At 69.3% G+C, this 55284-nt stretch carries 55 protein-coding genes (2 of these 55 only partly in view); 20 read left to right on the top strand and 35 right to left on the bottom strand.

Annotated features, from left to right (window positions below):
- The 3 genes in view from BM287_RS09975 to BM287_RS09965 are tightly spaced (at most 9 nt apart) and all read right to left on the bottom strand, a layout consistent with a single transcriptional unit that may run on beyond the window.
- A protein-coding gene (locus BM287_RS09975) for a carbohydrate ABC transporter permease (RefSeq protein WP_090038708.1) crosses the window boundary here: on the bottom strand, positions 1 to 373 show its start. It extends 506 nt beyond the left edge of the window; 373 of the gene's 879 nt are visible here — the first part of the coding sequence; its start codon is at positions 371 to 373; its stop codon lies beyond the left edge, outside the window.
- A complete protein-coding gene (locus BM287_RS09970) occupies positions 370 to 1395 on the bottom strand; it encodes a carbohydrate ABC transporter permease (RefSeq protein ID WP_170857503.1) in 1026 nt (341 codons plus the stop codon). Before BM287_RS09970 ends, BM287_RS09975 begins: the two co-directional genes overlap by 4 nt.
- Before the next feature lie 9 nt (positions 1396 to 1404).
- Positions 1405 to 2697 carry an ABC transporter substrate-binding protein gene (locus BM287_RS09965; RefSeq protein ID WP_090038712.1) on the bottom strand — a complete coding sequence of 431 codons (1293 nt, stop codon included), beginning with the start codon at positions 2695 to 2697 and terminating at the stop codon, positions 1405 to 1407.
- 172 nt (positions 2698 to 2869) lie between these two features.
- Between BM287_RS09965 and BM287_RS09960 the strand changes: the two genes are divergently transcribed.
- The gene (locus tag BM287_RS09960) at positions 2870 to 3901 is read left to right on the top strand and encodes a LacI family DNA-binding transcriptional regulator (RefSeq protein WP_090038715.1); all 1032 of its coding nucleotides are present in this window, start codon (positions 2870 to 2872) and stop codon (positions 3899 to 3901) included.
- Between the two features lie 78 nt (positions 3902 to 3979).
- Here the strand turns inward: BM287_RS09960 and BM287_RS09955 are convergent, their stop codons facing one another.
- The 7 genes from BM287_RS09955 to BM287_RS09925 all read right to left on the bottom strand — a co-directional run bounded on the left by BM287_RS09955 (position 3980) and on the right by BM287_RS09925 (position 11311).
- Entirely contained in the window at positions 3980 to 5077 is a 1098-nt protein-coding gene (locus tag BM287_RS09955) for a Gfo/Idh/MocA family protein (RefSeq protein WP_090038717.1), read from the bottom strand.
- Positions 5062 to 5754: a ThuA domain-containing protein gene (locus BM287_RS09950; protein WP_090038719.1), complete on the bottom strand. Its 693-nt coding sequence runs from the start codon at positions 5752 to 5754 to the stop codon at positions 5062 to 5064. Before BM287_RS09950 ends, BM287_RS09955 begins: the two co-directional genes overlap by 16 nt.
- 17 nt (positions 5755 to 5771) lie before the next feature.
- A complete protein-coding gene (locus BM287_RS09945; RefSeq protein WP_090038721.1) occupies positions 5772 to 6686 on the bottom strand; it encodes a carbohydrate ABC transporter permease in 915 nt (304 codons plus the stop codon).
- Positions 6686 to 7531, bottom strand: coding sequence for a carbohydrate ABC transporter permease (locus BM287_RS09940; RefSeq protein WP_244528140.1), 846 nt, complete (start codon positions 7529 to 7531; stop codon positions 6686 to 6688). Before BM287_RS09940 ends, BM287_RS09945 begins: the two co-directional genes overlap by 1 nt.
- A 94-nt stretch (positions 7532 to 7625) precedes the next feature.
- Positions 7626 to 8945: an extracellular solute-binding protein gene (locus tag BM287_RS09935; protein ID WP_244528130.1), complete on the bottom strand. Its 1320-nt coding sequence runs from the start codon at positions 8943 to 8945 to the stop codon at positions 7626 to 7628.
- A gap of 51 nt (positions 8946 to 8996) precedes the next feature.
- Positions 8997 to 10190, bottom strand: coding sequence for a Gfo/Idh/MocA family protein (locus BM287_RS09930; RefSeq protein ID WP_170857502.1), 1194 nt, complete (start codon positions 10188 to 10190; stop codon positions 8997 to 8999).
- Positions 10191 to 10279: 89 nt separating this feature from the next.
- Positions 10280 to 11311, bottom strand: a complete 1032-nt coding sequence (locus BM287_RS09925) for a LacI family DNA-binding transcriptional regulator (protein WP_090038725.1) — start codon at positions 11309 to 11311, stop codon at positions 10280 to 10282.
- A 95-nt stretch (positions 11312 to 11406) separates the two neighbouring features.
- Between BM287_RS09925 and xylA the strand changes: the two genes are divergently transcribed.
- Both xylA and BM287_RS09915 read left to right on the top strand, forming a co-directional pair.
- On the top strand, positions 11407 to 12597 hold the full coding sequence (gene xylA, locus BM287_RS09920) for a xylose isomerase (RefSeq protein ID WP_090038727.1): 1191 nt from the start codon (positions 11407 to 11409) through the stop codon (positions 12595 to 12597).
- Positions 12598 to 12708: 111 nt separating this feature from the next.
- Complete coding sequence (locus BM287_RS09915) at positions 12709 to 14223, top strand: xylulokinase (protein ID WP_090038729.1); 1515 nt, start codon at positions 12709 to 12711, stop codon at positions 14221 to 14223.
- A 98-nt stretch (positions 14224 to 14321) separates the two neighbouring features.
- Here BM287_RS09915 and BM287_RS09910 read toward each other — a convergent pair whose 3' ends face one another.
- Entirely contained in the window at positions 14322 to 14837 is a 516-nt protein-coding gene (locus BM287_RS09910) for a gluconokinase (RefSeq protein ID WP_090038731.1), read from the bottom strand.
- Positions 14834 to 16255, bottom strand: coding sequence for a GntP family permease (locus BM287_RS09905; protein ID WP_090038733.1), 1422 nt, complete (start codon positions 16253 to 16255; stop codon positions 14834 to 14836). The genes BM287_RS09910 and BM287_RS09905 overlap by 4 nt, the downstream gene beginning before the upstream one ends.
- A 144-nt stretch (positions 16256 to 16399) precedes the next feature.
- Between BM287_RS09905 and BM287_RS09900 the strand changes: the two genes are divergently transcribed.
- Entirely contained in the window at positions 16400 to 17092 is a 693-nt protein-coding gene (locus BM287_RS09900; RefSeq protein ID WP_090038735.1) for a FadR/GntR family transcriptional regulator, read from the top strand.
- A 96-nt stretch (positions 17093 to 17188) separates the two neighbouring features.
- On the opposite strand, the gene BM287_RS09895 is transcribed toward BM287_RS09900, so the two are convergent.
- The 3 genes from BM287_RS09895 to BM287_RS09885 all read right to left on the bottom strand — a co-directional run bounded on the left by BM287_RS09895 (position 17189) and on the right by BM287_RS09885 (position 21137).
- A complete protein-coding gene (locus BM287_RS09895) occupies positions 17189 to 18574 on the bottom strand; it encodes an MFS transporter (protein ID WP_090038737.1) in 1386 nt (461 codons plus the stop codon).
- Positions 18575 to 18700: 126 nt separating this feature from the next.
- Entirely contained in the window at positions 18701 to 19711 is a 1011-nt protein-coding gene (locus BM287_RS09890) for a LacI family DNA-binding transcriptional regulator (protein WP_090038739.1), read from the bottom strand.
- A 58-nt stretch (positions 19712 to 19769) separates the two neighbouring features.
- Positions 19770 to 21137, bottom strand: coding sequence for an APC family permease (locus tag BM287_RS09885; protein ID WP_244528128.1), 1368 nt, complete (start codon positions 21135 to 21137; stop codon positions 19770 to 19772).
- A 175-nt stretch (positions 21138 to 21312) separates the two neighbouring features.
- Between BM287_RS09885 and BM287_RS09880 the strand changes: the two genes are divergently transcribed.
- The 3 genes from BM287_RS09880 (at position 21313) to BM287_RS09875 (ending at position 23428) form a co-directional block, all read left to right on the top strand.
- Positions 21313 to 22899 (top strand): Na+/H+ antiporter, encoded by a 1587-nt coding sequence (locus BM287_RS09880; RefSeq protein WP_090038743.1) that lies wholly within the window; start codon positions 21313 to 21315, stop codon positions 22897 to 22899.
- 77 nt (positions 22900 to 22976) lie between these two features.
- Positions 22977 to 23141, top strand: coding sequence for a hypothetical protein (locus BM287_RS17830; protein WP_170857501.1), 165 nt, complete (start codon positions 22977 to 22979; stop codon positions 23139 to 23141).
- 80 nt (positions 23142 to 23221) lie between these two features.
- Positions 23222 to 23428: a hypothetical protein gene (locus BM287_RS09875; protein ID WP_090038745.1), complete on the top strand. Its 207-nt coding sequence runs from the start codon at positions 23222 to 23224 to the stop codon at positions 23426 to 23428.
- A 57-nt stretch (positions 23429 to 23485) separates the two neighbouring features.
- Here BM287_RS09875 and BM287_RS09870 read toward each other — a convergent pair whose 3' ends face one another.
- A complete protein-coding gene (locus BM287_RS09870) occupies positions 23486 to 23755 on the bottom strand; it encodes a hypothetical protein (RefSeq protein WP_090038747.1) in 270 nt (89 codons plus the stop codon).
- A gap of 61 nt (positions 23756 to 23816) precedes the next feature.
- Complete coding sequence (locus BM287_RS09865) at positions 23817 to 24929, bottom strand: glutamate--cysteine ligase (RefSeq protein WP_244528126.1); 1113 nt, start codon at positions 24927 to 24929, stop codon at positions 23817 to 23819.
- 222 nt (positions 24930 to 25151) lie between these two features.
- Between BM287_RS09865 and BM287_RS09860 the strand changes: the two genes are divergently transcribed.
- A complete protein-coding gene (locus BM287_RS09860) occupies positions 25152 to 25403 on the top strand; it encodes a hypothetical protein (RefSeq protein ID WP_090038749.1) in 252 nt (83 codons plus the stop codon).
- A gap of 77 nt (positions 25404 to 25480) precedes the next feature.
- On the opposite strand, the gene BM287_RS09855 is transcribed toward BM287_RS09860, so the two are convergent.
- Together BM287_RS09855 and BM287_RS09850 are read right to left on the bottom strand one after the other, a co-directional pair.
- Positions 25481 to 26626 (bottom strand): cystathionine gamma-synthase, encoded by a 1146-nt coding sequence (locus BM287_RS09855; RefSeq protein WP_090038751.1) that lies wholly within the window; start codon positions 26624 to 26626, stop codon positions 25481 to 25483.
- A gap of 25 nt (positions 26627 to 26651) precedes the next feature.
- Positions 26652 to 28016, bottom strand: a complete 1365-nt coding sequence (locus BM287_RS09850; protein WP_090038753.1) for a cystathionine beta-synthase — start codon at positions 28014 to 28016, stop codon at positions 26652 to 26654.
- A gap of 63 nt (positions 28017 to 28079) precedes the next feature.
- On the opposite strand from BM287_RS09850, the gene BM287_RS09845 reads away from it, so the two are divergent.
- Positions 28080 to 28751, top strand: a complete 672-nt coding sequence (locus BM287_RS09845; protein WP_090038755.1) for a metal-dependent transcriptional regulator — start codon at positions 28080 to 28082, stop codon at positions 28749 to 28751.
- 92 nt (positions 28752 to 28843) lie between these two features.
- Here BM287_RS09845 and BM287_RS09840 read toward each other — a convergent pair whose 3' ends face one another.
- Both BM287_RS09840 and BM287_RS09835 read right to left on the bottom strand, forming a co-directional pair.
- Positions 28844 to 30088, bottom strand: a complete 1245-nt coding sequence (locus BM287_RS09840) for an Nramp family divalent metal transporter (protein ID WP_090038759.1) — start codon at positions 30086 to 30088, stop codon at positions 28844 to 28846.
- 84 nt (positions 30089 to 30172) lie between these two features.
- Positions 30173 to 32065: an ABC transporter ATP-binding protein gene (locus tag BM287_RS09835; protein ID WP_090038761.1), complete on the bottom strand. Its 1893-nt coding sequence runs from the start codon at positions 32063 to 32065 to the stop codon at positions 30173 to 30175.
- Between the two features lie 154 nt (positions 32066 to 32219).
- Between BM287_RS09835 and BM287_RS09830 the strand changes: the two genes are divergently transcribed.
- The 5 genes from BM287_RS09830 (at position 32220) to BM287_RS09810 (ending at position 36808) form a co-directional block, all read left to right on the top strand.
- Positions 32220 to 33503, top strand: coding sequence for an ABC transporter substrate-binding protein (locus BM287_RS09830; RefSeq protein ID WP_090038763.1), 1284 nt, complete (start codon positions 32220 to 32222; stop codon positions 33501 to 33503).
- Between the two features lie 86 nt (positions 33504 to 33589).
- Positions 33590 to 34630 (top strand): carbohydrate ABC transporter permease, encoded by a 1041-nt coding sequence (locus BM287_RS09825; RefSeq protein ID WP_090038765.1) that lies wholly within the window; start codon positions 33590 to 33592, stop codon positions 34628 to 34630.
- Positions 34630 to 35544: a carbohydrate ABC transporter permease gene (locus BM287_RS09820; protein ID WP_090038767.1), complete on the top strand. Its 915-nt coding sequence runs from the start codon at positions 34630 to 34632 to the stop codon at positions 35542 to 35544. Before BM287_RS09825 ends, BM287_RS09820 begins: the two co-directional genes overlap by 1 nt.
- A 4-nt stretch (positions 35545 to 35548) precedes the next feature.
- Complete coding sequence (locus tag BM287_RS09815) at positions 35549 to 35785, top strand: hypothetical protein (protein WP_090038769.1); 237 nt, start codon at positions 35549 to 35551, stop codon at positions 35783 to 35785.
- A 15-nt stretch (positions 35786 to 35800) separates the two neighbouring features.
- Positions 35801 to 36808 (top strand): LacI family DNA-binding transcriptional regulator, encoded by a 1008-nt coding sequence (locus BM287_RS09810; RefSeq protein WP_090038771.1) that lies wholly within the window; start codon positions 35801 to 35803, stop codon positions 36806 to 36808.
- A gap of 222 nt (positions 36809 to 37030) precedes the next feature.
- Here BM287_RS09810 and BM287_RS09805 read toward each other — a convergent pair whose 3' ends face one another.
- The 3 genes from BM287_RS09805 to BM287_RS09795 form a co-directional block, all read right to left on the bottom strand.
- The gene (locus tag BM287_RS09805) at positions 37031 to 38269 is read right to left on the bottom strand and encodes an MFS transporter (protein WP_090038773.1); all 1239 of its coding nucleotides are present in this window, start codon (positions 38267 to 38269) and stop codon (positions 37031 to 37033) included.
- A 75-nt stretch (positions 38270 to 38344) separates the two neighbouring features.
- A complete protein-coding gene (locus BM287_RS09800; RefSeq protein ID WP_090038775.1) occupies positions 38345 to 38809 on the bottom strand; it encodes a MarR family winged helix-turn-helix transcriptional regulator in 465 nt (154 codons plus the stop codon).
- Positions 38810 to 38889: 80 nt separating this feature from the next.
- Positions 38890 to 39687, bottom strand: coding sequence for an SDR family oxidoreductase (locus BM287_RS09795; RefSeq protein WP_090038777.1), 798 nt, complete (start codon positions 39685 to 39687; stop codon positions 38890 to 38892).
- Positions 39688 to 39767: 80 nt separating this feature from the next.
- Between BM287_RS09795 and BM287_RS09790 the strand changes: the two genes are divergently transcribed.
- On the top strand, positions 39768 to 40685 hold the full coding sequence (locus tag BM287_RS09790) for a sigma-70 family RNA polymerase sigma factor (protein ID WP_090038780.1): 918 nt from the start codon (positions 39768 to 39770) through the stop codon (positions 40683 to 40685).
- A gap of 47 nt (positions 40686 to 40732) precedes the next feature.
- Here the strand turns inward: BM287_RS09790 and BM287_RS17825 are convergent, their stop codons facing one another.
- The 6 genes from BM287_RS17825 to BM287_RS09765 all read right to left on the bottom strand — a co-directional run bounded on the left by BM287_RS17825 (position 40733) and on the right by BM287_RS09765 (position 45717).
- Positions 40733 to 40876, bottom strand: coding sequence for a hypothetical protein (locus tag BM287_RS17825; protein WP_170857499.1), 144 nt, complete (start codon positions 40874 to 40876; stop codon positions 40733 to 40735).
- A 232-nt stretch (positions 40877 to 41108) separates the two neighbouring features.
- On the bottom strand, positions 41109 to 41498 hold the full coding sequence (gene rplL, locus BM287_RS09785; protein ID WP_090038782.1) for a 50S ribosomal protein L7/L12: 390 nt from the start codon (positions 41496 to 41498) through the stop codon (positions 41109 to 41111).
- Positions 41499 to 41551: 53 nt separating this feature from the next.
- Positions 41552 to 42067 (bottom strand): 50S ribosomal protein L10, encoded by a 516-nt coding sequence (rplJ, locus tag BM287_RS09780; protein ID WP_090038784.1) that lies wholly within the window; start codon positions 42065 to 42067, stop codon positions 41552 to 41554.
- Positions 42068 to 42305: 238 nt separating this feature from the next.
- On the bottom strand, positions 42306 to 43913 hold the full coding sequence (locus tag BM287_RS09775) for a sensor histidine kinase (RefSeq protein ID WP_090038786.1): 1608 nt from the start codon (positions 43911 to 43913) through the stop codon (positions 42306 to 42308).
- Positions 43910 to 44680, bottom strand: a complete 771-nt coding sequence (locus BM287_RS09770) for a response regulator transcription factor (RefSeq protein ID WP_280140942.1) — start codon at positions 44678 to 44680, stop codon at positions 43910 to 43912. The genes BM287_RS09775 and BM287_RS09770 overlap by 4 nt, the downstream gene beginning before the upstream one ends.
- Before the next feature lie 35 nt (positions 44681 to 44715).
- The gene (locus BM287_RS09765; protein ID WP_280140941.1) at positions 44716 to 45717 is read right to left on the bottom strand and encodes an acyltransferase family protein; all 1002 of its coding nucleotides are present in this window, start codon (positions 45715 to 45717) and stop codon (positions 44716 to 44718) included.
- Positions 45718 to 45870: 153 nt separating this feature from the next.
- Between BM287_RS09765 and BM287_RS09760 the strand changes: the two genes are divergently transcribed.
- The 4 genes from BM287_RS09760 (at position 45871) to BM287_RS09745 (ending at position 50554) form a co-directional block, all read left to right on the top strand.
- Positions 45871 to 47376, top strand: coding sequence for an ABC transporter permease (locus BM287_RS09760; RefSeq protein WP_090038792.1), 1506 nt, complete (start codon positions 45871 to 45873; stop codon positions 47374 to 47376).
- A gap of 81 nt (positions 47377 to 47457) precedes the next feature.
- Positions 47458 to 48129 carry an ABC transporter ATP-binding protein gene (locus BM287_RS09755; protein ID WP_090038794.1) on the top strand — a complete coding sequence of 224 codons (672 nt, stop codon included), beginning with the start codon at positions 47458 to 47460 and terminating at the stop codon, positions 48127 to 48129.
- A 180-nt stretch (positions 48130 to 48309) separates the two neighbouring features.
- A complete protein-coding gene (locus BM287_RS09750; RefSeq protein ID WP_090038796.1) occupies positions 48310 to 49851 on the top strand; it encodes an ABC transporter permease in 1542 nt (513 codons plus the stop codon).
- A gap of 31 nt (positions 49852 to 49882) precedes the next feature.
- Positions 49883 to 50554 (top strand): ABC transporter ATP-binding protein, encoded by a 672-nt coding sequence (locus tag BM287_RS09745; protein WP_090038797.1) that lies wholly within the window; start codon positions 49883 to 49885, stop codon positions 50552 to 50554.
- Between the two features lie 13 nt (positions 50555 to 50567).
- Here BM287_RS09745 and BM287_RS09740 read toward each other — a convergent pair whose 3' ends face one another.
- A complete protein-coding gene (locus BM287_RS09740; protein WP_244528123.1) occupies positions 50568 to 51164 on the bottom strand; it encodes a pentapeptide repeat-containing protein in 597 nt (198 codons plus the stop codon).
- A gap of 65 nt (positions 51165 to 51229) precedes the next feature.
- Between BM287_RS09740 and BM287_RS09735 the strand changes: the two genes are divergently transcribed.
- Positions 51230 to 51781, top strand: coding sequence for an isochorismatase family protein (locus BM287_RS09735; RefSeq protein WP_090038801.1), 552 nt, complete (start codon positions 51230 to 51232; stop codon positions 51779 to 51781).
- A gap of 48 nt (positions 51782 to 51829) precedes the next feature.
- On the opposite strand, the gene BM287_RS09730 is transcribed toward BM287_RS09735, so the two are convergent.
- The 4 genes in view from BM287_RS09730 to BM287_RS09715 are tightly spaced (at most 11 nt apart) and all read right to left on the bottom strand, a layout consistent with a single transcriptional unit that may run on beyond the window.
- Positions 51830 to 52879 (bottom strand): sugar phosphate isomerase/epimerase family protein, encoded by a 1050-nt coding sequence (locus BM287_RS09730; protein ID WP_090038803.1) that lies wholly within the window; start codon positions 52877 to 52879, stop codon positions 51830 to 51832.
- Positions 52876 to 54018, bottom strand: coding sequence for a Gfo/Idh/MocA family protein (locus tag BM287_RS09725; RefSeq protein WP_244528121.1), 1143 nt, complete (start codon positions 54016 to 54018; stop codon positions 52876 to 52878). The genes BM287_RS09730 and BM287_RS09725 overlap by 4 nt, the downstream gene beginning before the upstream one ends.
- Before the next feature lie 11 nt (positions 54019 to 54029).
- Positions 54030 to 55142, bottom strand: a complete 1113-nt coding sequence (locus tag BM287_RS09720) for a Gfo/Idh/MocA family protein (protein WP_090038806.1) — start codon at positions 55140 to 55142, stop codon at positions 54030 to 54032.
- Positions 55139 to 55284: the 3' portion of a sugar phosphate isomerase/epimerase family protein gene (locus tag BM287_RS09715; RefSeq protein ID WP_090038807.1), read on the bottom strand. 598 nt of this gene lie beyond the right edge of the window; 146 of the gene's 744 nt are visible here — the last part of the coding sequence; its start codon lies beyond the right edge, outside the window — the gene reads right to left on this strand; its stop codon occupies positions 55139 to 55141. The genes BM287_RS09720 and BM287_RS09715 overlap by 4 nt, the downstream gene beginning before the upstream one ends.

Here is a 55284-nt window from a genome sequence, read left to right as displayed (position 1 = left end):
CGTACATCGCCCCGCGCCCACCGAACTCGTAGCGGGCGAGAACGTAGCTCACCATGAGGCCGAGCACGACCACTCCGGCAGTCGTCGAGATTCCGACGATCAGCGAGTTTCCGATCTCCTGCCAGAAAGTCGTGCTGGTGAGGACGTCGAGGTAGTGCTGCACCTGCCACGGATTCGGGAGGCCGGACGGCGAGGCCGTGATCTGCGAATTCGTGCGAAAGCCGCCGAGCACGATGTACAGCACCGGGGCCAGACAGATCGCGATGAACACGAGCGCCACGAAGTACGTCACCGGGTTGCCCCACCGACGCTCGGACGGCACCCCCCTCCTGAGCCGCTGAGGCGCCGGACTGAGTTTCGCTGCTACGGTCATCGCTTCTTTCCTTCGGTGAGAGCCCCCGCCATGTCGCGCCGCAGCACGAATCGCTGATAGATCAGGGCGACGACGAGCGTGATCGCGAACATGACGACGGCGACGGCGTTGCCGAAGCCGTAGTTGCCGGAGCCTCGGCCATTGGCGACCATGTACGTCGCCATCGTCGAGGTCCCCGCCGTCGACGCGACGTACTGACCCCAGATGATGTAGACGAGGTCGAAGAGCTGGAGGGAGCCGATGATCGAAAGGAACGCCCAGATGCGGATCGTCGGTCCGAGGAGCGGAAGCGTGATCCGCCGTTGGGTCTGCCAGTAGCTCGCACCGTCGATCGCCGCCGCCTCGAAGAGCTCTTCGGGGATGCTCTGCATCCCGGCGAGGAAGAGGATGACCGCGAACCCGATGTACTTCCACGAGATGATCAGCATCAACGACCAGATCGCGATCTTCGGGTCGGAAAGCCAGTCGGCGCGGAAAGCGCCCAATCCGATGTGCTGGAGCAGGTCGTTGACGGCACCGCTCGTCTGGAGCATCAGGCTCCAGCCGGTGCCGACGATGACCTCCGAGATCACGTAGGGAACGAAGATCAGCACGCGGATGATGGTGCGCCCGCGCATCTTCTGGTTCAGCAGGAGCGCCAAGACGATGGCGACCGGCCCCTGCAGCACCAGCGACAGCACGACGATGATGCCGTTGTGCAACAGGACCTCATGGAAGGCCTTGTCGGTGAAGATGATCACGTAGTTGTTCAGGCCGACGAAGTCGGTCGGGAGACCGAACCCCTTCCACTTGAAGAAGCCGTAGTAGGCGGCCATGACGACCGGGAAGATCACGAACGCCAGGAACATGACGATCGCCGGGCCGGCCAGGACCGTGATCTCGAACCTCTTGCGCCAATCGGCGGGCCGCTTGGGCCGCGGTCCGGTCGAGGACGACGCGCGCGGCGCATCGCCCCCGACCGTCCGCGAGCCCGGCATCGGCGCCCTGTCTTCCAACAGGGGCGCATCCAGGGAGCTGGTCATGATCGCGAGTTATCCCTTGGCCGCGGCCTGGTCGACTCCGTTGATGATGTCGGCAGCCGAGCCCTTGGCGGCGAGCAGATTCACGACACCACTGTTCATCGCGTTCCCGACGTTCTGGCCGAGAAGCGTGTCGAGGAACTGCGCCATGAACTTCGTCTTGTTGTAGGCGTTCAGCTCCGACGTGGTGACGTCGTCCGTGATGACGCCCTGAGCGTCCTTGTTGACGGGGATCGCATTGAAGGCCTTGTAGTTGGCTTCTTGCACGGACTTCGTCGTCATGTAGTTCAGGAACGCGGTGCATTCCTTCTTCGGAGCTTTCGCCGAGCAGGAGTACCCGCCGATTCCGCCCATCATCGCGCTGGGGTCTCCGGCGCCGCCCGGGATGCTCGGGAACGGGAACCATCCGAGATCCGGCAGCGGCTTCTGGTCCGGCGTGAGCGAAGCGATCACTCCCGGATCCCATCCGCCCATGAGCTCCATCGCCGCCTTGTGGTTCGCGATGAGACCGGCGGAGCTTCCCGCGCCCTGCTGAGCCGGCGTGGTGAGGAAGCCATCGTTGAACGGAGTGGTGTCGTTGAACGCCTTGAGGTCCTCGCCCGCCTTCGTCCAGCACCTGTCGGTGAACTTCAGCGACGCGGCAGACTTCTCGATGGTCGACTCGCTGCACTCGCGGAGCGCGAAGTTGTAATACCAGTGGGCGGCCGGCCAGGCGTCCTTCGCGCCGACGGCGACGGGCGCCACGCCGGTCGCTTTCAGTTTGGCGATGTCCGCGTTCAGCTCGTCCATCGTCGCGGGCGGCGAGGCGATGCCCGCGGCCGCGAAGAGGTCCTTGCTGTAGAAGATGCCCTCGGGGTTCACGTTGACCGGCATCGCGTAGATCTTGCCCTGGTACGAATTGCCCTTGAGCACGCCCTCGCTCACGGCTGCCTTCGTTGCAGAATCGATGGAGTCGGTGATGTCCATCAGCTGGCCGGCGTCGGCCATCGCGTTCATCTTGCCGCCGCCGCGCTGCAGGAAGATGTCCGGAGCGGACCCCGAATTGAGGGCGGTCTGGAGCTTTCCGTCGAGATCTTCGTTCTGAACGGTCTGCAGCGTGATCGTCACATTCGGGTTGGCCTTCTCGAAGTCGGCGATCGTCTTGAGCCAGAACGCCTTGCCGGGACCGGTGGTCGAGTTGTCCCAGAAGGTCATCGTCACCTTCCCGTCGGCCGCCGTGCTGCCACCGCCGCTGCAACCCGTTGCGAGCAGCGCGGTACTCGCGACGATGGCGAGCGCGCTCGCGATTCGAATTTTCCTCTTCATTGTGGAAACTCCTTGGTAGTGAGTGAAGACGCGGGACAATCCCTGTCGCGAAGTACACCCTCGCATCGGCAAATGTTGTTTGTCAATCGATATCGACAACGATATCGATAACGATTTCAAAAACGTTGTCGATATCGATGTCCAGTGCATCGGCGAGAGGTAGGCTGGCACTATGTCTGCGATCGACGCTCCCGCCCCGTCGCCCGGGCGGGCCACGATCAGCGACGTCGCCCGAGCGGCCGGCGTCTCCGTTCCCACGGTGTCCAAGGTGGTCAACGGACGGTACGGCGTCGCCCCCGCGACATCGAAGCGCGTCATGGAGGTCGTCGAGGCGCTCGGCTACGAGACCTCCCTCGTGGCGAGCAGTCTGCGCCGGCAGAGCACCAACGTGATCGGGATCCTGGTGGCCGAGTTCGAGTCGTTCTCCGTCGAACTCCTCAAAGGCGCGTCCTCGGCGGCCGCGAAGGCCGGATACGAGCTCCTCGCGTACTCCGGCCGCGGCGCCGGCAACGGCCAGGTCGGGTGGGAGCGGCGCTCGTTGTCCCGGCTGGCCGGCACGCTGATCGACGGCGCGATCATCGTGACGCCGACCGTGCTCATTCCGACCACGTCCATCCCGGTGATCGCCATCGATCCGCACACGGGCAACGGCGGGCCATCGACCATCGACTCGGACAACTTCGGCGGAGCGCGGGCGGCGACGCAGCATCTCATCGACCTGGGGCATCGCCGCATCGCCCACATGCGCGGGCGCAGCGATCTCGCGTCCGCGCAACTGCGCGAAGACGGCTACCGGGAGTCGCTCGGCGAGGCCGGCATCCCGTTCGACCAGGCGCTGGTTCTGGACGGCGGCTACCAGACGGCGCAGTCCGCTCAAGCGGCCGAAGACCTCCTGAGCCGCGCCGACCGGCCGACGGCGGTGTTCGCCGCGAACGACATGTCCGCGCTCGGCGTGCTGCAGGCGGCGCGCGAACTCGGGTTGCGCGTCCCGGAAGACCTCTCGGTGATCGGCTTCGACGACATCCCCGAGGCCTCGACCTCCACTCCGCCGCTGACGACGCTCGCCCAGCCGCTCCAAGACATCGGCGCGCAAGCTCTGCAGATGCTCCTCGAGCTGCTCGCCGGACACGAGGTTCCCAGCCGGGTGCGCCTCCCCGCCGAACTCATCGTTCGCGGGAGCACCGGGCCGGCGCCCGGCCGCTGAGCGTCCCTCCTCAGGTCGCGTGGCGGACGAGTGCGGTCGCGGAAGCCCGCGACCGCACTCGTCGCATCACGGCCCCGATCACCAGGATTCCGGGCGCGCCCCGAATCCCACCGCATCCGGCCGCTCGACCGTCGACGTCAGGGTCACGACCTCGTGCGTCGTGCCGGAGCGGATGATCGACTCCATGATCTCCAGCACGTGGAAGGCCAGCTCACCGGATGCGCGGTGCGGCCGACCGGTCTCGATCGCGCGCGCGAGGTCCGCGAGCCCGACGCCGCGGCCGGCGTCCGCATAGCCTGCCGACACCGGAACGTCCCGCCAGGTGCGATCGGACGCGGTGGCGATCGCCACGGTGTCCGAGAAGCGGTTGGGGTCGGGAACAGAGATGCTGCCGCCCGTGCCGTAGACCTCGAACAGCGGAACGCGGGTCTCCCACACCTCGAACGAGACGGTAACGGTCGAGATCACGCCGTTCGCGTGCTCGAGGATCGCCGTCACATGCGTGTCCACGTCGACCGGGATCGGTGTCCCGGCCAGCGGGCCGGTCGCCACGGTGCGCTCGCGCGACGAACGGCCGACGGCTCCCGACACCCGCACGACGGGACCGAAGAACGTGACGAGGCTCGTGAGGTAGTACGGCCCCATGTCGAAGAGCGGTCCGCCGCCCGGCTGGTAGTAGAACGCGGGCGACGGATGCCACAGCTCGTGTCCCGGTGCGCTCCAGGCCACGGCCGCCGCGACCGGAGAGCCGATGCGTCCCTCGTCGAGCAGTGCGCGCGCGGTTTGGATGCCGGTGCCGAGCACGGTGTCGGGCGCGCTGCCCACGCGCAGCCCGGCCTGGGCCGCGCGAGCGAGCACGGGCGCCGCATCGGCTGTGGCCAGTGCAAGAGGTTTCTCGCCGTAGACGTGCTTGCCGGCGTCCAGCGCACGCAGGGCGATCTCGGTGTGCGCGGAGGGGATCGTGAGGTTGAGCACCGCGTGGATGCGCGGGTCGGCGAGCAGCGCATCCACACTCATCGACTCGACGCCCTGATCGCGCGCGACTGCCGCCGCGCGGTCCAGGTCGAGATCGGCGACGGCGGTCAACGACAGGTTCGGCAGCTTCGGGAACTCCTCCAGATACTGCTGACTGATGTTGCCGACTCCGACGATGCCGACGTTCAGCGTGCTGCCCACAGGAGGCCCCTTTCGATGATGGTGCGGACGTTCGGGTCTTCGACGATCTCGAGACGATGACCGGGAGCGGAGACGAAGATGCGGCCCTTGCCCCACTGGCGCGTCCAGATGGCCGGTGCCGTGACCGGCCGGTTCCAGGCATCCCACGGCCGCGCCTCTTGTGTCGTGGTCGCGAGCACGTCGTTGTATTCGTCGCTGAGCACCCAGTACTGCTCGGTGACGAGGTCGAAGTCCTCGATGCCCGCGGTGATCGGATGCGTCCTGCCCAGGTCGGTGATGTGCACCGTGTAAGGAATGTAGTTGTCGGACTGTTCGCCGGTGCGCTCGGCGGGATCCTTGCCCGCGTGGTGCGCGAACTGGCCGCCGATCATATGCAGATAGTCGGCGTTGGCCCGGTACGAGTCGGCGATGCCGCCGTGCCAGCCGCCCATGCCCGTGCCGTTGAGCACGGCACGTTGCAGGCCCGCGAACTCATCCGGCTCGATCGTGTTCATCGTGTTGATCTGCACGATGAGATCGACCGTGTCCATGAAGCCGGCGTCGGTGTAGATGGCCGGCGACTCCTCCACCCGCACTCGGAAGCCGTTCGCCTCCAAGAACGGGATGAAGAGCTCGGTGGTCTCGACGGGCATGTGCCCGTCCCATCCTCCGCGCACGACGAGGGCCTGTCTGGTCATGGGTTCCTTTCGGTTGCTCACTTGCTGAACCCGGCCGTCATCCCGGCGATGAGCTGCCGGCGGCCGAAGATGTAGAGGATGAAGATCGGCAACGTCGACAGGACGACCGCCGCGAGGACGGCCGGGACATTCACGCTGAACGACCCCTGGAAGGTCCACAGCGAGAGCGGGAGCACACGCTTGTCGGGACTCTGCGTCAGCACGAGGGGAAAGAGGAATCCGTTCCAGACATTCAGCGCATTGTAGAGCCCCACGGTCACGATCGCCGGCCGGGCGAGCGGGAGCACGAGGGAGAACAGAGTGCGCCAGTCGCTCGAGCCGTCCACCTTCATCGACTCGAACAGCTCCTTGGGGATGTCGCGGATGAAGTTCGAGAGGATGAGCACCGTCACCGGAACCGCGAAACCGATCGACGGCAGGATCAGCGCCGCCAGGCTGTCGTACAGACCGGCCTTGGACAGCATGTAGAACAACGGGATGATCGTGGCCGGAACCGGGATCGCCAGCCCGAGCAGCAGGAACGAGAACGAGGCGCGGGTGAACCTGGTCTGCGACCGCACGATCGCGTACGCCGCCATGATGCAGACGAACACGACGACGACGACACTGACCACCGTGATGATCACCGAGTTGGCGAGGTAGAGGAAGAAGTCGCTCTGCAGCACCAGCGCGTATCCGTCGAGAGTCGGGGCGAGGGGCGGGATGAGCTGGTTGCTCGAGAAGAACCCGGCCTGAGGTCGCACGCTCGTGATCACGATGTAGTAGATCGGGATCACGATGATCGCGAGCCAGATCCACGCTCCGGCCCCGCCGAGCCAGTTGGGCCTCTGGCCCGCGCGTCGGGTGCGGCCGGCACGAACGGCGCGTTCGCGCGGCTTTCCGCCCGCAGCCGCCGCCACGTCCGCATCGACGGTGTCGATCGTCTGCGACATCAGAGGCCCTCCTGCTGGCTGGTCATCCTGGTGAAACCGCTGAGCTTGGTCAGCAGCAGGGCGATCGCCAAGCCGATGATCACCAGGATCATGGCCATCACACTCGCCTGACCGAACTGGCTGGCCGAGAACCCGGTGACGTACATCAGGATCGGCAGGATGCGGATCCCGGAGCTCGGCACACCGCCCGTGAGCACGAAGATCACGTCGAAATAGGTCAGGGACCCGACGATCATCAGCGTCGACGACGTGACGATCGTGTAGCGGAGCTGCGGCAGGGTGATATTGAAGAACTGCTTGACGCGGCCGGCGCCGTCGATCTCGGCCGCCTCGTACAGCGAGGCCGGGATCTGCCGCACACCGCCTTGATACAGCAGCGTGTGGAACGGCACGAACTGCCACGCGATGATGAAGATCACCACGTAGAGGATGAGCTGTTGATTGCCCAGCCAGTCCTGTTTGAGGAAGGGGATTCCGAGAGACGCCGACAGCCCGAAGTTCGGGTCGAGAATCGCCTTGAACGCGATGGCGACCGCTGCCGACGAGAGGATCAGCGGCAGGAAGAAGATCGCGCCGAGGACAGCCCGGCTGCGCTGTCGTCCGGCGGTCCAGGTCCCGAGCAGCAGGCTGATGGGCGTCTGCACGATCCACGAGATGGCGATCACCTTGAGGGTGAGCACCAGAGCGTTGATCGTGACCGGATCGGCGAGCACGCTCGTCCAGTTGGCGAACCCGACCCAGACCGGGTCGCTGATCGCATCCCACTGCGTGAAACTCAGGGAGAGGGCGACGATCAGCGGCACGATCGCGAACACGACGAAGAAGAGCAGGGCGGGCAGCACCATCCAGCCGCCGGGGCCGGAGCGCCGGCGGTCGCCCGCCGTACGTCCGGCCCGGCGGGCGGGCCCGACGGACACAGCTGTCTGGGTCATGAGGTCTCTACTGACCGATCGTCTGGTTCATGTTGTCGGAGAACTGCTTCGGCGTGATCTGCTTGTTGAACAGCTGGTCGAGGTTGGTCAGCAGCGCGGTCGCCTGCGCCGGCGGCAGCGCCTGGTCCCACGACATCTGGAAGTTCTTCGCGTTCTTCGTGAGGCTGTAGACCTTCGAGCCGAAGTCGCCGCCCGATGCGGAGATCTGGCTGTCGATGCCCTGGATCGGCGGCACTTGTCCGGTCTTCACCATCCGGTCGACGTAGCCCTTGTCGAAGACGCCGTCGGTGAGGTACTTGATGGCACTGGCCTGCTGCGCCTTGCTCGCCGCCGAGGAAACGGAGAAGTAGCCGGACGGATTGCCGACGATGTCCGACGGGTCACCCTTGCCGCCGGACACCGCGGGAAATGTCGTGTAGCCGAGGCCGCTCGCGGCGAAGTCGGCCGCCTGCTGCTTGAAGGTCGTCATGACCCACGCGCCCTGCAGCATCATGGCGGCTTTGCCCGTATAGAGCAGCGCCACGTCGGCGTTCGAGTCCGCGGTGACGGAGGCGAAGCCGTCGACGAAGGCTCCCGCATCCACCAACTGCTGGATCATGGTGTTGGCCTTGATGATGCCCGGGTCGCTCCACGCCCCCTTCTCACCCGCCATGACCTTGTTGAACGCCCCGGGACCGGCGACGCGGTCGACGAGATACTCCTCCCACATGAGCGAGGGCCACTTCGACGCACCGGCGAGCGAGAACGGCGCGACACCGGCTGCTTTCAGCTTCGGGATGGCCGCGAGGATGTCGTCCCAGGTCTTGGGCGCCTCCACGTGCGCCTTCGCAAGAACGTCCTTGTTGTAATAGAACATGATCGGCGTGGTCGCGTTCATCGGCACAGCGTAGGTCTTGCCGTCGACGACGCCCTGGCCCCAGACCGAGTCGAGGAACTTGCCCTTGGCGCTCGCGGTCTGGCTGGTGAGGTCGACGACCTTGCCCGCCTTGACATAGGAGTTCAGCGTGCCGCCGGCCCAGCTGTAGATGATGGTGGGCGCGGATCCCGCTCCGACCGCCGTGCGGATCTTGGTCTTGTAGGCGTCGTTCTGGAAGAAGGTGCCTGTGATCTGGTCCTTCGGATTCGCCGGGTTCCAGTCCTTCAGCGAGGGGCCGAGAACAGTGTCCTGATCGGTGCCGGTGAGGCCCCAGAGGGTCGCCCGGTCGCTCCCGCCCGAACCGCTCGGGCCGTTCGAGCAGGCGGTGACGCCCACGAGCACGGCGGCGACGCCGGCGGCGACAGCGGCGGCGCGAAGGGAGCGCCGGCCGGAAGGTTTGCGAAGCATCATTGCGTTCTCTCCTTGATTCGGATGGTGCAGTTCGAGGTGCTGACGGCGGCGTCAGTTCTCGGTCGCCGTCCAGGCACTGCCGGTGGCAGCACTCCGCTCGACGGCGGCCAGCACGCGTTGAACGTGCAGACCGTCGGCGAATGACGGCTCGGGGTCGACCCCGCCGGTGACGGCGTCGACGAAGTCCTTGATCTCGTGCGAGAAGGCATGCTCATAGCCGATGGCGTGTCCGGTAGGCCACCAGTTGGCCATGTACGGATGCTCGGGCTCGGTCACGAGGATGCGCGTGAAGCCCTGCTCGCCCGCAGGGGCTGTGGCGTCGTAGAACTGCAGTTCGTTCATCGATTCGAGATCGAAGGCGATCGCACCACGGGATCCACTCAGTTCCAGACGGAGCGCGTTCTTGCGGCCGGTGGCATACCGGGTGGCCTCGAACGCACCGATCGCGCGGTCGGCGTGGCCACCGGTCAGTCGCGCCGTGAACCAGGCCGCGTCGTCGACGGTGACCTGGCCGCGCTCCTCCGACGCCGTGCCCGAGAGTCCGACCCCCTCGCCGAGCAGCGGGCGCTCATGGACGAAGGTCTCGAGGGTGCCGGTGACGCTCTGCAGCCGGGACCCGGTGAGGTGCTCGACGAGATCGATCGCGTGGGCGCCGATGTCGCCGAGCGAGCCGGAGCCGGCCCGCGCCTTGTCGAGACGCCAGGTCATCGGGCCGTTCTCGTCGGTGAGCCAATCCTGCAGATACAGGGCGCGGACCTGACGGATCTCGCCGAGCCGGCCCTCCTGAACGAGTCGGCGGGCGAAAGCGATCGCGGGAACCCGCCGGTAGCTGAAACCGACCATCGAACGCACGCCGGCCTCGGAGGCGCGCCGAGCGGCCACGACCATCCGTTCCGCCTCCTCGACCGAGTTGGCCAGCGGCTTCTCGCAGAGCACGTGTTTGCCCGCCTCGAGGGCTGCGATCGCGATCTCGGCATGGGAGTCGCCCGGCGAGCAGATGTCGACGATGTCGATCTCCGGATCGTCGATCACCCGGCGCCAGTCGGTCTGGGCGTCCCGCCAGCCGAGCTTGGCCCGCGCATCCTCCACCCGTGCGGCATCGCGGCCGACGATCGTGTGCATGATCGGCTGCGCACCGAGTTCGAAGAACCGAGGAGCGACGCGCCACCCCTGCGAATGCGCTGCTCCCATGAATCCGTAGCCCACCAGGGCGACCCCGAGGGTCGGTTCGGTCGTGCGGATCATGTGGGGCTCCTTCGCGCTGCGTGCCGTCAGACGGTAACGCTGTCGCGAAAGCCCACACAAGTTTCCAGGCCGATATTGGAAAGTTTTCGTCAATCCGGCGGGAGGAGCGGCTCGGAGGTCGAGCGACGGATCACGAGAGAAGTCGCGAGATCGAGCCGAACGCTCTCGACGGTCTCAACGCGCATCCTCAATGCCAGCCGCGTCGCCTCCTCCGCCATTTCGACCAGCGGCTGCCGCACGGTCGTGAGCGGAGGGCCGGCCCAGCGCGCCGGAGGAATGTCGTCGAAGCCCACCACCGACAGTTCGTCCGGGATGCTGAGTCCCAGCCGGCGAGCCGCGTCATACACCCCGAGCGCCTGCATGTCGTTGCCGGCGAAGATCGCCGTCGGCGGGTTCGGCCGGCTCAGCAGACGCAGCGCTTCGCGTTCTCCGTCCTCCTGGGTGAACTCGCCGCCGCCGAACAGCTGGGGGTCGATCGGAATGCCCGCCTCGTCGAGCGCCGAACGATAGCCGGCCACCCTGGCTCGCGAGCACATCAGGTCGTCCGGCCCCGAGATCACGCCGATCCTGCGGTGCCCCAGCTCGACCAGGTGCCTGGTGGCGGCGACACCGCCCGACCAGTTCGTCGCTCCGATCGCCGGCACGTCGGGTGCGGGGTCGCCGGCCGGATCCACCACGACGAAGGGGATGTTGCGGGTGTGGAGCTGCTGTCGGTGCTCGGCGGAGAGATCGGAGAACACGAGCACGACGGCGATCGGTTTGCGCTTCAGGACCCCGGCGATCCACTCCTGGTCCGGTGCGTGGCGGTAGCCTCTCGTGGTGAGCGCCAGCGTCATACCGGCCTCCCTCGCGACCCGCTCGACACCGCGGATGATCTGCAGCGCCCACTCGCTCGCCAGAGACTCGATGACGAGCTCCACGAGCGATCCCGGCTCGCTCTCCGAGCCTCGGCGAGCGTAGCCCGAACGGAAGAGGAGCTCCTCGACGACGCCCCGGGTCCGGGCGGAGACGCCCGGCCGGCCGTTGAGCACCTTGGACACCGTGGACATCGACACGGAGGCCTCCCGGGCGATGCTCTCGAGAGTCGGTCTACTCAGCGTGGGAAATGTTTCGTCCGGCATGAGGTCACGATATCCGCACAGGGTCTTTCGGTCACGCCCCTCGCCTGATAAGTTTATTCACACAACAAATCACCGATGACGTTGAAGGAACCTCCATGAGCCTCACCCCCACCCGCGCCGACAAGTTCTCCTTCGGTCTGTGGACCATCGGCTACAACGGCGCCGACCCGTTCGGCGGGCCGACCCGCCCGCAGCTCGACGTGGTCGAAGCCGTGCACAAGCTCGACGAGCTCGGCGCCTACGGCCTCACCTTCCACGACGACGACCTGTTCGCCTTCGGCTCGACCGACGCCGAGCGTCAGAAGCAGATCGACCGCCTGAAGCAGGCCCTCGCCGACACCGGCATCATCATCCCGATGGTGACCACCAACCTGTTCAGCGCTCCCGTCTTCAAGGACGGCGGCTTCACCTCCAACGACCGTGCCGTCCGTCGCTTCGCGCTGCGCAAGGTGCTCCGCAACCTCGACCTCGCCGCCGAGCTCGGCGCCAAGACCTTCGTCATGTGGGGCGGCCGCGAGGGCGCAGAGTACGACGCCGCCAAAGACATCCGCGCCGCCCTCGAGCGCTACCGCGAGGCCGTCAACCTGCTCGGCGACTACGTCACCGACAAGGGCTACGACATCCGCTTCGCCATCGAGCCGAAGCCGAACGAACCGCGCGGCGACATCCTGCTGCCGACCGTCGGGCACGCTCTCGCCTTCATCTCGTCGCTGGAGCGGCCCGAGCTGGTCGGGCTCAACCCGGAGGTCGGGCACGAGCAGATGGCCGGGCTCAACTTCGCCGCCGGCATCGCGCAGGCGCTCTACCACGACAAGCTCTTCCACATCGACCTCAACGGCCAGCGCGGCATCAAGTACGACCAGGACCTGGTCTTCGGTCACGGCGACCTGCAGAACGCATTCGCTCTCGTCGACCTGCTCGAGAACGGCGGCCCCGACGGCGGCCCGGCTTACAACGGACCGCGCCACTTCGACTACAAGCCGTCCCGCACCGAGGACATCACCGGGGTGTGGGAGTCGGCCGCGGCCAACATGCGCACCTACCTGCTGCTGAAGGAGCGGGCGAAGGCGTTCCGCGCGGACCCCGAGGTGCAGGAGCAGCTGGAGGCGTCCCGCGTGCTCGAGCTGTCGCGTCCGACCCTCGGCGAGGGCGAGTCGTACGACGACCTGCTCGCCGACGGCAGCGCGTACGAGGACTTCGACCCGAGCGTGTACTTCGGCGGCAAGGGCTTCGGTTTCGTCCGCCTGCAGCAGCTCGCGCTCGAGCACCTCCTCGGCGCCCGCTGACCCCTCCCGCCCCTCCCCGCCCCTCTCCCCTCTCCCCGAAGTGCTCGTTGTTGCAGGCCTGACCCGCGTGTCGGCTGCAACAACGAGCACTTCGGCTGAACAAGGAACGACATGACACTCGTCGCCGGGGTCGACTCCTCGACCCAGAGCTGCAAGGTGGTCGTGCGCGACCTCGAGACCGGTGCGCTGGTGCGCTCGGGGCGCGCCGCGCATCCAGAAGGCACGGAGGTGGACCCGGCGGCCTGGTGGACGGCGCTGCAGGAGGCTCTCGCGGCGGCCGGCGGACTGGACGACGTCGCCGCGATCTCGGTCGCCGGCCAGCAGCACGGGATGGTGGTGCTGGATGCGGAGGGCCGCATCATCCGCGACGCCCTGCTCTGGAACGACACCCGCTCGGCCCAGGCCGCCCGCGACCTGATCGAGGAGGTCGGCGCGGCCGAGTACGCCTCCCGCGTCGGCGTGGTGCCCGTCGCGTCCTTCACTGCCACGAAGCTGCGCTGGCTGCGGGATGCGGAGCCCGCGAACGCGGAGCGGGTCGCCGCGGTCGCGCTGCCGCACGACTGGCTGACCTGGCGCCTGCTCGGATACGGCCCGGCCGGCGAGAGCAAGCTGGGACCCGATCTGGAGGCGCTGACCACCGACCGCTCCGACGCGAGCGGGACCGCCTACTGGGGTGCGCGAACGGACGCGTACGACCTCGACCTGTTCGAGCGCGCGCTCGGACGCCCGGGACGCGAAGCGATCGGCGCTGCCGACGCGCATCCCCTCGCCGAGGTGCTCGTTGTCGCAGGCGACACGCCGCACGACCATGCAACGACGAGCACCTCGACGCGGAACGCCGATGCGGTCGTGCTCCCGCGGGTGCTCGGCCCCGCGGAGGCGGCGGGGCGTACGCCGTCGGGGGTGCTCGTCGGCCCCGGCGCCGGCGACAACGCCGGCGCCGCACTCGGCCTCGGGGCCGCGGACGGCGACGTGGTGGTCTCGGTCGGCACCTCCGGCACCGTGTTCGCCGTCACCGAGGCGCCGATCGCCGACGCCTCCGGAACGGTCGCGGGTTTCGCCGACGCCTCCGGCGCCTCCCTCCCCCTGATCGCGACGCTCAACGCGGCGCGCGTGCTCGGCTCGATCGCCCAGCTCCTCTCCGTCGATCACGACGGCCTGTCCGCCCTCGCCCTCTCGGCGGATCCGGGCTCCGCCGGTGTCGTGCTCGTGCCCTACTTCGAGGGCGAGCGAACGCCCAACCTGCCCGACGCCACGGCCAGCATCCACGGCCTCACCCTCGCCTCGACGACGCCCGCGAACCTGGCACGCGCCGCGATCGAAGGGATGCTGTGCGGCCTCGCCGACGGCCTCGACGCCGTGCGCTCGGCCGGGGTGCGCGAGCGGCGCATCCTGCTCATCGGCGGCGCCGCCCAGAACCCCGCCGTGGCGACCGTCGCCGCGCAGGTCTTCGACGCGCCTGTCGAGGTGCCGGCGCCCGGCGAGTACGTCGCCGACGGCGCCGCTGTCCAGGCCGCCTGGACCCTCACCGGCACCCGCCCCGCCTGGACGGTCGAGACCTCCGCCGCCCTCCCCGTGGACACCCGTCCGGTCATCCGAGCCCAGTACGCGCTCGCTCGCCCCTGACCTCGTCCTCACCCACCCCCGCGGGTGACTTCGTCGGTTGATCCGCCGGCACGCCGTGTCAGGGGTCAACCGACTAAGTCACCGCGTCGCGGGATGCGTCAGGCGGCTCGCGCGGAGAGTCCCAGGGCCGAGAGGGCCCGGTCGGCGAGCGCGGACGGAGACGCATCGATGGTCAGTGCGATGTGGCGTTCGTCTGCGGCCGGCGGCTCCAGCGTGGCGAGCTGCGAGCGCAGCATCCCCGCCTTCATGAAGTGGTGCTCCCGCGACGCGAGGCGACCGGCCAGGAGTTCCGGACTCCCGGTCAGGTGGACGAAGACCACCTCGTCGCGGCGCAGGACGTCCCGGTAGCGCCGGGCCAGCGCGGAGCACGCGACCACGACCGAACGTCCCGCCGTGAGGCGTTCGTCCATCCAGGAGGCGATGGCGGCCAGCCAGGGCGCGCGGTCGTCGTCGGTGAGCGGGACGCCGGCCCGCATCCGTTCGACGTTCGCCGTCGGGTGCAGGGCGTCGCCCTCCAGCAGCTCCCAGCCGAGTCGTTCGGCGAGGAGGGCTGCGACGGTGGACTTGCCGCACCCCGCGACGCCCATCACGACGAGCGCGCGCCCGCGGGTCACCCGAGACCGCCGACGAAGAGACTCAGCACCAGCACTCCGGCCAGTCCGACGAGAGACACCAGGCACTCGAGCACTGTCCAGCTCTTCAGGGTCTGCGGGATGGTGAGCCCCAGATACTCCTTCACGAGCCAGAACCCGGCGTCGTTGACGTGCGAGAGGAAGACCGATCCCGCACCGATGGCGAGCACCATGAGCGAGACCATCGGCGTCGAGAGGTGAGCCGTCAGCGGCAGCAGGATGCCCGCCGCGGTGACCGTCGCCACGGTGGCGGATCCGGTGGCCACGCGGATGAGCGCGGCGACCGTCCACGCGAGCAGCAGCACGAGGATCCCGCTGGCCCCCGTCGCCCAGCCCGCGATGACCTGTCCGATACCGGTGTCGACCAGCACCTGCTTGAATCCGCCGCCCGCGCCGACGATGAGGAGGATTCCCGCGATGGGCGGGAGGGAGGCGCCGAACGTGGTCTGCAGGGCCTTGCGATCCATCCCACCGCCCAGGCCGAGCAACAGGATGCCGGCGAGCACCGCGACCGTCAGCGCGATGACCGGCGTCCCGACGAAGTCGAGGACGACCTTCCAGGCCGGCGCGGCGGTCGGCGACGCGATGTCGGCGACGGCCTTGCCGAGCATCAGTACGACGGGCAGCAGGATGCTGAAGAGCGCCGCCCCGAAGGACGGACGCTTGCGACTGCCGTCCTCCCCCTCGTCCGGGACGAACAGGTCGGGCACACCGGCCGGTACCCACTTCGCGGCCAGGTTGCTGAACAACGGACCGGCGATGGCGATGGTCGGGATGGCGACGAGGACGCCGAAGGCGAGGGTGAGGCCGAGGTTGGCGCCGAGCGCCGCGATGGCGACCAGCGGGCCGGGGTGCGGAGGCACCAGGCCGTGCATGGCCGAGAGACCGGCGATCGCCGGGAGGGCGATGCGCATGAGCGGTAGCCCGGAGCGGCGGGTCACCAGGATGATCACGGGGATGAGCAGCACGAGCCCGACCTCGAAGAACATCGGCAGGCCGATGATCGCGCCGACCGCGCCCATCGTCCAGGGCAGGAACCGCACGCCGGTGCGCGAGACGAGCGTGTCGACGATGCGGTCGGCGCCGCCCGAGTCGGCGAGCAGCTTGCCGTACATGGCCCCGAGGGCGACGAGGATGCCGACGCTGCCCATGGTGGCGCCGAAGCCGGTGATGAAGCTGCCGACGGCCGCATCCGCCGCCATTCCCGCGGCGAGGCCGGCCACGAGCGAGCCGAGCAGCAGGGACAGGAACGGATGGAGCTTGAGCCAGATGATGAGGACCACGATCACGGCGATGCCCGCGAGGGCGGCGATGATGAGCTGGCCCTCGGAGCCGGTGGGGTGGGGCGCAGGCGCTGGTGCCGCTGCTGCGGCCAGGTGCGTGAGTGTCGCTGAAGTCATGAACGTCCTCGGTCGTGATTGCGGATGGGGCACGAACACTCTAGGAATAAATCCGATTTGTGTCCAATCTATGACGGTAACGACGTATATAACTGCGTTACGTGCCGTTTTGACCGGATGACACGCCAGGCCCGATAATGAAGCGTGACCCAGCCAACGACCGGCTCCCTGCACGAGCAGGCCATCGCGTCGCTGGGCGCGCGAATCGTCACCGGCCACATCCCCGTCGGTACGGTGCTCACACCGGAAAGCGTCGGTATCTCCCGCACGGTGCTCCGCGAGTGCATCCGGGTTCTCGAGTCGCTCGGGCTCGTTCAGGCGCGACGACGCCGCGGCACCGTCGTGCTGCCGGCCGCCGATTGGCAGGCGCTCGACCCCCGCGTCCTCGCCTGGCGGCTCGCCGGCCCTGATCGCCTGACCACTCTCAGCGATCTCAGCGAGCTGCGCCTCGCAGTGGAGCCTGTCGCCGCGCGGCTGGCGAGCACCCGGGCGACCCCCGACCAATGCGGCGCTCTGACCGCGGCCATCGTCGGGATGTCGGCGACCCAGCGCTCCGCCGACCACGACGAGTACCTCGCCCACGACCGGGACTTCCATCGCATCCTGCTCGAGGCATCCGGCAATCCGCTGTTCGCGGCGCTGAGCGGTGCGGTCGCCGAGGCTCTCAGCGGCCGGACCACGCACGCGCTGATGCCCCACACGGCGAACCCGGAGGCGATCCGTCTCCACGAGGACGTCGCCGCCGCCGTTCGCCGAGGCGACGCGGTCGCTGCCGAGAACGGGATGCGCGCGATCGTCGAGGAGGCCGACGCCGCCGTTCAGCGCCCCGCCCGCTGATCCGCACCCTCGCCCCACCGTCGAGTACACAAAGATTGCACGGCCGCCCGGCGTGTCGCGTGCAATCTTTGTGTACTCGACGGTGGGGCGGGGGCGTCAGGGGCGGAGGCGCGGGGCGAAGAGCCAGGCCAGGGCGCAGAGGACGGCGGTCACGGTGAACGCGCCGGCGAAGGGCCAGCCACCGGGGAGGGCGCGCAGGGCGGCGAAGACGATCGCGGTCGCGGCGAGCGCGACAGCCGAACCGGTGGAGTCAGCGATCGTCAGGGCGGAGCTGTTGAAGCCCTGGTCGGCCGGCGTGGAGTATTCGAGCGTCAGCACCCCGAGACGCGGATACAGGATGCCCATTCCACCGCCGGAGAAGGCCCAGCCGACCACCACGATGAAGGGGTTCAGGTGCCAGACGGCCGTCGCGATGAGGGAGGCGAGGGCGATCGTGAGGCCGAGCGCACCGAGCCGGGCCGCGACGACATGGGCGATACGCGGGAACCGCCCCTGCACCCATGAGGCCGCCGACCAGGTGAGCCCTGCGGCGGTCAAGGCCAGCCCGGCGACGGCGGCGGAGAGCCCGTACTGGGACACCATGAGCAGAGGGACATACACCTCCGTCGCGAAGAACGTGGCGGCGATGATCCCGCGCATGAGGATGACGCTCGGGAGGCCGCGACGGGCCAGCAGCGTCCCCTTCGGGACGAGCGGCCGGAGGGCGATGACGGCGACGATCGCAGCGAGCGGGGGCACGATCCACAGCACCGGCCCAGTGGATTCCGCGGCCAGTGTCAGCGCGAGCACCGCGACAGCGAGCAGCACGGCCCAGACCAACCGTGCCGCACGGAACGGCGCCCGCTCGCCCGCCCGGAGCACCCGTCGCATCACGGGCACCACCATCAGCATGGCGAGTGCGGCCAGCGCCACCACCCCGAGGAACACCCAGCGCCAGCCGACCGTCTCGCTGAGAACGCCGGCGACGAACGGGCCGATCAGCGACGGGATCACCCAGGCCGCCGCGAAGCCGGCGAAGATCCGTGGATGCAGCGCCGGCGGATACACGCGCGCGACGATGACGTAGAGCACGACCGTGAGGGCGCCGCCGCCCAGTCCGTGGACGAGCCGCCCGGCGACGAACACCCACATCGTCGGCGCTGTTCCGGCGATGGAGAGTCCCGCCGCGAACAGCACCACAGAGGCGATGAGAGCCGTCCGCGGGTTGCCGCGGTCCGCCCAGGCACCCGCCGACACCATCCCGACCACGCCGACCGCCAAGGGGCCGGCGAACGCGAAGGCGTAGAGCGCGGCGCCGTCGAGCTCTCGGCTGACCATCGGCATGATCGTGGTGACCGCGAGCGCCTCGAACGCTGCGAGCGTGATCAGCAGGCACATCCCGATGCTCGTCCAGCGGAACTGCGGGCTCAGCACACCCCCGGCGCTGGCGGTCTCCGGTGGGACGGAGGCCACCGGCGCCGAATCGAGGTCGCGTGAGCTCACGGGCACCAGCCTAGGACGGCGCGCCGACAGCGGAAGTCCCCGCTCGGATCACCGCTCGGATCCCCACTCGGATCCCCGCTCGCGTCCCGCCAGGCGTCCTCCGCGGACCCCGTCCCGGATCCTCGCTCAGACCGGCGCAGCGGTGGATGAGCGCACGATCAGGTCCGGCTGCAGACTGACCGCCGTCGGTTCGGTCCCGCCCTCGATCTCGGCGACGATGCTCTCGATGCTGCGTCGTCCCAGCTCGGTGAAGTCCTGACGGACGGTCGTCAGCGGCGGCCAGAAGTGCGCGGCCTCCGGGATGTCGTCGAAGCCGACCACGCTCAGGTCCCCGGGGATGCGCCGTCCGGCCTCATGCGCCGCGTGGTAGAGCCCGAGCGCCATCTGATCGTTGGAGGTGAAGACCGCCGTGACCGCCGGGTCCGCCAGCACGCGCAGGCCGACGCGGTAGCCGGATTCCGCCGTCCAGTCGCCTGCCACCGCCGGTTCCGGCGCCAGTCCGGCCTCCGCCAGCTCCACCCGGTAACCGTGGACGCGCGCCTGAGCCTCGAACCACTCCAGTGGCCCCGAGATGTGGGCGATCCTCCCGTGGCCGAGCTCGATGAGATGGCGCGTCGCCGTGCGTGCACCGGCGACCTGGTCGACGGTGAGCTCCCGCTGCACCGTCGACGGACCGCCCTGCAGCGTCACGTACGGCACAGTGAGGCCCGCCGTCTGGAGCTGGTCGAGCACGACCTCCTGCGGGGCGATCACCACGATGCCCTCGACCGACTGCGCCAGCAGATGGTCGAGTCCCGCCGCGATGGAGCCGGGGCTCAGGTCGGCCAGTTGGGCGACGGCGATGTAGTAGCCGGCCGCTCGGCCCGCATCCTGGATCGCGTTGATGCTGGAGACCGGCCCGTACAGCGCCGCGGCCGACGTCGCGAGGACGCCGATGGTCCGGGAGCGGGCGGTGACGAGGGCGCGTGCGGCACGGTTGGGCCGGTAGTGCAGCTGGCTCATCGCATCCAGCACACGCTGCCGGGTGGCCTCGCGGATGCTCGGATGCTCGTTGATGACCCGCGACACGGTCTGGTGCGAGACACCGGCGAGGGCCGCGACGTCACGCATGCTGGCCGCACGCTGGTGCTCCGTCACAGCATCCCCTCCCTGCCGGGGCCGGCCGTCAGCCGATCACCGGCGCCCCCGGGACCCATTATCCGGGATCGGGAGCCGTGGATGCCGCCCCTCGGGGCTGGGCATCGGGCCGCGGACGCCGCCGCGCCAGCACCCCGACGGCCAGGGCGATGACCGCGACGCCCGCCGGAAACACGAGATGCCATCCCGCGAGCAGGAGCAACCCTGCCGCGAGCACACACGAGAGGAGCGCCATCCACCATCCCACCGAACGGGCCGGGAGCAGCCGAAGGGCGGAGGCGACGCCCAAGCCGTACACGGCCGCGGCGATGCTCGTGTGCACCAGGATGAACGGCTGCAGGTCGCCGTTCGCCAGCACCACGGCCGAGTACAGCGCCATCACGACGGCCGAGAGCAGCAGGCCGCGCCGGGCGACGGCACCGTTCTCCACTCCCCGCCCGAACCAGGCGGGCAGGTCGCCATCCCGGCCCATGGCGGCGCCCAACTTGCTGAAGGCGGCGAGGTAGGCGTTGAAGACGCCGGTGACGACGATCGCCGCGATGACGGCGACCACCACCCCGCCTCCCGAGCCGGTCGCCACCTCGACGAGGTCGAGCAGCGGGACGGCGCTCGACGCCGCATGGTCGCCCAGCACCACCACGGTGACGGTCTGGATGGCGAGGTACGCCACCGAGACGATGACCAGCGCGAGCGCGGTGGCGCGCGGGATGTCCCGGCGGGGATTGCGGAACTCGCCGCCGATGCCCGCCACCGCCTCCCACCCGGCGAACGCCCAGATGTAGAGGCTCATCGCCAGGCCGACCCCGCCCCAGCCGTGCGGCAGCGGCGGCTGCAGGTTGGCGGCCTGCGAGTGCGGCGCGGCCGCTGCCAGGACGAAGACGAGCACGGCGACCAGCGCGCCGGAGAGGACCAGCTGGACGGAGGCGGCGAACCGCACCCCGAACGCCGTGACGACGATCGGGATCACCATCAGCCCGACGGCGATCAGGGTGGTGCTCGTTGTGCCGCCTCCCACGACCGCCACGACGTAGCGCGCGGTCATCAGCGCGGCGATCGGAGCCCCGATCGGCGTGCCGAAGAAGAACCAGTAGCTGATGATCCGGGCGGCCCCCGGCCCGAAGGCCCGCCGCGCGAACGTCGCCACTCCTCCCGCATCGGGATGCCGCCGGGCGAGAGCCGCGAACGTCGCCGCGAGCGGAATGGAGATGAGCGCGAGCGCAGCGACGGCGAGGATCGCCCCGGGCCCGGCAGCAGCGGCGGCGAGCGCCGGCAGCACGAGGATGCCGGTGCCGAGCACCGCTGCGATGTAGAGCGCGGTGCCTCCCGCCACCCCGAGATGCCCGTGCGGCGCGGCCGGCACCTGCGGGTCCGGAAGGGCCGCTTCACCCCCGCCGGCTCGCGTGGGGGATGGCCTGCGCTCCGTCATCCCCCCATCATGTCGCGGACCTCCGACATCGGTGCAGGCGAGCCGCATCCGCAGCGCTTCGTGCTGCTCCGCCGCGTACCGCGCTGCTCCGCAGCGCGCCGCATCCCGGCCATTCCCCCGGCCAAGGGTTCCCGCCTCCGTCCCCCCGCGGGAGGATGGCCCGGAAGGAGGCCCCGTGCTCGGACTCGAACTCGTCGTCGTGATCGGCGTGACCACCCTGGTGTCGAAGCTGATCGCCCGGAAGACCGGGATCGCGCAGCCGCTCCTCCTCGTCGGCATCGGCGTCCTCATCGGGCTGGTGCCGCTGTTCCGCGACATCCAGCTCGCCCCCGAGGTGGTGCTGTTCCTGTTCCTTCCCGCGATCCTGTACTGGGAGAGCCTGACCACGTCGCTGCGCGAGATCCGCAGCAATCTCCGCGGCATCGTCCTGATGAGCACCGGGCTGGTGGTGGTCACGGCCGCCGCCGTGGCGGTGCTCGCACATGCGATGGGGCTGCCGTGGGGCGCCGCCTGGACCTTGGGCGCCGCGATCGCGCCGACGGATGCCACTGCCGTCACATCGTTCACGCGCTCGCTCCCCCGCCGCAACGTGACGATCCTGCGCGCGGAGAGCCTGGTGAACGACGGGACGGCGCTGGTGCTGTGGTCGCTCGCCGTCGGGTTCACCGTCGGGGACACCGACGTCAGCCCCGGCGTCGTCTCCCTCACGCTGGTCGTCGCCTACGTGGGCGCCGCCCTGGTCGGTGCGCTGATCGCGTGGCTCGCCCTGCTCGCCCGCCGCCGCCTGCGGGACGCCATCACGCAGAACATCGCCATGCTGCTCACGCCGTTCGTCGCCTACCTGCTGGCCGAGCTCATCCACGCATCCGGCGTTCTCGCGGTCGTCGTCGCCGGCCTGATCATCAGCCAGTCGGGTCCGCGGACCGGGGTCGCGGAGGGCCGCAGGCAGTCCGATGCGTTCTGGACGTTCGCGACCTTCCTGCTCAACGCGAGCCTGTTCGTCCTCGTCGGCATCGAACTGCCGCGCGCCACCTCCGAGCTCGCGCAGAGCGACCTCGGGATGGGCATCGCGGCCATCGCCGCCGTGACGGGCGTCATCGTGGCGGTCCGCTTCGCCTACCTCTTCGCGACGGTCTACCTGATCCGGCTCCTCGACCGCCGGCCGCAGCAGCGCGAGCGGCGGATGAGCGACCGGGCGCGGGTGGTCAGCGGTCTGGCCGGCATGCGCGGCGCCGTGTCGCTGGCCGCGGCGCTGGCGGTTCCCGCAACGCTGATGAACGGCTCCCCTTTCCCCGGACGCGACTTCATCGTGTTCGTCACCGCGGGCGTCATCGTCACGACCCTGGTGTTCCAGGGGCTGCTCCTGCCGGCGGTCGTGCGCTGGGCGCATCTCCCCTCCGACGACTCGGTCGGGCACGAGCTGCACCTGGCCGAGACCAGCGCGACCCGGGCCGCGCTCGACGAGCTGCCCGGTCTCGCCCGCCGGCTGAGGGTCGACCGGACGATCAGCGAGCGCATCCAGGGCGAGTTCGAGGAGCACCTCGAACTGCTGGAGGTGGAGGAGGAGTCCCGGGACGCCGAGGAGGTCGCGGAGCGCAGCAGGCAGGACACGGAGCTCCGGCTCGCACTGCTGCAGCGGAAACGGGAGGAGGTGACCCGGCTGCGCGATCGCGGCGAGATCGACGACATCGTGCTGCGGGATGTGCAGCGGCGGCTGGATGTGGAGGAGGTGCGGCTGACGGGTCAGGAGCCGGGCGAATGAGCGCCGTCCCGAGCCCTTCCCCCCGGGCGGCCACCCGTCTACCATCGCGCTCAGAGCATCCGGAGAGGGGTCACACCATGAGCGACGCCAAGGAGCACTGGCTGGAAACTCCGTCGGGCGAGCCGATCGACACCGACGCGATCGCCGAGGACGGCGGCGACGAGGAGCCCTACGACGCCGACGGCCTGGTCGAGCCGGAGCACGACGAGTTCGACCCGATGCAGGACGACAGCGGCAACTGATCCCCGCCATCTCTTGTCCCCCGCTCGTGTACCCCGGTAGGGTCGAGGTCAGACAGGCCGCACAAGGGGAGGGGTGCAGCGTGACGACCTTCGAATCACCGACCGGGAACGTACCGAAACCGGGACAGGACGTGCACCTGGTGCGCTGGATCCGCTCGGCCGACGGATGGACCAGCGAGACCCTGCTGTGCACCTATCGCGGCTGCACGCGGGACCAGTGGCTGGTGGATTCGCACGGCGAGCAGGTGGTGCTCGCCCGCGACGAGTGGTCCGAGTTCGCTTTCTGAGCGCCGAGATGGATGCGCGGCCGCGCATCCAGGAACCTCCCGGGCCTCAGAGCCGCCTCAGAGCCCCGCCTGCCCTGCCAGCACCTCGACGGCCACCCGCCAGTCCCGCGCGGGGATGCCCTCGCCCACGTCCTCGTCGCCGGGAAGCCGCGCGACGAAGGCAGGCCACAGCTCGCCCGTGGTGTGCACCTCCTCGATCAGCCCGAGGTACTCGCCCCCGTAATACACCTCCCAGGCAGCCGTCGCGGTCGGGCTGTACATGAGCGTCAACGGCAGCGACCCATAGGTGTAGACGGCGTGCTGGTGGGCGAGCTCCTTCTCCGTCATGACCGCAGAATAGGCGCGATCCCGGGCGCGCGGAAGGGCGCTCGGGACGGTCGGAACCGCGTCACGCGACGACCTGGTCGTCGTCCTCCGCCTGGTCGTGCGTCGCCGCCACGGCGAGCGCGATCACATCGCGCATCCTGCCCCGTCGCTGGTACGCCGCGCGCTGTCGCCCCGCCCCTCCCCCGGTCGCATGGATGCGCGCGAGACCCGTGCGCACGAGCATCAGGTCGCTGTTCGCCTCGAGGGCTGCGGACGTGTGCGCGAGCAGCGCATCCACCGCCTCGACGGCGGAGCCCTCGCGCCAGGTGACGGGATGCGGGAGCGCGCCGGCCACTCCGGTGAGGGCGGCCTGCCATTCGGCGAGGCGCAGGGCGGCGGAGGGCACGGGGGCAGGCTCCACGCCGGCGTGCCACTCCGCCACGGCCGTGTCCACGAGCCCCCGGACGAGGGCCGCGATGACGACCGCGTCGCGTGCGTCGAGGCACACGTCCGCGACGCGCACCTCGACCGTCGGCTGCTTGTGCGACACGCGCGCGTCGAGGTACAGCATCCCGGTGTCGAGGATGACGCCCGTGTCGACGAGGAAGCGCTCGAAACGGTCGTACGCCTCCACCGAGCCGAACACGTCGGTCGGGCCCGCGCTCTGCCATTGGTGCCACGCCGCGAAGCGGTAGCTCGCGTGGCCGGTGTCCGCTCCCCCGAAGAACGGCGAGTTCGCGCTCAGCGCGAGCAGGGTCGGGAGCCACGTGCGGATGCGGTCCAGCACGGCGACGCCCTCCTCGCGGGACTCGATGCCGACGTGGACGTGGTAGCCGCACACCAGCGTCCCCCGGGCGGTGAGCCCGTACCGTTCGATCATCTTGGCGTAGCGCGGGTCCTCGGTCACGTGGGGACGCAGCCGCATCGGCGACATCGCCACGGCGATCGCCCGGGCGCCGTGGCGCCGCGACAGCCCGTCCGCCAGTTCGCGGCCGCCGACGATGTCGAGGAGGAGGTCGCCGGCGGTGAGGAAGGGACGCGTCTGGGTCTCGATCATCTCCTGCTGGAACTCGGCACTCACCGACGGCCCGCCGACGCCCGGTGGCGCGTCGGCGAGGAGCGACGGCGCTACTGCCGCCGCCATCCCGCGCGCATCCACCAGGAGGAGCTCCTCCTCCACTCCGAACGTCCTCACCACTCCACTATCGGCGACCGATCACGCTCGGACAATACCCGTTTGCCGTGAAGGAACTGCCGGCGTGATGGGATCGTTCCCACGCGGGTCTGTTGCGGCGTAGAGGGGTCATTCCTGTGGTTTTCGTCATATACCATTTGCCGGACGCCGGATCGTGCCCTATAACTGACCGAGCGACGCAACAAATCGTCGTTACCGATGGGCGCGACACGAGGAGCCGGCATGTGGGACACGAAGGCGCGGATCCCGTTCGAGCCGTCGCTGCTGACCGAGCGCAGCACCCCGGCGGAGCGCGCGCGACTGCTGTCGCTCATCGTCGAGCGCCCGGGCATCGCGGTCGAGGAGCTGCACGGGATGCGGATCCCGGGACTCTTCGCCGCCCTGCGGTCGCTCCATCGCGCGGGTCTCATCCGGACCGATCCGGCGCAGCCGCGCTTCTTCGAGCGGGCGACGCGGATCTACCCCGCCGCCTGATCCGGCCCTCCCGCCGTCCGCTCAGCCGACGGTGAGCGTGGACGACGGTGAGCGTGGCCGACGGTGAGCGTGGGCGACTACCGGCCGAGCGCCTGCTCCACATCGGCGAGCAGGTCGTCCACGTCCTCGATGCCGACCGAGAGCCGGACGATGTCGTCCGGCACTTCGAGAGCCGTCCCACGCACCGAGGCGTGAGTCATCTCCGAGGGATAGCCGATCAGCGACTCCACGCCGCCGAGCGATTCGGCCAGCTGGAAGACCCGGGTCGACTCCGCGAACCGGCGCGCCGCCGCCGCCCCGCCCGAGACAGCGACGGAGAGCATCCCGCCGAATCCGCTCATCTGACGTGCGGCCAGGTCGTGGCCCGGGTGGTCCGGCAGGCCGGGGTAGTACACCGCCTCGATGCCGTCATGGCCGACCAGGGCCTCCGCGATCGCCTGCGCGTTCGCGCTGTGCCGGCGCAGGCGGACGTCGAGCGTCTTGATCCCGCGCACGGTGAGCCACGCATCCATAGGGGAGGACACCGCGCCCGCCGCGAACTGGAGGAACTTCGCCTTCTCGGCGAGCTCCTCCCCGGCGAAGACGAGCGCTCCGCCGATCACGTCGGAGTGACCTCCGAGGTACTTCGTGGTCGAATGCACCACCACGTCCGCCCCGAACGACAGCGGCTGCTGCAACGCCGGGGAGGCGAAGGTGTTGTCCACGACGACGATCGCGCCGGCGGCGTGGCCGAGCTCCGCCAGGGCCGCGATGTCGCTGATCTTCATGAGCGGATTGCTCGGGGTCTCGATCCACAGCATCCGGGTGCCGTCGCTCGCCAGCGCCTCGCGCACGGCGTCCAGGTCGGCGAGGTCGACGGTGGTGTTGCGAATGCCCCAGTCGCCGTGGATGCGCTCGATCAGCCGGTGGGTCCCCCCGTAGGCGTCGTTGCCGAGCACGATGTGATCGCCGGGGCGCAGCGCGGCGCGCAGCAGCGCATCCTCGGCAGCGAGCCCGGACGCGAAGGAGAGGGCCCGGGCGCCGCCCTCCAGCGACGCGAGCAGCGTCTCGAGCGAAGTCCGCGTCGGGTTGCCCGAGCGGCCGTACTCGTAGCCGCCGCGAAGACCTCCGATGCCGTCCTGCACGAAGGTCGACGTCTGGTAGATGGGCGGGATGATCGCGCCCGTGGTCGGGTCGAACTCCTGACCATCGTGGATGGCGCGTGTGGCAAAGCCGTGTGTCATTGTCGTCCTTCTCCGAAGGTGTCGTTCAGTCGCTGAAGTAGTTGAGCAGGTCCTGCCGGGTGAGCACCGCGACGGGCTTGCCGCCGTCCGTCACCAGGAGGGCGCTCGTGGTGGCCAAGGCAGCCCGGGCAGCGGTCACGGACTCGTTGACGCCGATGAGCGGAAGCGGTTCGCCGAGGTGCTGGCCCACGCTGTCGCTCATCTCGGCGTGCCCGCTGAACACCGCATCCACCAGCGACCGCTCGTCGAGCGCGCCGGCGACCTCGCCCATGACGACCGGCGGCTCCGCCGTCAGCACCACGAGCTGGGACACCCCGTAGGTGTTCATGGTCTGGATCGCGTCGCGCACGGTCTCGGCCGGGTGCGTGTGCACCAGGTCGGGCAGCGCCCCCTTCTTCTTCGCGAGGACGTCGTGCACCGTGGACTCGTCCGGCACCTCGCTGAATCCGTAGGACTGCATCCACCGGTCGTTGAAGATCTTCGCCAGGTAGCCGCGGCCGCCGTCCGGGAGGATGACGACGACGATGTCGTCCGGGCCGAGATCCTTCGCCGCCCGCAGCGCCGCGGCGACCGCCATGCCGCTGGAGCCTCCCACGAGGATGCCCTCCTCGCGCGCGAGACGCCTCGTCATCCGGAACGCATCGGCGTCGCTCACGGCGATCACCTCGTCCACGACGGTCGGGTCGTAGGCGCCCGGCCAGAAGTCCTCGCCGACGCCCTCGACCAGGTACGGGCGGCCGGTTCCGCCGGAGTACACGGACCCCTCCGGGTCGGCCCCGACGATGCGGACGCGGCCCTCGGAGACCTCCTTGAGGTACCGTCCGGTGCCCGTGATGGTTCCGCCCGTGCCGACACCGGCGACGAGATGCGTGATCCGGCCGTCCGTGTCGCGCCAGATCTCGGGGCCCGTCGTCTCGTAGTGGCTGCGGGGGCCGTTCGGGTTGAAGTACTGGTTGGGCTTGAACGCGCCGGGGATCTCGGCGGCCAGCCGGTCCGAGACCGAGTAATAGGAGTCGGGATGCTCGGGCGGCACCGACGTCGGCGTCACCACCACCTCCGCTCCGTAGGCGGTGAGGACGTTGATCTTGTCCTCCCCCACCTTGTCGGGGAGGACGAACACGCACCGGTAGCCGCGCTGCTGCGCGACCAGTGCGAGTCCGACTCCGGTGTTGCCGCTCGTCGGTTCCACGATGGTGCCGCCGGGCTTCAACAGCCCGTCCTGCTCCGCAGCGTCGATGATGCGGGAGGCGATGCGGTCCTTCGACGAACCTCCGGGGTTCAGGTACTCGAGTTTGACGAGAACAGTCGCCGCGATCCCGTCGGTCAGCCTGTTGAGCTTCACGAGCGGGGTGTCGCCGACCAAGTCGATGATGGTCTGTGCGTACTTCACCCGACCACGGTAACAGCGACCGCGCTTCGGGACGACCGTGTGACCGGGCCCTACAATCGCCTCATGCCCGTGTCCGACCTGTCGTCCGTCGCGCAGGACTACCTGAAGATCATCTGGTCGGCGACGGAATGGTCGGATCAGCCGGTCACGGTGAAGCAGCTCGCCGAGCGGATGGGCGTCCGCGCGGCGACCGTCTCCGACGGCATCCGCCGCCTGGCCGAGCAGGGCCTCGTCGCGCACGAGCGGTACGGCGGGGTGGGGCTGACGGAGGCGGGGCGCGCTCACGCGGTCGCCATGGTGCGCAGGCACCGCCTGATCGAGACGTTCCTGGTCGAGGAGCTCGGCTACGGCTGGGACGAGGTGCACGACGAGGCCGAGGTTCTGGAGCACGCGGTCTCCGACCAGCTCGTCGAGCGGATGGATCGGCGCCTCGGGTTCCCGGCGCGCGATCCGCACGGCGACCCCATCCCGACGGCGGACGGCACGCCGCGCCGCCCCGATGCCGTGCCGCTCCTCGGCGCACCGCCCGGAGTCGCGGTGGTCGTGGTGCGCATCTCGGATTCCGACCCGGCCGTGCTGCGCTACCTCGCCGAGCGCGGAGTCGGCCTCGACGCCGTACTGCAGGTGGATGCGCGCAGCGCGCCCGCCGACGACCTCGCCCTGCGACTCGGCGACCGGTCCGTCACCCTCCCTCCGTCCGCCGCCTCGGCCGTCTGGGTCGCCTCCCGCCCCTGAGCCGCTCCCGCCCCACCATCGAGTCCACGAAGACTGCACGCTTCGACGGTGTTTTGCGTGCAGTCTTTGTGGACTCGATGGTGGGGGTCGGGTCAGGGGGAGGCGAGCGTGAGGATGACGAGGGCGAGGTTGAGGGCGACGACGAGCGCGGCGACGCATCCGCCGAGGAGGCGCACCCACAGCGGGTCGGCGGCGGCGCCCATGACGGCGCGCGAAGCGGTGAGACGCAGCAGCGGGATCATGGCGAACGGGATGCCCAGGCTCAGGAACACCTGCGACAGCACCAGCGCCCAGGTCGGGTCGACGCCGAGCGCGAGGACGATGACCGCCGGGATGAGCGTCACGACCCGCCGGGTGAGCAGCGGCACGCGCATCTTCAGCAGCCCGCCCATGATCGTGGCTCCTGCGTAGCTGCCGACGGAGGCCGAGGCGAGGCCGGAGGCGAGGAGCCCGACCGCGAAGACGACGCCGACCGCCGGACCGAGCTCCGCGGCGATCGCGTTGTGCGCTCCCTCGATGGTGTCCGTCCCGGCGACGCCGCGGAGCGACGAGGCGGCCACGAGGAGCATGGCGATGTTGACCGCACCCGCGATGACCAGGGCGAGCACCACATCCACCCGGGTCGCGCGGAGCAGCGTGCGGAGGCGGCCTGGGTCGCCCGCCACCCCGTGCCGATCGCGCGCCAGGGCCGAGTGCAGATAGATCGCGTGCGGCATCACGGTGGCCCCCAGCATGCTCGTCGCGAGCAGCACCGTCGGGACACCGTCGAAGCGCGGGACCACGCCCGCTGCGGCAGCGCGCCAGTCGACCGGGCTGACGAACAGCCCGGCGAGGTAGCCCACCGCGATGACCGCCAGCAGGCCGAGGATCACCGCCTCGAACGGACGCTGTCCGCCGCGCGACTGGATGGCGAGGATGCCGATCGCGACGATCCCGACGATGACCCCGCCGGTCGGCAGCGGGAGGCCGAACAGCAGGTTGAGCGCGATCGCGCCGCCGATCACCTCCGCGATGTCGGTCGCCGCGGCCACCAGCTCCGCCTGCGCCCAGTACGCGCGGCGGGCGCCTGTCCCCAGCCGCTCCCCCAGCAGTTCGGGGAGGCTGCGCCCGGTGACGATCCCGAGTTTCGCCGACTGGTACTGCACGAACACGGCGATGGCGTTGGCGGCGACGAGAACCCAGACCAGCAGGTAGCCGTAGCGCGCCCCGGCCGTCAGGTTCGCTGCGACGTTGCCCGGGTCGACGTAGGCGATGGCCGCGACGAAGGCCGGCCCGAGGAGCAGCACCAGCCGTGTCGGCGCACGACGGACGGTGCGCTGATCGACATCGACGCTCATCCGTCCTCCCGCACCGAAAGTTAGCCCAGTCTAACTCTCCCGCTCCCGAATGCGGGAGACCAGCAGACGAGGAGACGAGCGGACTCACTCCTCGAGCAGGGCGCTCTCGGTCTGCTCCCGGTACAGCCGCGAGTACACCCCGCCGGCGTCGAGCAGCTCGCGGTGCGTGCCCCGCTCCACCACCTGCCCGTGGTCGATCACGAAGATGACGTCGGCCGAGACGATCGTCGAGAGCCTGTGGGCGATCGCGATGGTGGTGCGGCCGCTGGAGGCGGTGTCCAGCGCCTGCTGCACGACCCGCTCCGAGATGGTGTCGAGGGCGCTCGTCGCCTCGTCGAGGATCAGCACCTCCGGATCCTTCAGCAGCACCCGGGCGATCGCGATCCGCTGCTTCTCGCCGCCCGAGAGCCGGTAGCCGCGCTCCCCCACGATGGTCTCGTATCCGTCCGGGAAGCTGACGATCGTCTCGTGGATGTTCGCCCGCTTGGCCGCATCCTCCAGCTGCTGCTGGGTCGCATCGGGGCGCGCGTACCGGAGGTTCTCGGCGATGGTCGCGTGGAACAGGTACGTCTCCTGGCTGACCACGCCGATGTGCGACACGAGCGATTCCTGCTGCAGGTCGCGCAGGTCCGCATCGCCGAACCGGATGCGGCCGCTCGTGACGTCGTAGAACCGCGGGATGAGGTACGAGACGGTCGTCTTCCCGGCGCCGCTGGGGCCGACGAACGCCGCGAACTCGCCGGCCCGGATGTCGAACGACACGTCGTCCAGCGTGTTGCGCTCGCCCGGCCGGGCGTCGGGATACCGGAACACGACATGGTCGAACTCGATGCGCCCGAGGTGCCGGGACGGATCGACCGGCACGGCGTCCGGCCGGTCAGAGATGGCGGGCCGCAGATCGAGGTACTCGAAGATCCGGGCGAACAGCGCGCTGGAGGTCTGCAAGTCCAGCGACACCCGCATGAGCGCGAGCAGGGGGAAGAGCAGCCGCGCCTGCACCGTCGTGAACGCGACGATGGTGCCGGCCGAGATGTCGTGCGCGCCGCCGAGGATGAGCCAGCCCGAGGTCAGGTACACGATCGCCGGGATGGAGGACAGGAAGATGTTCACCATCGCGAAGAACCACTGCCCGCTCATCGCCTGCGAGACCTGCAGGCGGATCTGGTTGTCGTTCTCGCCGGAGTACCGCTCGACCTCCGCAGCCTGACGGTTGAAGCTCTTCGAGAGCAGGATGCCCGAGACGCTCAGCGTCTCCTGCGTGATCGCGGTCATGTCCGACAGCGACTCCTGGGTCTTCGTCGCGATGCGGGCACGCACCTGCCCGACGCGGCGCTGCGCGATGACGAGGATGGGCATCAGCACGACAGCGACGATGGTCAGCTGCCAGTTCAGCAGCAGCATCGCCACCAGCGCGGCGATCACCGTCACGGTGTTGCCCAGGATGCTCGACATCGTGTTGGTGAGGACGTTCGCGACACCGCCGACGTCGTTCTGCAGCCGGGACTGGATGATGCCGGTCTTGGTGCGCGTGAAGAAGCTGAGCTCCATCGACTGCAGATGCGAGAACAGGCGCACCCGGAGAGCACCCATGACCTTGTTGCCGACCGACGCGGTCAGGTAGGTCTGCCAGAGGCCGAGGAGGGCTGAGGCGAGGAACACCACGAGCATCAGCACCACGATCTCGACGAGCACCGGCAGGTCGGGCCTGCCGTCGCCCGGGAACAGCCCGTCGTCGAAGGCGCGCTGCGTCAGCAGCGGCGGGACCACGGTCAGGGCCGCCCCCGCGAGCACCAGAACCATGGTGACGACGATGGCCATCCGGTGGGGTGCGAAGAGCTCCAGGATGCGCCCGAAGAGGTTCGGGATCCGCGGCGCCTCGGCGTTCAGCGCGCGCTGCGCGGCCCGGTCTCCTCCGCTGATACGCCCGCGTCCGCCACCGCCGCCACCGGCCGCAGCCATGCCGCGCATCCCACTCATGGACTCAGCGTAGCCCTCGCGCGGGGGCCGGCCGACGTGACGGAACCGTGATGCAAGCGCTTGACGCAAACGCTTGCAGAACGCGAGAGCGTGGGGGTACGGTGACCAGCGGGCGCACATCTGCGTCCGCACCAAGAGCTCAACGAGGAGTGAAATGAAAGCAGCACGTCTCTCCGTGATCGCCGGTGTGGCCCTCGTCGGTCTCACGCTGGCCGGATGTACCGGTGGCGGTGGATCGGGAAGCGGCGGCGGCGACGCCGGCGCCAACACCGACAGCAAGGGTCCGATCACCTACGTGCAGGGCAAGGACAACTCGAATGTGGTCCGACCCCTCATCGCGAAGTGGAACGCAGCCCACCCCAGCGAGAAGGTCACCTTCAAGGAGCAGACCGACCAGGCCGACCAGCAGCACGACGACCTGGTGCAGCACTTCCAGGCGAAGGACCCGAACTACGACGTCGTGGACGTGGACGTGGTGTGGACCGGTGAGTTCGCCGCCAAAGGCTGGCTCCAGCCGCTGACCGGAACGTTCAAGATGGACAACTCCGCTCTGCTCGCCCCGACCGTCAAGTCGGGCACGTACAACGGCACGCAGTACGCGGCGCCGCAGACCTCGGACGGCGGCATCCTGTACTACCGCAAGGATCTGGTGCCGACCCCGCCGAAGACGTGGGACGAGATGCTGAAGGACTGCGACATCGCCAAGGCGAAGGGCATCGGCTGCTACGCCGGTCAGTTCGCCCAGTACGAGGGCCTGACGGTGAACGTCGCCGAGGCGATCAACACCAACGGCGGCACGATCGTCGGCTCCGACGGCAAGAAGGTCACCGTCGACAGCAGCGAAGCCAAGGCGGGTCTCTCGCGGCTGGTGGACGGCTTCAAGAACGGGCAGATCCCGGCGGAGGCGATCACCTACCAGGAGGAGCAGGGCCGGATCGCGTTCGAGGCCGGCAAGCTGCTGTTCCTGCGCAACTGGCCGTACGTGTACAACCTGGCCAAGACGGATGGCTCGTCGGTCGTGAAGGACACCTTCGGGATCGCGCCGCTGCCGGGCATCAGCGCGGACAAGCCGGGCGTCTCGAGCCTGGGCGGTCACAACGCGGCGATCAGCGTGTACTCCAAGCACAAGGCGACGGCGTTCGCGTTCCTGAAGTTCCTGCAGACCGAGGAGACGCAGAAGTTCTTCGTGACGCAGGGCTCGCTCGCCCCGGTGGTGTCGTCGCTGTACGACGACGCTTCGCTGAACAGCAAGCTGCCGTACCTGACCACGCTGAAGACGTCGATCGAGAACGCGGTCCCGCGTCCGGTCTCGCCCTTCTACCCGGCCATCACCAAGGCCGTGCAGGACAACGCCTACGCAGCGCTCAAGGGTGACAAGACGGTCGACCAGGCCCTGAAGGACATGGCGTCGGCGATCAGCACCGCCAGCGCCGGTTGATCGCGGCCTGAATCCCGGTAGCCGGGCGGCGGGAGCTTCCCCGCCGCCCGGCCCCTCACCTTCCGACAGAGCTTCCGGAGGCACACATGTCAACGTCGAACGTCGTCGCCCCCTCATCCACCAGGACAGGCACGAACGGCCGACCGCCGCTGCGTGCGGGCGCCAAACGCCAGCGTGCCCAGCAGAGCCGCTGGGCCCTCTATCTCATCCTCCCGACCCTGATCCTTCTGGCCGTGGTCATCGGCTACCCGGTCGTCTCGGCGATCGTGATGTCCTTCCAGAAGGACGCCGGTCTCGATCCGGCGACCGGCCTGTTCGTGCAGGGCGGATTCGCCGGCTTCCAGAACTACGCCCACTGGCTGTTCCAGCAGTGCATGGGACCCAACGGCAGCACGATCTCCTGCCCGCCCGGCAACCTCGGGTCGGGCTTCTGGAACGCGGTCTTCGTCACCTTCTTCTTCACGGTGACGACGGTCATCCTGGAGACCGGCCTCGGCCTCTGGTTCGCGCTGATCATGAACCGTGCGTTCCGCGGACGCGGTTTCGTCCGCGCCGCGATCCTGATCCCCTGGGCCATCCCAACCGCCGTGACCGCGAAGCTGTGGTTCTTCATCTTCTCGTTCGCCGGCGTCGCCAACGCCATCCTCTCCACCCACATCCTGTGGACCTCCGACGAGTGGGCGTCCCGGTTCGCGGTGATCATCGCCGACACCTGGAAGACCACGCCGTTCATGGCGCTGCTGATCCTCGCGGGACTCCAGATCATCCCCGAGGACGTGTACGAGGCCGCCAAGGTCGACGGCGCCTCCACCTGGCAGCGGTTCTGGCGGGTGACCATGCCGTTGCTGAAACCGGCGCTGATGGTCGCCATCCTGTTCCGCGTGCTCGACGCGCTCCGCATCTACGACCTGCCGCAGATCCTCACCGGCGGTGGAGGCGGAACCGGGCATGCCACGACCACCCTGTCCATCCTGGTGGTCGATCAGATCAGGCAGGGCTTCAACAGCGCGGCCGCACTGTCCACCATCACGTTCATCATCATCTTCCTGATCGCGTTCATCTTCGTCCGGATCCTCGGGACGAACGTGGTCCGAACGCAGGAGACGCAACAGAAGGGGGCGAAGTGATGACCACCGTCGCCGGGCCGGCAACGGCCACCGCCGAGGCGGGCGCGCTGCCCCGCACGCGCAACCGCAACCGCTCGCACTCCCGGATCCGCAACGCCGGCATCCGCACGGGCGTGCAGGCGATCGTGATCGTGCTCTGGTGCCTGCTGCCGTTCTACTGGATGATCGTGACGTCGTTCCGCGACGTCGGCTACACGAACGACAACACGCCGTGGTTCACGCACGTCACCTGGGACAACTACGTCACGGCCCTCTCCACCAACCTGGGCAACCATCTGGGCCAGGCGCTGCTGAACTCGCTGTTCATCGGCGTCTGCGTGACCGTCATCTCGCTCGTGGTCGGCATCTTCGCCTCCTACGCGCTCGCCCGGCTCGACTTCCGTTTCAAGGGGATCGTGCTCGGCGTCATCCTGGCCGCCTCGATGTTCCCGGGCGTCGCGCTCATCACGCCGCTGTTCCAGCTGTTCACGAACATGGGCTGGATGGGGACCTACCAGGCGCTGATCATCCCGGAGATCTCCTTCGCCCTGCCGCTGACGGTGTACACGCTGAACTCGTTCTTCCGCGAGATGCCGTGGGACCTGGAAGAGGCAGCGCGGATCGACGGCTGCACCCAGGCGCAGGCGTTCCGGAAGATCATCCTGCCGCTGGCGGCCCCGGCCGTGTTCACGACGGCGATCCTGGCGTTCATCTCCTCGTGGAACGAGTTCCTGATCTCCAGCCAGCTCTCCAGCGACGCGACGCAGCCCGTGACGGTGGCGATCGCCTCCTTCACCGGCAGCCAGCCGCACCAGGAGCCCTACACCGCGATCATGGCGGCGGGCACCATCGTCACGGTGCCGCTGATCATCCTGGTGCTGATCTTCCAGCGCCGCATCGTCGCGGGCCTCACGGCCGGCGGAGTGAAGGGCTGATCGGATGCGCTGGAGCGACCCGCGGGAGACGACCGATGTGGGCATCGGCTTCGTCGGGTTCTTCGCGTTCGCGTTCCTCGTCATCACCATCGTCTGCGAGCTGACCGGGCAACCGGCGCTCGGATGGGCGATCACCCTGCTGGTTCTCGTCCTCGCCCTCGTCGGTCTCCTGCAGCTGCGCCGCCGCATCCTGGCGCAGCGGGAGGCCGACGAGGAGCGCCGCGCGCACCAGGACTCCTGAAGCAGGAGGCGCATCGTGGCAGGTATCGAGGAGGTCGCGCGCGCGACCGGTGTCTCGACGGCCACCGTCTCGCGGGCACTGCGCGGGCTGCCGAACGTGTCCGACAAGACCCGGGCTGCGGTTCGACGGGCCGCCGACGAGCTCGGCTACGTGGCGTCCTCGAGTGCATCGGGGCTGGCCAGCGGACGGACCCTGGCGATGGGGGTCGTCGTCCCGTCGGTCAGCCGCTGGTTCTACACGCAGGTGCTGGAGGGGGTGGATTCGGAGCTCCGGGCGGCGAGCTACGACATGATCCTGTTCAATCTGGGCGGCCACCGCGGCGACCGGGAGCGGGTGTTCCACCGCAGCATCCTGCGGAAGCGGACGGATGCTCTGCTGGCGCTCTGCCTCGACTTCACGACCGAGGAGCGGGAGCAGCTCGCGTCGCTCGGGCATCCGACGATCGTCGTCGGCGGTCCGGTGAAGGGGCTGCGCAGCGTGGGCATCGACGAGAAGTCCACCGCCTACACCGCGACGTCCCACCTGATCTCGCTCGGCCACACCGCCATCGCCCACCTCGGCGGCGAGGACGAGGAGGGACTGAACAGCCAGGTGCCGATCGGCCGGCTGCACGGTTTCCGGGATGCGATGCGCGACGCCGGACTTCCGGTGCAGCCGGACTGGCTCATCCGGGGCGGGTTCTCCCTGCCGGAGAGCCGGGCGGCGATGAACCGGCTGCTGGACCGGCCGGGGCCGCGCCCCACGGCGATCTTCGCCGGCTCCGACGAGATGGCGTTCGGAGCCATCCTGGCGGCGGGCGATCGCGGCCTCCGGGTGCCGGAGGACCTCTCGGTCATCGGGATCGACGACCACGACTACGCCGCCGGCTTCGGGCTCACCACCATGGCGCAGGATCCGTTCGAGCAGGGCGCGACGGCCGCGCGCATCCTTTTGGACGAGCTGGGCGGGGCCGAACCGCGCACCCACTCGGTGAGCTCCCCGGTGAGCCTGGTGGTCCGGTCATCCACGGCACCCCCGCGCTGATGCGCCGATCCGTGCCGCCCGTCTGAAAGAATGACTATGCGACATCCGGCCGGGCGCGCCTTTCGGGTAGGCACGAGCGGCAGATGGGGTCGCCCGTCGGGCTTTCGGGGCCCGTAGTGACGGGAAGAGCCGCCCTGGCTAGGACAGGGCGGCTCTTCGCATTCCCGGGGATCGATCGCCGGCTCGCCACGACTCCGCCGCGGTCCGGCCCGGCCGTCGCCGTCAGTCGGCGTCGGCCAGGGCGAGCACTTCGGCCTCCTGCTCCCTCGTCTCGTGCGGCGCATCCACTCGCTTGAGGTGCTTGTTCCCGATCACGATGAGGGTGACCGCCACGAGCACCGAGATGCAGCCGGCATAGAACGGCATGGACCGGCTCACCGTGTCCGCCAGCAGGGTGGCCGCCGGCGGAGCCATCGCGCCGCCGAGGAACCGGACGCCCGAGTAGGCGCTCGAGGCGACCGAGCGCGGCAGGTCGGTGGCCTCCATGACGCACTCCGTCAGCACCGTGTTCAGGATGCCGAGCAAGAGGCCGCCGACGATGACGCAGACGATGAGAGCGGGGAGCGATCCGACGAACAGCCCCGCGGCGAGCAGGTCGAGGGCGAGGAGCGGCATCACCAGCCAGAGCACGCGCGTCCGCGGCAGCCGGGAGGTGAGGAGCGGCGCGACCCAGACCGAGGTCACGGCGAGCGCCACGCCCCAGCCGAAGAAGATGAGGCCCAGCGTGATCGCATCCTCGACGCCCAGCGGCACCAGAGCGAACGGCGTGTACGCGAGCAGCACGAAGAAGCCGATGTTGTAGAACAGGGCGGCGGCGGCGAGGAAGCCGAGGGCCGGCTTGGCCAGCGCACGGAACGGCGCCGACAGGGAGGTCGGCCGCGGCTTCTCGGGGTTCTTCTTCAGCAGCAGGACGATCGCGATGAAGCCGATCGCCATGAGCGTCGCGGTGCCGAAGAACGGACCGCGCCAGCTCCAGCTCCCGAGCAGTCCTCCGAGCAGCGGACCGATGGCGATGCCGAGGCCGAGTGCCGCCTCATAGAGGATGATCGCCGCGGACGTTCCGCCCGAGGCCGCACCGACGATGGTCGCCAGCGCAGTGGAGATGAACAGCGCGTTGCCGAGGCCCCAGCCCGCACGGAAGCCGATGATGGTCGCGACGTTCTGCGAGAGGCCGGCAGCGAGCGCGAACACCACGATGAGCGCGAGACCGATCAGGAGGGTCTTCTTCGCGCCGATCCGGCTCGAGATCCAGCTGGTGAAGAACATCGCGGCGCCGGTGATCAGCAGATAGCTCGTGAAGAGCATCTCCGTCTGGGTGGGGGTCGCCTGCAGACTCTTGGCGATGGCGGGCAGGATCGGATCGACCAGTCCGATGCCCATGAAGGCGATGACGGACGCGAACGCGACGGCCCAGACGGCGGTCGGCTGTTTCAGGATGCTGGTGGGACTCTCGTGCGACATGAAGGGGTGACGACTCCTCGGTTGGTTCCAGTGGAAGGTGGATGGGGTGGATCGGGCGGGACGGGCGGGATGGGCTCAGCGGCGGCCGGCGACGGCAGCGGAGGCAGCGGTCGACAGGTCGGCTCGTGAGCGGATGATCTCGACGGTGGTCCGCATCGCGGCCACCTCGTCCTCGCGGAGGTCGGCGAACATCGGCACGAGGGCCGACGCGAGCTCGGTGCGCCACGCCTGCAGCGCGTCCGCTCCCCGATCGGTGATCGCGATCTGCCAGGCGCGGGCGTCGTCCGTGTCGGCGATGCGCTTCACCCACTCCGCCTCCACGAGGTTCCGGACGAGCTTGGTCATCGTGGGCTGGGCGACGCGACTCTGGGTGGCGAGCTCGCCGAGGCGCACGGGGCCGGAAGTCTGCAGCACGCTGAGAGTCCGCCACGTGGCGGGCGACTCGGTGCTGCCGGTCACCTGCGCGGCGAGCCGGGTGAGACGGTGAGCGGCGACGACGAGGTCGCCGATGATCTGGCGGAGTTCGGGGGTCTCGGGCATGAGAACGATTATATATAGCTAGTCTATATAAATCAATTCCGAGAGGCCCCGGCCCGGGGCGAAGTCGGTTCGGACCTCCCTCACCCTCTCGCGGCGGCCCTCCCCGCCGTCACTGCGGACTCGGCGAGCTCGCCGACGAAGTCGCTCCAGGTGCGCCGCCCGCGCTGTGCGGAAGCATCGGCAAGGTTGGCCCCCGCCCGGTACGCCCGTCCCACGGCGCCCGGCACCGGGATGCGAAGGAGGGGCCGATGACGCCCGCTGTAGCTCTCGACCAACTCGCCGAGCTCCAGGACCTCCGGGCCCGCGAGATCCGGGACGCGGCCGGCCGGCGTGCCGAGAGCGATCTCCGCAAGGCGTTCAGCGACCTCCTCCCGGTGCACCGGCTCGAACCGCAGGCCTGTCGGTGCCGGCGTCACGGGGAGGCGAGCGAGCCCACCGACCATCGGCAGGAGGAACTCGTGCAGCTGCGCGGCCGCGAGGATGCTCCACGGTACGCCCGACTCCGCGACCTGCCGCTCGGACTCCGCCTTCGCCCGGAAGTAGCCGATCGGCATCCGGCCCGCGCCGATCACCGAGATGAGAATGAGGTGCCGCGTCCCCGCTTCGCGCGCCGCCCGCGCGATGTTGGCCGCGGCCCGGTCGTCGCCCTTCTGGCTCCCGGCGAGGTGCAGGACGGTCTCTGCACCCGCGAGCGCAGCCACCAGCCCGCGATCCTCCACGGTGTCGGCCACGACGTGCGTGATGCCCTGGTCGTCGGGAGCGACGGCGGGCTCATGGCGGCTCACGATCCGGACGTTCCTGCCGGCCGCCCGCAGCAGCGGGACAACACTGCGCCCGATCCGGCCCGTCCCTCCGGTCACCACGATCGTGTCTTCCATGGTCGTCCTCCTGTCGTCGTGTCACACAAGCCGGCTCCGGCCCGTCGATATGGTGACGAGCGAGAGGAAGTGGATGTGACATGACCGACGCAGCAGGACTCGCGGCACAGTTCGAAACAGCACGGCCGCGGCTCACCGCGATCGCGACGCGGCTGCTGTCCTCGGCGGCCGACGCGGAGGACGCCGTGCAGGAGACGTGGATGCGCCTGAGCCGGACCGACACCTCCGGGATCGAGAACCTGGGCGCGTGGCTCACCACGGTGGTCTCGCGCGTCTGCCTCGACCTGCTGCGGTCTCCCCGACGCACGCGCGAGCGGTCCTGGCAGGTGATGCCGTGGGCGGAGGAGCCGGTCTCGGCCGTCGGTGACCCCGAGATCGAGGTAGAGCAGGGCGACCGGGTGGCGACCGCTCTGCTGCTCGTGCTCGACGCCCTCAGCCCCGCCGAGCGGATCGCCTTCGTCCTGCACGACGTCTTCGGCCGTCCGTTCGACGAGGTCGCCGACGCCCTCGGCCGTTCTCCGCAAGCGGCACGACAGCTCGCCTCCCGCGCCAGGAGGCGTCTGCACGGCTCCGCCTCCCCCGGCTCCGGCTCCCTGGGCTCCGGCTCCCCCGGCTCCGGCGTCCCGTTCCGGAATCCGCGCCGGGAGCGCGCCCTCGTGGAGGCGTGGCTCGCGGCGGCACGGGAGGGCGACCTCGACCGTCTGCTCGCTCTGCTCGACGACGGCGTCGTGCTGGACGCGGACTACGGGACGGCGCAGCAGCACCTCATCGGCCCGTCTGCGATCGCCGCCCAGGCGGTGCTCGCCGGCCGGCTCGCCCTCCACTCCACACCCGTCCGGCTCGGCGGACGTCCCGGCGTCGTTGCCGTGCTGTCCGGCCGGGTCGTCTCGCTGGTGGCCTTCGAATTCGAGGGCGACCGGATCGCGCGACTCGACGTCCTCGCGGACCCCGCACGGATCGACGGGCTCGGCGTCGCGGCCCTGCTCGGCCTGACATGACGAAAAGCGCCCCCGGCCGGTCAGGCCGGGAGCGCTTCGCGTGGTTGTCACCGCAGGTAGCGCTCGTAGAGGAGGGCCCTGCGGTACAGATCCGGCGGGTGGCGGCCGTCGTCGCGGTCGTCCCCGTGAAGGATGGCGTGGCCGAGGCTGCGCAGGAGCGCAGCGCAGGCACGCCAGGTGGTCGAACTCATCGTTGCTCTTCTTCCGGTTGCGCGTCCTCGCACACCGATGCACGCGCAGGCGCGATCGGACGCGGAAATGGATGAGCATCCGCGTCCGCGCGTCCGCTTAACGCACGGAGGGCGTCGCCCCGTTGTCGGGGGCGACGCCCTCCGCAACGCGGACACTCTCTTATTGGGAGGAGTCCGCGTCGCGATCAGACGACTGTCAGCCTGTCTGCAGAAGAGCCCCGAGGGGCATCGACTACTTGAGGGTGACGGTGGCGCCAGCCTCTTCGAGCTGGGCCTTCGCCTTCTCGGCGGTCTCCTTGTTGGCGCCCTCGAGCACGTTGCTCGGTGCGCCGTCAACGAGGGCCTTCGCCTCACCGAGGCCGAGGCTGGTGAGGGCGCGCACCTCCTTGATGACCTGGATCTTCTTCTCACCGGCGGCCTCGAGGACGACGTCGAAGGAATCCTTCTCCTCGACCTCTTCGGCAGCGGCGCCCGCACCACCGGCGGCCGGGGCGGCCACGGCGACGGGGGCGGCGGCGGTGACCTCGAAGGTCTCCTCGAACTTCTTCACGAACTCGCTGAGCTCAATGAGCGTGAGCTCCTTGAACGCGTCGAGCAGCTCCTCAGTCGACAGCTTTGCCATTGTTCTCTCCTTAGTGTGTGTGGTTACTCACCGCTGGCCTGGTCCGTGAGGACTCAGGCAGCGGACTCCTGCTTCTCACGCAGCGCGTCGACCGTGCGAACGGCCTTCGACAGCGGTGCGTTGAACAGATATGCGGCTCCGAACAGCGAGGCCTTGAAGGCGCCGGCCAGCTTGGCCAGCAGTACCTCACGGGACTCGAGGTCGGCGAGCTTGCCTACCTCTTCTGCGGTCAGGGCGTTACCGTCGAAGTAACCGCCCTTGACCACCAGCAGAGGGTTTGCCTTGGCGAAGTCACGCAGCGACTTCGCGACGGCGACAGGGTCACCGTGCACGAAGGCGATCGCCGACGGCCCGGCGAGCTCTTCGTCGAACGACGAAATGCCTGCCTTGTTGGCCGCGATCTTGGTCAGCGTGTTCTTCACCACGGCGTAGGTCGCGTGCTCACTGATGGATGTGCGCAGCTGCTTGAGCTGAGCGACAGTGAGACCGCGGTACTCGGTCAGCAGAACGGCGGACGAGCTCGTGAACAGGTTCTCGAGCTCGGCAACCGTGGCTTCCTTGTTCGCCATGGCCTACTCCTCAATCTTCTTGTCGCACACCGCGGGAGCGGTGCGCCACCGCCGGCCCCTGGCAAAGAAAAAAGCTCCGGCACAGGGCACGGAGCTGGGACCGCGAGAATTCACGGAGTCTGCTTCACACACCTGCGCGGGCCCCACCTGAGTGGATCTTCGGTCGTGCACGCACGACAACCAGCGGTCTTTGGCTCCGTACAGGCTACGGGATGGGCGGCGCCGCGCGCAAATCCACTCACGCGGCCGTCGGCGCGGCCGTCTGCTCGGCCGTCTGCTCGGCCGTCGGCGCGAGCGGAAGCGTGACGGTGAAGACGGTGTCCCCCGGCGCGCTGCTGACTGTCACCTCTCCGCCGTGCGCGTGCACGACGGCCTGGACGATCGCCAGCCCGAGTCCGGTCGATCCTGTGGCGCGGTTGCGCGAACTGTCCCCGCGCGCGAAGCGCTCGAAGAGCGTGTTCTGCAGCTCGTCCGGGATGCCGGGGCCGTCGTCCGCGATGGTGACGACCGCCTGACGGACGTCCTCATCCACCCGGAGTCCCGCGGTCACCTTCGTGCCCTCCGGAGTGTGGACGCGCGCGTTGGCCAGCAGGTTCATGAGCACCTGATGCAGGCGCGGAGCGTCTCCGACCACCTCCACCGGCTCGTCCGGGAGGTCGAGCGTCCACTCGTGGTCCGGTCCGGCGGCGTGCGCGTCGCTGACGGCATCGACCAGGAGCAGGGAGAGGTCGACCGGGTCGTGGTCGAGCTCACGACCCTCGTCCAGCCGGGCCAGCAGCAGGAGGTCCTCGACGAGCGAGGTCATCCGGGTCGCTTCGGACTCGATGCGCCCGAGCGAGTGCGTGACCTCCGGCGGCAGGTCGTGCGGCGCCCGGCGGGTGAGTTCGGCATAGCCGCGGATGGAGGCGAGCGGCGTCCGCAGCTCGTGGCTGGCGTCCGCGACGAACTGGCGCACCTTCTGCTCGCTCGCCTGGCGAGCGGTCAGCGCCGAGGCCACGTGGCCGAGCATCCGGTTCAGCGCCGAACCCACCTTGCCGACCTCGGTGTGCTGGTCGGTGTCGGCCTCCGGCACGCGGACGGACAGCGCGACGTCGCCGCGGTCGAGCGGCAGGGAGGCGACCTGCTCGGCGGTGCCGGCCACGCGCTCCAGCGGGCGCATGGCGAAGCGGACCACGACGCTCGCCAGCAGGAAGGCGAAGACGAGCCCCGACAGGGTCACGAGCAGGATCACGAGGGTCAGCCGGCCGACGGTCGCGTTCACGTCGCTGAGCGGGAGCCCGATGATGACGCTGTCGCCGTTGCTGAGCTCGGCGGCCGCGATGCGGTAGGAACCGAGGGAGGGACCGAGATCGACGGTCCGCGGCCGCTCGTCCGCCGGGACGCTGAGGAGCGCCAGACCGTCGATGGTGACCTGCTTGGGGCCGAGCGGCTGATTCGTCGACGACGTCGGCCGGTCGGCGAGGATCACCGGCGGGAACAGCAGACCGCCGTCCGAGCTCCGGACGGCGCCGAGGGTTCCCGTCGGCTGTCCCGGCGTCTGCACGACCCCGGCGGCCTCCGGCACCGTGGGACCGCCGCCGTTGATCCGGTCGGCGGCGTGCTGTCCGCGGATGAGCGCCGACGTGAGCTGGGCATCCAATCGCTGCATCAGGTAGTTCTGCAGCGCGAACACGCTGACCGTCCCGATCACGGCGCCCAGCACCGCGAGCATCGCCACCACGACGAGCACGACCCGGCTGCGGAGCGTCCACGAGCGGATCGGGCGGAGGTGCGGGAACCGGCTCGCGGTCGGCGTGCCCGCCGGTGTCTCGGTCTTCGGGGGGCCCGCGATGCGGGCGGAGGTCATTGTGCAGCCTTCACCATGTAGCCGGCGCCGCGGACGGTGTGGATCATCGGGGTGCGGCCGGCGTCGATCTTCTTGCGCAGGTAGGAGATGTACAGCTCGACGACGCTGGAGGAGCCGCCGAAGTCGTAGCTCCACACCCGGTCGAGGATCTGCGCCTTGCTCAGCACGCGCCGGGGATTGCGCATCAGGAAGCGCAGCAGCTCGAACTCCGTGGCGGTCAGCTGGATGGGCTCTCCGTTGCGGTGCACCTCGTAGCTGTCCTCGTCGAGCACCAGGTCGCCGACGATGAGCACCGGGTCCTCGTGGTCGGCCACCGCCGCGCGCGAGCGGCGCAGCAGTCCCCGGAGGCGCGCGACCAGCTCTTCCAGGCTGAAGGGCTTCGTGACGTAGTCGTCGCCTCCTGCCGTGAGCCCCGCGATGCGGTCGTCGAGCGAGTCCTTCGCGGTGAGGAAGAGGACGGGGGCCTCGTTGCCGTCGGCGCGCATCCGCGACAGAACCTGGAGGCCGTCGATGTCGGGGAGCATGATGTCGAGCACCACGACATCGGGCTTGAACTCGCGCGAGAGCTGCAGGGCCTGCTGGCCCGTCGACGCGGTCTTGACGTCCCAGTCCTCATAGTGCAGGGCCATGGCCAGCAGGTCGGTCAGCGTCGCCTCGTCGTCCACGACGAGCACACGGATGGCGCTGCCGTCGGAGCGGCGCAGGAGGGACCGGGGCTGGCTGGAGGAGCCGGAGGCGGTACGCGCGTTGATCGTCACCTTTCCCATTATGAGGCGGTGGATGGATGGCCTCTTTGTGGAACCTATGAAGTGTCTGAGCGGGCGGATGCTCGAAGGATCCGCTTCAGTCGCCTGAGGAGGAGTGCTGCCGCCACGGGGACGAGGACCGCCGCGAGGAGGATCCATTTCGGCTGCGCCGAGTATTGCTTCAGCTCCCAGATGACCAGGCTGTGGCTCAGAACGACGACGGTCGCCGTCCCCGCCACGGCGAGAACGGCGGGCACCGCCCACCGGGGCAGCCGGATGCTGCTGGCGGCCAGGATGAGCGCGGCCACGAACAGCACGGAGAGAAGCGGCATCACGATGGGAGTGCCGAGGATGCCGTTCTTCAGGTCCGGGGGCGTCACGGGCAGCACGCCTGTGAGGATCACGGCGCAGCCGAGCAGGATCGGCCCGATGAGACGCCGGAGCCGGATCCGGTGCCGGATCCGCTGCTGGACGGCGGCGATTCCACGGCCGGCGATGACGAAGCAGAGGCAGTAGAGGCCTTGCCCGATGCTGAGCGGCAGGGCGGCGAGCCAAGCCCCCCAGAATGTCCCCGCCGCCAGTGCTCCCAGTGCCACCACGGCCTGCTGCCAGGCGGCCAGTCTGCTGACGGGGATGTAGAGCAGCGTCGAGACGAAAAGCGCGCCGATGAACCAGAACGCGCCGAAAGGCTCGTGCCCGTTGCTCCCTCCCACGAAAGCTCCTCCGAGGTCGGCGATGTGGAGGCGGCCGACCGGGTTCGGGATGGCCATCGCGAGCGCGGAGACCACGAGCAGCCAGCCCACATAGGGGAGGACGAGGGTCACAGTCCGCGTTCTCAACTGGTCGTGGAACGGGCGTCCTGGCGTGAGGAAGTAGCCGGCGAGGGCGAAGAACAGTGGAACGTGCCAGGGGTACACCCACTGGTGGACGACGGGCGGCGTGTACACGTGGGCGAAGACCACCGCGAGGATCCCGAGAACCCGCAATCCGTCGATCGAAGCGTTGCGAGTGGATACCTGGCTGGCGGGATGTGGTCGGTGAAATGGCGACGTCGGCACATCTTTAATGACGCATCGCCCAGCGCGTCCTGACGGATATCTACCAACTCATACATGCATTTTGGTTTCAGATAGCTTACCCACAGGCATCGCCAACCCGCCCTGCTTAGCGTCCCCCGAGAAACCTTTTGCTCGATCACAGTTTGGATCTACATGTTCGGAACCTACCTACGGCGTGAGCTGCTCAACCGCCGCAAGCAGACGATCATCATCGCAACGGGCATGGCCCTCGCGATCGCACTCGTCATCATCGTCGACGCCACCTCCGCGGGAGTGAAGCAGGCGCAGGCGAGCGTCCTGGAATCCGTCTACGGGGTCGGCACGGACATCACCGTGAGCGAGCCGGTCTCGGCAGCTGCCTCCGGAGGCGGCCCCAAGTTCCAGTTCGGAGCCGGTGACGGGACCGACACCGGTGGATCCCGCCAGATCGACAGTGCCCGCCTGATTCCGGAACGCGGAACATCGACGATGGATGCGAAGGCGCTCGACACCATCCAGAAGGTCGGCAAGGTGACGGCCGCCGCATCCGTGCTGTCGCTGACCAATCTGACCTTCAGCGGCACCCTTCCCTCGTTCGACCAGCAGGCAGGGGGCGCGGGCGGCCCGGGCGGGGGAAGCGGCGGCAAGCAGGTCTTCATCGGCGGCGCGGACGGCGCCGGAGGCAGTGCGTTCGATGTCGACTCCTTCTCCGTACTGGGGCTCGATCCAGCCGGCCGGTCGGTCGGACCGCTCGCCGCGGTGACCACCACCGCGGGGCGAACGTTCACGGCAGCCGATGCGGGCAACGAGGTGGCCGTCCTCGATTCGAGCTACGCGAAGACCTCCGGCAAGGCGGTCGGCGACATGGTGACCATCGGCGGCAAGGACTTCACGGTCATCGGGACGGTCGCCTCCACGGACTCCGGCTTGGCCACGGCGTCCAACGCCTACATTCCGCTCGATGTGGCGCAGGAGCTCTCCGGCCAGACCGGCAAGGTCTCCTCGGTCTATGTGAGCGCCGCCTCCTCCGACGACGTCGCGCAGGTCGAATCCGATCTGGCGAAAGCCCTTCCCGGAGTGACCGTCAACACGCAGGCAGATCTCGCCTCCACCGTCTCGGGCTCGCTCGGGACGGCCGGAGGTCTGATCTCGAACCTGGGCACGTGGCTGTCGATCATCGTCCTCGCCGCGGCATTCCTCATCGCGATCCTCTTCACGATCTCCGGCGTCACGCGCCGGACCCGGGAGTTCGGCACGCTGAAGGCGATCGGCTGGTCCAATCGCCGCATCGTCGGCCAGGTCGCCGGCGAGTCCGTCGTGCAGGGCCTCATCGGGGGTCTCATCGGAGTGGCGGCCGGAATCCTCGGCATCGTGGTGATCAACCTGATCGCTCCCACACTCACCGGGACCCTGGGAAGCTCCTCCGCCGACGCCGGCCCGGTCGTCCGCGGGGCCGACGGAGCAACCGGGGGCGGCGGGCTGGGCGGGGGCGGCCCCTTCGAGGCTCTGCGCAAGGCGTCCGAGACCTCGGCGGACGTCACGCTCCACGCGCCCGTGACCGTCTGGATCATCGTCGCGGCTGTCGCTCTGGCCGTCCTCGGCGGCCTCCTCGCCGGAGCCGTCGGCGGGTGGCGCGCGTCCCGGCTGCGGCCCGCAGCCGCGCTGCGCTCCGTCGCCTGATCCCACCCTCGCCTGATCCCACCCTCGCCGGACCCCACCCTCGCCGGACCCCGGTGTCGCCCGATCCCTAGGAGAAGAACCGTGTACACACTCACGAACGTCACAAAGAACTACGCCCAGTCCAAGCGCGCGGTCGTCGCACTGAGCGATGTCAGTCTCGAGATCCCGGATGGCCAGCTGCTGGCCGTTCAGGGCCCTACCGGCGGCGGGAAGTCGACCTTGCTGCAGATGCTGGGAGCGCTCGACCGCCCGACCTCGGGCACCGTGCACCTGGGATCCGAAGAACTGTCGACGCTGCCCGACGGCCGCCTGGCACGGATTCGGGCGAAGGAGGTGGGCTTCGTCTTCCAGGGGTTCAACCTCATCCCGACGCTCACCGCGCAGGAGAACGTCGAGACGGCGCTGGCCCCACTCGGTCTGAAGGCGGCGGAACGCACGCGCCGCGCTGCGGATGCTCTCGCGTCCGTGGGTCTTGCGGACCGTGGGAGCCATCTCCCTCTGGAGCTCTCAGGAGGTCAGCAGCAGCGGGTGGCGATCGCGCGAGCGCTGGTCAAGGATCCCGCGGTACTCCTCGCGGATGAGCCCACCGGAAACCTGGACGAGGAGACGCGTGACGAGATCATGGAGCTGCTCGAGGGCCTGTGGCGTGATAGGGGGCTGACGGTGGTCATCGTCACGCATGACAGCGCCGTGGCCAAGCGCGCCGAACGGCGGGTCCGGATCAAGCAGGGCAAGGTGAAAGAGCTGGCCTGACACCCTGCGCCTACTCGTGCCCGTCCCAGCGACACCGGGGCGGGCACGATCCCTGTGACCTCTCTCCGACTCCGGGCTTCGGTGCACGGCAGACGCATAGCTACGTCATAGCGGTCCCCCCAACGCGGTGCTTAACCTCCGGCAAGAAGTTCATCCGAGACCACCACAGTTGGGAAGCCAATGTTCGGGACCTATCTGCGGCGAGAGCTGTTCAATCGCCGCAAGCAGACGATCATCATCGCGACGGGCATGGCCCTCGCGATCGCTCTCGTCATCATCGTCAACGCCGTCTCGGCCGGGGTCCGTCAGGCGCAGGAGAGCGTCCTGCAATCCGTGTACGGCGTAGGCACCGACATCACCGTCAGCCAGCCGGCCACCGCCCAGAACGCCACCGGCCTCCAAGGCCAGGGTGGAGGACCGCGGTTCGACTTCGGCGCGAACTCCGGCACCGACACCGGAACCGCCCGGCAGGTCAACACCTCGCGCCTGCAGGCGACGCGCGGCACGACGGTGATGAACGCATCCACTCTGAGCACCGTGCAGAAAGTGCAGAACGTGGCCTCCGCGGCGGCGGTGCTGTCGCTCACGAACACCAGCTTCAGCGGCACCCTCCCGAACTTCCAGCAGTTGCGGCAGCAGCGCCAGAGCGGCCAGGCGGCCTCGCCCACGGCTCCTCCCACGGGCGGAGCCGACGGAGCGGGTGGGAGCTCGTTCACAGTCGACTCCTTCTCGGTCCTCGGGCTGAACCCGGCCGGCAAGTCCGTCGGACCTCTGGCATCCGTCACCCTGACGGGCGGCCGCAGCTTCACCGCCGCCGACTCCGGCAAGGATGTCGTCGTCCTGGACGCCAGCTACGCGAAGTCGGCGAGCAAGACCGTCGGCGACACCGTCACCATCGGCGGGACCGGATTCTCGGTCATCGGGATCGTCACCTCCACCGGCTCCGACTCCACCACCGCGGCCAACGCCTACATCCCGCTCGATGTCGCCCAGACGCTGTCCGGGCAGACCGGCAAGATCTCCTCGGTGTACGTGAAGGCCGCTTCCAGCGGAGACATCGACCAGATCAAGACAGCGCTCACGAAGTCCATCCCCGGAGCGACGGTCAGCACGCAGGCCGACCTGGCCTCCACAGTCTCCGGCTCGCTGGGCAGCGCCGGCGCGCTCATCGCGAACCTCGGGACGTGGCTCTCGGTCATCGTGCTGGCAGCGGCGTTCCTCATCGCCATCCTGTTCACCATCTCGGGCGTCACGCGGCGAACGCGGGAGTTCGGAACGCTCAAAGCGATCGGCTGGTCGAACGGCCGGATCGTCGGGCAGGTCGCCGGCGAATCCGTGGTGCAGGGGCTGATCGGCGGTGTCATCGGCGTCGCGGTCGGCCTCCTCGGGGTACTCGTGGTGAACGTCATCTCCCCCACCCTGACCGGCAGCATCAGCCACGGCGGCGTGGCGACGGCGGCTGGACGCGGGACGGGCGCCGGCGCCGCGACCACGGGTACGGGAGGCCGCTTCGCCGGTTTCGGCGGCGGCGGCGGCGCTTTCAGCGGGTTGCGCCAAGCGTCCACCTCCACCGCGGACATCGCGCTGCATGCGCCGGTGACCGTCTGGATCATCGTCGGAGCCGTCGCGCTCGCCATCCTCGGCGGCCTCATCGCCGGCGCGGTCGGCGGCTGGCGCGCCTCCCGTCTCCGCCCCGCGGCCGCCCTGCGCTCTGTCGCCTGAACCCGGCCATCCCGCCCCCGAAGGAGCAACGATGTACACCCTCACCGATGTCACCAAGAGCTACACCCAGTCCAAGCGCACAGTGGTCGCCCTGAAGGATGTGACCCTCGAGATCCCGGACGGCCAGCTGGTCGCCATCCAGGGTCCCACCGGCGGGGGCAAGTCGACGCTGCTGCAGATGCTCGGCGCGCTCGACCGGCCGAGCTCCGGCTCGGTGCAGCTCGGATCGGACAGCCTCTCGAAGCAGCACGACGCCCGGCTGGCGAAGATCCGGGCGAAAGAGATCGGCTTCGTCTTCCAGGGCTTCAACCTCATCCCGACCCTGACCGCCCAGGAGAACGTCGAGACGGCCCTGGCGCCGCTCGGCGTCACCGCCGCCGACCGCAAGCGACGTGCTGCTGAGGCGCTCGCCTCGGTCGGGCTCGCGGACCGCGGCAACCACCTGCCGTCCGAGCTGTCCGGCGGTCAGCAGCAACGCGTGGCCATCGCCCGGGCACTGGTGAAGGACCCGGAGGTGCTCCTCGCCGACGAGCCGACCGGCAACCTGGACGAGGAGACCCGGGACGAGATCATGGACCTGCTCGAGGGCCTGTGGCGGGATCGCGGCCTCACCGTCATCATCGTCACCCATGACTCCGCGGTGGCGAAGCGGGCGCAGCGCCGGCTCCACATCAAGCACGGGCAGGTCAGCGAGGTCGCGTAGCGCCCTCGCCGGATCAGGGGACCGGGACGACGACCATCCCCATCGCTCCGGCGAGCACCACGGCCTGCCGCTCGTCGATGACGGTCCCGCGCAGCACGACGTCGGCCGGATCGATCCCGGTCAGATCGCTGCCGGCCAGCGATGCGGCGCTGAGGTCCGCGCCGGCGAGCGTGACCGCGCTGAGGTCGCATCCCTCGAACCGCGCTTCCTGGCAGCGCGCCTGGGTGAGATCCGCCTCCCGGAGCCGAACACCCTCGAAGGACGCCCCGCGGAGTTCGGCACGGGCAAGCCCGGTGAATGACCAGTTGCCGCCCTCTACCTTCAGCAACGCGAACTCGCAGCCATGGAAGGTGCTTCCGGTCAGCTTGCAGCGACGGAAGGTGGCGTCGAAGAAGTTGCACACGTCGAACCGGCAGTTCACGAAAGCCGAGTCGCTGTGCTCGCTCACGTTGAACCGGACGTTACGGAACACGCAATCGCTGAAGGTGGCGCCCGCGGTGCGCGCCTCCGTCAGGTCGACGTTCTCGAACACGACACCCGTGTACTCCACACTGTCGAGCTCGCGACCGTACCAGTCCTCGCCGCGGATGGCGGTTTCGCTGCTCGTCACGGATCGAGCGTAGCCCTGTGCGGGCGCACCCGCCGGGGCTAGCATCCTGTCTCGAAGGAGGAACGATGACGACTCTCGAGGGACGGCCGGCGAGCGCGCTGCTGGTGATCGATGTGCAGAACGGCGTGATCGGAGGCGCAGTGCGACGCGACGAGGTGGTCGGCACCATCCAACATCTCGTCGAGCGCGCGAGGCGGGAGGACGTGCCCGTGGTGTGGATCCAGCACTCGGACGACAACGTCCCCTACGGCAGCGACGCCTGGCAGTACGTGCCCGAACTGACGCGATCCGAGGAAGAGCCTCTGGTGCCCAAGGAGTACGCGGACGCCTTCGAGGACACGCGCCTGGAGGACGTGCTGGCGGCGGCCGGGGTCGGCCGGATCGTCGTCACGGGTTCGCAGACGGACGAGTGCATCCGGTCGACCATCCACGGTGGGATCGTTCGCGGGTACGACGTCACGCTGGTCGGGGATGCGCACACCACCGAGGACCTGTCCGCATGGGGCGCACCACCGCCCGAGCAGGTCATCGCCCACACCAACCTGTACTGGTCGAACCACCGCGCGCCCGGGCGTACGGCCGAGGTGGTCGACGCCGCGGACGTCGTCTTCGGCTGACGCCGGCTCACCATCGACCGGTTGCGCCGGCCGCTCGGGCCGCGGGGCTCAGTCCTGGTTGCTGAACGCCGCGTCGAAGGAGGCGGTCGGCTGCTTCCAGAGCAGCGAGCGGATGTAGCCGACGGCTTCCTTTGCCCCGTGCAGGCGGTCCATCCCGGCGTCCTCCCACTCGATCGAGATGGGGCCGGTGTACCCGATCGACTCGAGTGCGCGGAAGGCGTCCTCCCACGGAACATCGCCGTGGCCCGTGGAGACGAAGTCCCAGCCGCGCCGCGGGTCGCCCCACGGCAGGTGGGAGCCGAGGACGCCCGCGCGGCCGTTCTTCGGACGCAACCGTGTGTCCTTGCAGTCGACGTGATAGATGCGGTCCTGGAAGTCGACGATGAAGCCGACCGGGTCGATGTCCTGCCACATCATGTGCGACGGGTCCCAGTTGAAGCCGAACGCCTCGCGGTGGTCGATCGCCTCCAGAGTGCGGACGCTCGTCCAGTAGTCGTACGCGATCTCCGAGGGATGCACCTCGTGCGCGAACCGCACGCCTTCGCCGTCGAACACGTCGAGGATGGGGTTCCAGCGGTCGGCGAAGTCCTGGTAGCCGCGCTCGAACACCTCGGCCGGGACGGGCGGGAACTGCGCCACGTAGGGCCAGATGCTGGACCCGGTGAAGCCGACCACCGTGTCCACGCCGAGTCGGCGGGCGACCTTCGCGGTGAGCTTCAGTTCTTCTGCGGCGCGCTGACGCACCCCCTCGGGGTCGCCGTCGCCCCACACCTTCGAGCCGACGATGGCCTGATGGCGGAAGTCGATCGGATCATCGCAGACCGCCTGACCTTTCAGGTGGTTGCTGATCGCCCACACTTTCAGGCCGTACCTGTCCAGGATGTCGAGGCGGCCCTGCAGGTAGTCGTCGTCCTCCGCGGCACGCCAGACGTCGAGGTGCTCGCCGGAGCAGGCGATCTCCAAGCCGTCGTAGCCCCACTCGGACGCGTACCGGGCGACCTCCTCGAGGGTGAGGTCGGCCCACTGGCCGGTGAAGAGGGTGACCGGGTGCGTGCGGCCGGACTCGGCGTCGTTCCGGGGGGTGGTGTCGTCGGTCATTCGTTCGTTCCCATCTCGATCCAGGTGCCCGACTCGGCGGAGTCGATCACGGCGTCCGTGACCCGCACAGCGCGCAGGCCGTCGGCGAACCGCGGGAGGCCGTCGGGGTTCTCCCCCGCGACCGCCGCGTAGCTGTCGGCTACGAACGCGTTGAACGCGTCCTGATAGCCCTGGGGATGCCCCGAGGGCAGGACGCACAGCCGCGCCGCGTCCTCACTGAGCTGGTCGGCGTCCCGCGGGATGGTCAGGCTACCCTTCCTGCGGCCGATCCAGAGCGTCTCCGGCTGCTCCTGGTCGAAGGCGACGCTTTCGGCGCTGCCCGCGATCTCCAGCCAGAGGCGGTTCTTGCGGCCGGGCGCGACCTGGGACACGAGCAGCGTTCCGAGAGCGCCGGAGCGTGTCTCGATGACGACCGCGACAGCATCCTCCGTCGTGATGCCGGCGTGCGCCGCCCGCTCGGCGAACACCGTGCGCTTGGTGGCGACCACCCGGCTGACGCGGTCGCCGCTCACGAACTCGACGAGATCGACGAGGTGGGAGCCGATATCCGCGAACGCGCGCGAGCGACCGCCCTGCTCCGCATCCACGCGCCAGTTGTCGTCGCCGGAGCCCAGCAGCCAGTCCTGGAGGTAGGACGCGTTCACGCTGAGTACGCGGCCGGCCTCGCCCGAGGCGAACCGGGCCCGGGCCTCGCGCACCAGCGGATGGAACCGATAGACGAACGGCACGGTCGCCGTGCGCCCCCGGGCGGCAGCGACCATCCGCTCGGCGTCCGGGATGCTCGTCGCGATCGGCTTCTCGCAGACCACGTCCTTGCCGGAGGCGAGGACGGCCACTGCCTGGTCGGCGTGCAGGGCGTTCGGGGTGGTGACGTGGACCACGTCGATCGCGTCATCGGCCAGGAGCTCGTCGAGCGATCCGTAGGATCGGCCGATGCCGAGGCGTTCCGCCGCAGCTGCCGAGCGCTCCGGCGTCGAGGAGACGATGCCCGCGAGGTCGGCGCGCGCGGCCCGGACGGCCCGCGAGTGCACCTCGGCCATGAAGCCGCCACCGACGATCGCCACACGCAGCCGTGATCCGGCCGAGCTTCCGTCGCGGCGGCTGAGGCCGCCGCCGGTCAGCGCTGTCCCGTCCGTCATGTCGCTCATCCTCACACCAGGGTCGCCGCGAGCGGATCCCAGTCTTCGGCGAGCGCCGGCGTGACCTGCACGGTGCTTTCGATCTCGACCGGCCTCCGCGTCTCTCCCGCTTCGATCGTCGAGACCATGATGTCGAGCACGTGATACGCCTGCTCACCCGACGCCCGTTCCGGAACACCGGCGCGGATGGCCCGCGCCAGCTCAACGACACCGATGCCGCGGGTGTCCGTCGTCCCGGTCGAAGGGACGCTGTGGATGCCCTCGGCGTCGTGCACCTCCAGCTCGCCCTCGAACGTGTTCGGATCGGGCACGACGACCGTTGCCTCCAGACCGGCGACCTCGAACTGGGTCCGCTTGAGCTTGGAGTCGAAGCTGAACACCGACTGCGCCGTCTGACCGCTCTCGAACTCGTAGAGCGCGCTCACGTGCGTCGGGACCGTCACCGCGAACTCCTCGCCCGCCCGGGGTCCGGATCCGATCACGCGGGTCTCCCGCGCGCGGGATGCGCTCGCGCTCACGCGGGCGACCGGGCCGAACAGCTGAACGAGGGCTGTCAGGTAGTACGGGCCGATGTCGAACAGCGGGCCGGCGCCCTCCTGGAACAGGAAGTCGGGGTTGGGATGCCACGACTCGGGGCCCGGGCTCTGCATGAGCGTCAGAGCTGTCAGAGGTGCGCCGATGTCGCCGTGCTCGATCAGGCGGCGAGCCGACTGGATGCCCGACCCGAGGAACGTGTCGGGCGCCGTGGCGACGCGGAGGCCCTGAGCGTGCGCGGCCTGCAGCAGCTGCTGCCCGCTCGCGCGGTCGAGCGCGAAGGGCTTCTCGCTCCACACGTTCTTGCCGGCGGCGAGCACGTCCAGCGCCACCGCGACATGCACCTTCGGGATGGTGAGGTTGACCACGATCTCGATCGCATCGTCGGCGAGCAGTTGCTCGACGGTGCCCGAATCGGCCACCCCGAACTTCTCCGCCTGCGCCTGTGCCCGAGCGAGATCGATGTCGGCGACGAAGCGGACGTCGAGGTCCGGGAACGCCGTCAGGTTCTTCAGATACTCGTTGCTGATGACGCCGGCGCCGATGACCCCGACCCCGACGCGACCGGTCCGGCCCTGAGCGGCGCTCATGCGAGGCCCTTGGAGGTGAGGAAGGCGAAGCTGTCCGCGACGGCCTGGAACCGGTCGCCGCGCGAGTCGTCGAGCTCGATGACGCGGAGCGCATCCGGCGCCGCGGCGATGATCTGCTCGATCGGAAGCGAGCCCTGCCCCA

The organism is Leifsonia sp. CL147 (assembly GCF_900114565.1).
Taxonomy (GTDB): domain Bacteria; phylum Actinomycetota; class Actinomycetes; order Actinomycetales; family Microbacteriaceae; genus Leifsonia.
This window is presented reverse-complemented; position numbering and strand designations above follow the sequence as displayed.

Excerpts from the sequence above, each read along its gene's own strand:
- BM287_RS09925 (WP_090038725.1), bottom strand. The coding sequence starts at position 11,311 with ATGCCGGACGAAACATTTCCCACGCTGAGTAGACCGACTCTCGAGAGC.
- BM287_RS09915 (WP_090038729.1), top strand. The coding sequence starts at position 12,709 with ATGACACTCGTCGCCGGGGTCGACTCCTCGACCCAGAGCTGCAAGGTG.
- BM287_RS09940 (WP_244528140.1), bottom strand. The coding sequence starts at position 7,531 with ATGGTGCTGCCCGCCCTGCTCTTCTTCGTCGTGTTCGCGATCGTGCCG.
- rplJ (WP_090038784.1), bottom strand. The coding sequence starts at position 42,067 with ATGGCGAACAAGGAAGCCACGGTTGCCGAGCTCGAGAACCTGTTCACG.
- BM287_RS09960 (WP_090038715.1), top strand. The coding sequence starts at position 2,870 with ATGTCTGCGATCGACGCTCCCGCCCCGTCGCCCGGGCGGGCCACGATC.
- BM287_RS09825 (WP_090038765.1), top strand. The coding sequence starts at position 33,590 with ATGTCAACGTCGAACGTCGTCGCCCCCTCATCCACCAGGACAGGCACG.
- BM287_RS09760 (WP_090038792.1), top strand. The coding sequence starts at position 45,871 with ATGTTCGGAACCTACCTACGGCGTGAGCTGCTCAACCGCCGCAAGCAG.
- BM287_RS09795 (WP_090038777.1), bottom strand. The coding sequence starts at position 39,687 with ATGGAAGACACGATCGTGGTGACCGGAGGGACGGGCCGGATCGGGCGC.
- BM287_RS09830 (WP_090038763.1), top strand. The coding sequence starts at position 32,220 with ATGAAAGCAGCACGTCTCTCCGTGATCGCCGGTGTGGCCCTCGTCGGT.
- xylA (WP_090038727.1), top strand. The coding sequence starts at position 11,407 with ATGAGCCTCACCCCCACCCGCGCCGACAAGTTCTCCTTCGGTCTGTGG.
- BM287_RS09800 (WP_090038775.1), bottom strand. The coding sequence starts at position 38,809 with ATGCCCGAGACCCCCGAACTCCGCCAGATCATCGGCGACCTCGTCGTC.
- BM287_RS09745 (WP_090038797.1), top strand. The coding sequence starts at position 49,883 with ATGTACACCCTCACCGATGTCACCAAGAGCTACACCCAGTCCAAGCGC.
- BM287_RS09950 (WP_090038719.1), bottom strand. The coding sequence starts at position 5,754 with ATGACCAGACAGGCCCTCGTCGTGCGCGGAGGATGGGACGGGCACATG.
- BM287_RS09775 (WP_090038786.1), bottom strand. The coding sequence starts at position 43,913 with ATGACCTCCGCCCGCATCGCGGGCCCCCCGAAGACCGAGACACCGGCG.
- BM287_RS09935 (WP_244528130.1), bottom strand. The coding sequence starts at position 8,945 with ATGATGCTTCGCAAACCTTCCGGCCGGCGCTCCCTTCGCGCCGCCGCT.
- rplL (WP_090038782.1), bottom strand. The coding sequence starts at position 41,498 with ATGGCAAAGCTGTCGACTGAGGAGCTGCTCGACGCGTTCAAGGAGCTC.
- BM287_RS09845 (WP_090038755.1), top strand. The coding sequence starts at position 28,080 with ATGCCCGTGTCCGACCTGTCGTCCGTCGCGCAGGACTACCTGAAGATC.
- BM287_RS09730 (WP_090038803.1), bottom strand. The coding sequence starts at position 52,879 with ATGACCGACGACACCACCCCCCGGAACGACGCCGAGTCCGGCCGCACG.
- BM287_RS09970 (WP_170857503.1), bottom strand. The coding sequence starts at position 1,395 with ATGACCAGCTCCCTGGATGCGCCCCTGTTGGAAGACAGGGCGCCGATG.
- BM287_RS09905 (WP_090038733.1), bottom strand. The coding sequence starts at position 16,255 with ATGACTTCAGCGACACTCACGCACCTGGCCGCAGCAGCGGCACCAGCG.
- BM287_RS09885 (WP_244528128.1), bottom strand. The coding sequence starts at position 21,137 with ATGACGGAGCGCAGGCCATCCCCCACGCGAGCCGGCGGGGGTGAAGCG.
- BM287_RS09835 (WP_090038761.1), bottom strand. The coding sequence starts at position 32,065 with ATGAGTGGGATGCGCGGCATGGCTGCGGCCGGTGGCGGCGGTGGCGGA.
- BM287_RS17830 (WP_170857501.1), top strand. The coding sequence starts at position 22,977 with ATGAGCGACGCCAAGGAGCACTGGCTGGAAACTCCGTCGGGCGAGCCG.
- BM287_RS09735 (WP_090038801.1), top strand. The coding sequence starts at position 51,230 with ATGACGACTCTCGAGGGACGGCCGGCGAGCGCGCTGCTGGTGATCGAT.
- BM287_RS09815 (WP_090038769.1), top strand. The coding sequence starts at position 35,549 with ATGCGCTGGAGCGACCCGCGGGAGACGACCGATGTGGGCATCGGCTTC.
- BM287_RS09725 (WP_244528121.1), bottom strand. The coding sequence starts at position 54,018 with ATGACGGACGGGACAGCGCTGACCGGCGGCGGCCTCAGCCGCCGCGAC.
- BM287_RS09855 (WP_090038751.1), bottom strand. The coding sequence starts at position 26,626 with ATGACACACGGCTTTGCCACACGCGCCATCCACGATGGTCAGGAGTTC.
- BM287_RS09945 (WP_090038721.1), bottom strand. The coding sequence starts at position 6,686 with ATGTCGCAGACGATCGACACCGTCGATGCGGACGTGGCGGCGGCTGCG.
- BM287_RS09770 (WP_280140942.1), bottom strand. The coding sequence starts at position 44,680 with ATGGGAAAGGTGACGATCAACGCGCGTACCGCCTCCGGCTCCTCCAGC.
- BM287_RS17825 (WP_170857499.1), bottom strand. The coding sequence starts at position 40,876 with ATGAGTTCGACCACCTGGCGTGCCTGCGCTGCGCTCCTGCGCAGCCTC.
- BM287_RS09720 (WP_090038806.1), bottom strand. The coding sequence starts at position 55,142 with ATGAGCGCCGCTCAGGGCCGGACCGGTCGCGTCGGGGTCGGGGTCATC.
- BM287_RS09930 (WP_170857502.1), bottom strand. The coding sequence starts at position 10,190 with ATGATCCGCACGACCGAACCGACCCTCGGGGTCGCCCTGGTGGGCTAC.
- BM287_RS09965 (WP_090038712.1), bottom strand. The coding sequence starts at position 2,697 with ATGAAGAGGAAAATTCGAATCGCGAGCGCGCTCGCCATCGTCGCGAGT.
- BM287_RS09870 (WP_090038747.1), bottom strand. The coding sequence starts at position 23,755 with ATGACGGAGAAGGAGCTCGCCCACCAGCACGCCGTCTACACCTATGGG.
- BM287_RS09805 (WP_090038773.1), bottom strand. The coding sequence starts at position 38,269 with ATGTCGCACGAGAGTCCCACCAGCATCCTGAAACAGCCGACCGCCGTC.
- BM287_RS09820 (WP_090038767.1), top strand. The coding sequence starts at position 34,630 with ATGACCACCGTCGCCGGGCCGGCAACGGCCACCGCCGAGGCGGGCGCG.
- BM287_RS09790 (WP_090038780.1), top strand. The coding sequence starts at position 39,768 with ATGACCGACGCAGCAGGACTCGCGGCACAGTTCGAAACAGCACGGCCG.
- BM287_RS09750 (WP_090038796.1), top strand. The coding sequence starts at position 48,310 with ATGTTCGGGACCTATCTGCGGCGAGAGCTGTTCAATCGCCGCAAGCAG.
- BM287_RS09860 (WP_090038749.1), top strand. The coding sequence starts at position 25,152 with ATGTGGGACACGAAGGCGCGGATCCCGTTCGAGCCGTCGCTGCTGACC.
- BM287_RS09840 (WP_090038759.1), bottom strand. The coding sequence starts at position 30,088 with ATGAGCGTCGATGTCGATCAGCGCACCGTCCGTCGTGCGCCGACACGG.